The organism is Pseudomonas sp. NFPP28, assembly GCF_900115535.1.
Lineage (GTDB): Bacteria > Pseudomonadota > Gammaproteobacteria > Pseudomonadales > Pseudomonadaceae > Aquipseudomonas > Aquipseudomonas extremorientalis.
In genome coordinates this window covers 168,273-224,475 of sequence record NZ_FOWT01000008.1, presented here as the reverse complement: position 1 = coordinate 224,475, position 56,203 = coordinate 168,273, and the positions used below count along the sequence as shown (strand labels likewise).

Sequence of the window (56,203 nt, the reverse complement as noted above, 5' to 3'; positions counted from 1 at the left end):
GAAAAACTATTGCGTTACTCACGATGAAAAACTGTTCACTGTCCTTAGAAAAATACTTCACGCCTATAAGAAACCCGCATTTCTGCGGGTTTTTTTTGGCGCTATTGGCTTAGTTCACCTTAGCGTTCAACTCACCTTTCAAATACCGCTGATACATCGCTTCCAACGAGATCGGCTTGATCTTCGAAGCATTGCCGGCAGTACCGAAGGCCTCGTAGCGAGCGATACATACATCACGCATCGCGGTCACGGTCGCACCGAAGAACTTACGTGGGTCGAACTCGCTCGGGTTGGTGGCCATCAGGCGACGCATCGCACCGGTGGACGCCAGACGCAGGTCGGTATCGATGTTGACCTTGCGCACGCCGTACTTGATGCCTTCGACGATTTCTTCAACCGGCACGCCGTAGGTTTCTTTGATGTCACCGCCGTACTGGTTGATGATCGCCAGCCACTCTTGCGGCACCGAGGAAGAACCGTGCATCACCAGGTGGGTGTTGGGGATGCGCTTGTGGATTTCCTTGATGCGGTCGATGGCCAGCACGTCGCCAGTAGGTGGCTTGGTGAACTTGTACGCGCCGTGGCTGGTGCCGATGGCGATGGCCAGGGCGTCGACTTGGGTCTTCTTGACGAAGTCGGCGGCTTCTTCCGGATCGGTCAGCATTTGGCTGTGATCCAGCACGCCTTCGGCACCGATGCCGTCTTCTTCGCCGGCCATGCCGGTTTCCAGGGAACCCAGGCAGCCCAGTTCGCCTTCAACAGACACGCCGCAGGCGTGGGCCATGGCTACGGTTTGCTGCGTGACGCGCACGTTGTATTCGTAGTCGGTCGGGGTCTTGCCATCTTCGCCGAGGGAGCCGTCCATCATCACCGAGCTGAAGCCCAGTTGGATGGAGCGCTGGCACACGTCAGGGCTGGTACCGTGGTCCTGGTGCATGCACACCGGGATATGCGGGAATTCTTCGATTGCGGCGAGGATCAGGTGACGCAGGAACGGCGCGCCGGCGTATTTGCGGGCTCCGGCCGAAGCCTGGACGATCACGGGGGAGTCGGTCTTGTCAGCGGCTTCCATGATGGCGCGCATCTGCTCAAGGTTGTTGACGTTAAAGGCTGGGACGCCGTAGCCGAACTCGGCTGCGTGGTCCAGCATTTGACGCATGCTGATAAGTGCCATTGTGTTGTCTCTCCCGGTCGAGGGTCGTTAATCGTGCAAGCCTGCCGTAGCGGCGGCTGCTATTCAAGTTATTGCAGGTCAGGGTTTGCATGCCTGACTTGCTGAATCGTTATTGCTGACTCAGAACCCAATTTGGAACCGAATCTAATGTGGGAGGGGGCTTGCCCCCGATCGCGGTGGATCAGTCAAATGACTCATCACTGACAGACTGCTATCGGGGGCAAGCCCCCTCCCACATTTGGACCTCATTTGTCTTGAGATCGTGGTCTTACTGCGCTTTGCAGCCGCGCCCAATCAAATCATCGGTGGCAACCCAGTAAACCAGGCCTTCCTCACCTTTTGTGTGAAACGCCAATTGGTCGTTGGCATACAGTACGCCCGAGGCAGCAACGTCCTGTTTGAGGCGGTAGACCTGGTCGGAACCGCCGAGGCGTACATCCACCTCGGATTTAGCCGGGTTGGCAAAGCGCCAGTTGACCTCGGCCTTGCTGTCGCAGGTCCAGGTGGTCCACTTGTCGGCCGTTTCGGCCTTGCCGTTGAACATGTTCATGCTGCTGCAGCCGGCCAACAAGGCCAGGGCTGCCAGGGCGAAAACGCCTTTCATTGCCAATCCTCACAGGGCGACCATGGCCGCCGCTGCTGTCGGTTAGTTGATCAGACCCGTCAAGGGCAACCCTGTTCCTGACCGTTGGGCGCGGAGTCGTATTTCTCCAGCCGTTCGTTGCCGATGCGCTTGTTGATCACCGGCATGGTTTCGGCTTGCCAGTCGGCCTGGTAGCAGCTCTTTTTCTGCCCGGAGGCAGGTTCATCTGCCGCAGACTTCGCGTTCGGCGTGCTGCCGCAGCCGGCCAACAGGCCCGCTGCGATCACCAATGCCAACGATTTGATCATGGGAATACTCCTTTTCCGGATCACGAGCCTCAGCCTTTGGCTCGGGTTTCCAGCACTTCAACGGCCGGCAGTACCTTGCCCTCGACGAATTCGAGGAACGCACCGCCACCGGTAGAAATGTAGGAGATCTGCTCAGCAACGCCATATTTATCGATCGCCGCCAACGTGTCGCCGCCACCAGCGATGGAGAAGGCCGAGCTTTCGGCAATGGCGTTGGCCAGCACTTTGGTGCCGTTGCCGAACTGGTCGAATTCAAACACACCAACCGGGCCGTTCCACAGGATGGTCTGCGAAGCTTTCAGCAATTGAGCGAAGTCGGCCGCTGTTTGCGGGCCGATATCCAGGATCATGTCGTCGGCGGCCACGTCAGCGATCAGCTTGACGGTGGCTTCGGCGCTTTCGGCGAATTCCTTGGCCACTACCACGTCCACCGGCAGCGGAACGCTGACTTTGGCGGCGATGGCACGGGCCGTGTCGAGCAGGTCTGGCTCGTAGAGGGACTTGCCTACCGGGTGACCGGCGGCCGCCAGGAAGGTGTTGGCAATGCCGCCGCCGACGATCAGCTGGTTGCAGATCTGGCTCAGGCTGTTGAGCACGTCCAGCTTGGTCGACACCTTGGAACCAGCGACGATGGCCGCCATAGGTTGGGCCGGCGCGCCCAGGGCCTTGCCCAGTGCGTCCAGTTCAGCGGCCAACAGTGGGCCAGCCGCAGCGACCTTGGCGTATTTGGCTACGCCGTGGGTGGAACCTTCGGCGCGGTGGGCGGTGCCGAAGGCGTCCATCACGAACACGTCGCACAGTGCCGCATATTGCTGGGCCAGTTCATCACTGTTCTTTTTCTCGCCCTTGTTGAAGCGCACGTTTTCGAACAGCACGATGTCGCCGGCCTTCACGTCCACACCACCCAGGTAGTCAGCCACCAGCGGCACGTCGCGGCCCAGGGCTTTGCTCAGGTAGTCGGCCACAGGCTTGAGGCTGTTTTCGGCGGAGAACTCACCTTCGGTCGGGCGACCCAGGTGGGAGCAGACCATCACGGCCGCGCCTTTTTCCAGGGCCAGCTTGATGGTCGGCAGCGAAGCCAGGATTCGCGCATCGCTGGTGACTACACCGTCCTTGACTGGGACGTTGAGGTCTTCGCGGATCAGTACGCGCTTACCTTGCAGATCGAGGTCGGTCATCTTCAACACGGTCATGGGTCGCAGTTCCTGAATTACTGTTGATGAGGTTGTTTAGAGGCGATGTGCAGATAATGTTCCGCAACATCCAGCATTCGGTTGGCAAAACCCCATTCGTTGTCGAACCAGGCCAGGATGTTCACCAGCCTCGGGCCGGAAACGCGGGTCTGGCTGGCATCGACAATCGCCGAATGCGGGTCATGGTTGAAATCACAACTGGCGTGGGGCAACTCGGTGTAGGCCAGCAAGCCTTTGAGCGGGCCGCTGGTGGCGGCATCGCGCAGGATCCGGTTGACCTCCGTCGCGTCAGTATCACTGACAGTCTGCATGGTGATGTCCAGGCAGGACACGTTCACCGTCGGCACCCGTACGGCTTTGGCCTGGATTCGCCCGGCAAGTTCCGGCAACAGTCGCTCGATGCCCCGGGCCAGGCCGGTGGACACCGGAATCACAGACTGGAACGCAGAGCGCGTACGGCGTAGGTCCTCGTGGTGATAGGCGTCGATTACCGGCTGGTCGTTCATCGCCGAGTGAATCGTGGTGATCGACACATAGTCCAGGCCGATCGCCTGATCCAGCAAGCGCAACAGCGGCACGCTGCAGTTGGTGGTACAGGAGGCGTTGGACACCAGCCGCTCATCGCCGGTCAGGCAATCCTGGTTGATGCCGTAGACGATGGTAGCGTCGACATCTGCCTCGCTGGCCATCGGCTGGGAAAACAGCACACGCGGCGCGCCGGCGTCGAGGAAACGCTGACCATCGGCACGGGTGTGGTAGACACCGGAACATTCCAGCACCAGGTCGACGCCCAGTGCTTTCCAGTCGATGGCTTCGGGGGTGGCACTGCGCAAGACCTGCACGCAAGTGCCATTAATATGCAGACAATCGCCCTCGACCCGCACTTCGCCGGGGAAGCGGCCGTGGGTGGAGTCAAAGCGTGTCAGGTATTCGATGCTGGCCATGTCAGCCAGGTCGTTGATTGCAACAATTTCAAACCCGGCCGTCGTCCCTCGCTCGAACAGAGCACGCAAGACGCAACGACCAATGCGGCCGTAGCCGTTGAGTGCAACTTTGTAGGGACGCGGTTGAGGCATGGGGTTCTCGATCAAGGTGAGTTCGGTGTTGAAAGCACCATCGCTATCGCGGGCAAGCCCGCTCCCACATTAGACCGCGATCCAAATGTAGGAGCGGGCTTGCCCGAGATGGCGCCAGTACAGACAACGCAGACTGACTTAGTCTTCCAGCAGCTCTTCAGCCTGGCCCAGGATGTTTTCCAGGGTGAAGCCGAACTCTTCGAACAACGCTGGCGCCGGCGCCGACTCACCGTAGGTGGTCATGCCGATCACGCGGCCTTCCAGGCCCACGTACTTGTACCAGTAGTCGGCGTGAGCCGCTTCGATGGCGATACGCGCGCTGACCTGCAACGGCAATACCGACTGCTTGTAGCCGGCGTCCTGGGCTTCGAACACGCTGGTGCAAGGCATCGACACCACGCGCACGTTGCGGCCCTGGGCGGTCAGCTTGTCGTACGCCTGCACGGTCAGGCCCACTTCGGAACCGGTGGAGATCAGGATCAGTTCCGGCTCGCCGATGCAGTCCTTGAGCACGTAGCCGCCACGGCTGATGTCGGCGATCTGCGCGTCGGTACGCACCTGGTGCTGCAAGTTCTGACGCGAGAAGATCAGCGCCGATGGGCCGTCCTTGCGCTCGATGGCGTGCTTCCAGGCCACGGCGGATTCCACCGCGTCGGCTGGGCGCCAGCAATCCAGGTTCGGCGTGGTACGCAGGCTGGTCAGTTGCTCGACCGGCTGGTGCGTCGGGCCGTCTTCGCCCAGGCCGATGGAGTCATGGGTGTACACGTGGATCACGCGTTTCTTCATCAGCGCAGCCATGCGTACGGCGTTGCGGGCGTATTCCATGAACATCAGGAAGGTCGCGCCGTAAGGCACCAGGCCGCCGTGCAGGGACACGCCGTTCATGATGGCGCTCATGCCGAACTCACGCACGCCGTAGTACATGTAGTTGCCGCTGGCGTCTTCCGCCGAGACACCTTTGCAGCCTTTCCACAGGGTCAGGTTGGAACCGGCCAGGTCAGCCGAACCGCCGAGGATCTCTGGCAGCAACGGACCGAAGGCGTTCAGGGTGTTCTGGCTGGCTTTGCGGCTGGCGATGGTCTCGCCCTTGGCCGCGACTTCGGCGATGTAGGCCGAGGCTTTTTCCGAGAAGTCGGCAGGCAGGTCGCCGGCCAGACGACGCACCAGCTCGTTGGCCAGCTCAGGGAACTCGGCGGAGTAGGCCGCGAAGCGCTGGTCCCACTCGGCTTCGGTGGCCAGGCCTTTTTCCTTGGCGTTCCACTCAGCGTAGATGTCAGCCGGGATTTCGAACGGGCCGTGGTTCCACTTCAGGGCCTCACGGGTCAGGGCGATTTCCGCGTCACCCAGTGGGGCGCCGTGGCAGTCTTCTTTACCCTGCTTGTTCGGCGAACCGAAGCCAATGGTGGTCTTGCAGCAGATCAGGGTCGGCTGCGCGCTCTTGCGGGCGGTATCGATGGCGGTCTTGATCTCTTCCGGATCGTGACCGTCGACATTGCGGATCACCTGCCAGTTATAGGCTTCGAAACGCTTCGGGGTGTCGTCGGTGAACCAGCCTTCGACTTCGCCGTCGATGGAGATGCCGTTGTCGTCGTAGAAGGCAATCAACTTGCCCAGGCCCAGGGTGCCGGCCAGGGACGCGACTTCATGGGAAATGCCTTCCATCATGCAGCCATCACCCAGGAATACGTAGGTGTGGTGGTCGACGATGTCGTGGCCAGGGCGGTTGAACTGCGCGCCCAGGACTTTTTCAGCCAGCGCGAAGCCTACGGCGTTGGCCAGGCCTTGGCCCAGGGGACCGGTGGTGGTCTCGACGCCTGGGGTGTAGCCGAATTCCGGGTGGCCCGGGGTGCGACTGTGCAGCTGGCGGAAGCTCTTGAGGTCGTCGATGGTGACGTCGTAGCCGGTCAGGTGCAGCAGCGAGTAGATCAGCATCGAGCCATGGCCGTTGGACAGCACGAAGCGGTCACGGTCGGCGAACGACGGGTTGCTCGGGTTGTGTTTCAGGTAGTCACGCCAAAGTACTTCGGCGATATCCGCCATGCCCATCGGGGCACCGGGATGGCCGCTGTTGGCTTTTTGCACGGCATCCATGCTGAGGGCACGAATGGCGTTGGCACGCTCACGACGGCTGGGCATCGCTGATCTCCTGAGGTTTGAATATAAAAGAAACGGAAAAAAGGACCGGCATTTTCCCTCAGCCACCGCCTGCGGGCAATGACAGATAGTCACTTGAGGAGGTTTTTCCTGTGCTTTGGGCGTCAATACCTTGCAGAACCCTTCAAGCTTTTCGTCTAAAGGTTATAGCGACTGCTTATAACCGCCACTTATCGACCAATATCAAAACTTTTTGATATTGGCCTTGCAGGGATACCCACCCGTCACTAGACTGCTGACCATATGAATATACCCATGCCCTCACTGCGCCCCGACGACGGCGATGAACTGGCAGCCTTGTGCAAGGCCGCTGGCGACCCGTTGCGTCTGAACGTGTTGCGCGCACTGGCCAACGACTCCTTTGGCGTACTGGAGCTGGCGCAGATCTTCGCCATCGGTCAGTCCGGCATGAGCCACCACCTGAAGGTATTGGCCCAGGCCGAGCTGGTGGCGACCCGCCGTGAAGGCAATGCGATTTTCTATCGGCGCGCCCTGCCCCACACCGAACTGCTGGGCGGCAAGCTGCACACCGCGCTGCTCGAAGAGGTGGACAACCTGAGCCTGCCGTTTGATGTGCAATCGCGCATCGGCCAGGTCCACGGGCAGCGCGCCGCCGCCAGCCAGGACTTTTTCGCGCGGGTAGCAGAGAAGTTTCGCGCCCAGCAGGACCTGATCGCAGGTCTGGCTCAATACCGCGACAGCGTACTGGCGCTGCTGGACAAGCTGAGCTTCAGTGATGAGGCCACGGCCCTGGAAGTCGGCCCGGGCGATGGCGGTTTCCTGCCGGAACTGGCGCGGCGGTTTCACCAGGTCACGGCGCTGGACAACAGCCCGGCGATGCTCGACCTGGCACGCCAGCTCTGCGAGCGCGAGTCGCTGGGTAATGTCCGCCTGCAACTGGCCGACGCACTGAGCAGCACGACAATCAAGGCCGACTGCGTGGTGCTGAATATGGTCTTGCACCATTTCGCCGCCCCCGCCGAGGCCCTCAAGCAAATGGCCGGGCTGCTGCACCCCGGCGGTAGCCTGCTGGTTACGGATTTATGCAGCCACAACCAGAATTGGGCCAGGGAGGCCTGCGGTGATCTCTGGTTGGGTTTTGAACAGGATGATCTGGCCCGTTGGGCCACCGCTGCGGGACTCGTTCCCGGGGATAGCCTCTATGTAGGTTTACGCAATGGTTTCCAGATCCAGGTCCGCCATTTTCAGCGGCCGGCTGGCGACACTCACCATCGGTAAATATCAGGAAAACATCGAGATGAGCGAATACTCCCTTTTCACCTCCGAGTCCGTGTCTGAAGGGCATCCGGACAAAATCGCCGACCAGATTTCTGATGCGGTGCTGGACGCCATCATTGCTGAAGACAAGTTCGCCCGTGTGGCGTGCGAGACCCTGGTGAAAACCGGTGTAGCGATCATCGCTGGCGAAGTGACCACCACCGCCTGGGTTGACCTGGAGCAGCTGGTTCGTGATGTGATCACCGACATCGGCTACAACAGTTCCGACGTCGGCTTCGACGGTGCGACCTGCGGCGTGATGAACATCATCGGCAAGCAGTCCCCGGACATCAACCAGGGTGTAGACCGCGCCAAGCCGGAAGACCAGGGCGCCGGCGACCAGGGCCTGATGTTCGGCTACGCCAGCAACGAAACCGACGTATTGATGCCAGCACCGATCACCTTCTCGCACCAGCTTGTGCAGCGTCAGGCAGAAGCCCGCAAATCCGGCCTGCTGCCGTGGCTGCGCCCTGACGCCAAGTCCCAGGTGACCTGCCGTTACGAAGGCGGCAAGGTCGTGGGTATCGACGCGGTTGTACTGTCGACCCAGCACAACCCTGACGTGTCCTACGCCGACCTGCGCGAAGGCGTGATGGAGCTGATCGTCAAGCACGTGCTGCCGGCCGAACTGCTGAGCAAGGACACCCAGTTCCACATCAACCCGACAGGCCAGTTCATCATCGGTGGCCCGGTAGGCGACTGCGGCCTGACCGGTCGCAAGATCATCGTCGACAGCTACGGCGGCATGGCCCGTCACGGCGGCGGCGCGTTCTCGGGTAAAGACCCGTCCAAGGTTGACCGTTCGGCAGCCTACGCGGGTCGTTACGTGGCGAAGAATATCGTCGCGGCCGGCCTGGCCGAGCGCTGCGAGATCCAGGTTTCCTACGCTATCGGCGTGGCCCAGCCTACGTCGATCTCGCTGAATACCTTCGGCACCGGCAAGATCAGCGACGATAAGATCGTCAAGCTGGTGCGTGAGGTCTTCGACCTGCGCCCTTACGCGATCACCACCATGCTCGACCTGCTGCACCCGATGTACCAGGAAACCGCAGCGTACGGCCACTTCGGCCGTACCCCTGCGCAGAAGACTGTCGGCGACGACACCTTCACCACCTTCACCTGGGAAAAAACCGACCGCGCCAACGACCTGCGCACCGCCGCCGGCCTGTAAACGCTCAAGGTGCACAAAAGCCCCGCCAGGTTCGCCTGGCGGGGCTTTTTATTGCATCGCACTTTGCGCGACACCCCTCACACTTTTTGGATCCAAAGCTTGCAGGCCCAATGATGGCCCTCTAGAATCCGCGCCCTCTCGGGCCTCTCACCTTATTTGGATATTGCCCTGCGCCAGCCCGGGAGTTCCAAGCGCGCAGGCAATCGAACATTGAGGTTTTTCATGCGCATCTCCACGCTCGCCCCTGCCGCTCTTCTGCTCAGCCTGTTCGCCCTGCCGGTCCACGCCGCCGACCTGAGCGCACTGAGCGGTGCCCTGAGCTCGCGGCTCGGTGGCGGCAATTCCGGCGACTGCCAGAAGCAAGCCGCAGACCTGCAAACCAGGATCGATGCAGCCGAAGCCCAGAAGGACACCTTGAAAGTGAAGGCCTTCAAAGCCGCTCAAGACCAGATCAACAAAGGCTGTGACAAACTTTCCGAAGCGCAGGCCAAAGCCGATGCCAAGCAACAAACACGGGAAGCCAAGGCTGATAAACCTGACGCGGTGAAAGCCTTGGGCGGCCTGTTCAAGTAAACAGAAACACCCGGTAAAAAGCCCCGCGCTGTCGGGGCTTTTTTGTGGCCGCAGGGTTCCATTAGGCTGGGCACCCTTTTGGAGCAAGGATGCTCATGATGCGTCTACCGATAGCCCTTTTACTCAGTATTTTACCGTTCAGCCTGTGGGCCGAAGATTGCCCCGACGATGCTCGGGCACAGGTCAGCACCCTGGCCGAACAACTCCGCCAGTGGGATGACAGCTACCACCGGCTCGGCCAATCCCCTGTGAGCGATGAACTCTACGACCAGGCCCGCCAGCGACTGGCTCACTGGCGCCAGTGTTTCCCCGACACCCCTTTGACGCCCGACAACCCACTGGCGAGCGCACGCGGTACCCGGCCGCATCCCGTTGCCCATACCGGCCTGGAGAAACTGCTGGATGAACAGGCAGTTGATGCCTGGCTGGTCAACCGCGAGGATGTCTGGATTCAACCGAAGGTGGACGGTGTGGCGGTGACCCTGGTGTATCGCAAGGGGCGCCTGAGCCAAGTCATCAGCCGCGGCGATGGAGCAAGGGGTCACGACTGGTCTGCCTCGGCGCGCAAAATCCCCGGCATAGTCCAGCAGTTGCCCGAGCCCATTGATCTCGTATTGCAAGGCGAACTCTATTGGCACCTCGGCGACCATGTGCAGTCGGCAAATGGCGGGCTCAATGCCCGCAGCAAGGTAGCCGGGTTGATGAACCGCAAGCAATTGAGCGACAGCGACGCCGCATGCATTGGCCTGTTCGTCTGGGCTTGGCCGAAAGGGCCGGCGACATTTACCGAACGCCTCGCCACACTGGCACGCTGGGGCTTCACCGATAGCCGACGCTACAGCCATCCCATTCGAAACATCACCGAAGCCTCGCATTGGCGCACCTATTGGTACAACCATCCATTGCCGTTCGCCAGCGATGGCGTGGTGCTGCACCAGGCGCAGCGCGCACCCGCCGAACGCTGGCAGGTTAATGCGCCGTATTGGGCAGTCGCCTGGAAGTACCCAGCGGCCAAGGCGTTGGCGCTGGTGCGCAACGTTGAGTTCAAGGTCGGACGCACCGGACGCATCACCCCCATGCTGGAACTGGAGCCGGTACGCTTGGACGACCGGAAAATCAGCCGGGTAAGTGTCGGCTCATTGGTACGCTGGCAAGCGTTGGATATCCGACCTGGCGACCAGGTCGCGGTCAGCCTGGCGGGCCAGGTTATTCCTCGGTTGGACGCGGTCATTTTGCGCAGTACCACCAGGGTGGACCTGCCAGTGCCCAACCCTGCCAAATTCCATGCGCTGAGCTGCTGGCAACTGGACCCCGATTGCGAGGAACAATTACTGGCACGCCTTACCTGGCTCAGCGGCAACCAGGGCCTCGCGTTGCCACACGTAGGTCGTGAAACCTGGAACGTATTGATCCAGGCCGGTCTAATCGCAGGCTTTCTCGATTGGTTAACCCTGGACGCGGCAGAGCTTGCTAACATTGATGGCTTCGGTGATCGCAGCCGCGAACGCCTACTCGAAAGCCTTCACAGCGCTCGGCAGCGGCCCTTTGCACAATGGCTCAAGGCCCTGGGTGTACCGCCTGCGGCACGTAACAACCTGGAGGGCGACTGGCAGACGCTGGTCGCCAGAGACACCCAGGCCTGGCTGAACATTGATGGCATCGGCCCGGGCCGCGCAGCGCAATTGAGCGCTTTTTTTCGCGACCCGCATGTACAGGCCTTGGCTGAAACATTACGCATGGCGGGGATAGACGGGTTTTGAACCCCGCGGCCCCCCGCCATCAGATTGCGACTTTGGAGCCCCACATGAAATTTCTAACCTCTTTTGCCTTGCTGACCGTCGCAAGCTTCATGACCACACCGTCGCTGGCCGCTGAACAAGCCGCCCCCCTCACCGGCTGCGCCGCCAAACGCCAAGCCATCAGCACCCAGATCGAACAAGCCAAGGCCCACGGCAACAGCGCGCAACAAGCCGGCCTGGAAAAAGCCCTGAGTGAAGTCACCGCCAACTGCACCGACGCGTCCCTGAAGAAGGAGCGTGAAAACAAGGTACTCGACGCCAAGCACGAAGTCAGCCGCCGTCAGGCCGACCTCGACAAGGCCATGAAAAAAGGCGACGCGGACAAGATCAACAAGCGTAAGGACAAGCTCGCCGAGTCCCGCAAGGAATTGCAGGACGCGGTGGAAGAACTCGACCAGTAAAACCCCGGTCAGTGGTCCCGGAACTGTTTATGGCAGGCGCTGCAGGCATCTTCGACTTTCTGCACGGCCGGCCCCAGGTTACTGGCCTTGTAGGGCTGCACCTGGCTGGCGGTCACCAATTCGCCGGTGGCCGCTTCAAGGTTGCGGGCCAGTTGCTGGAATTGCGCCTGTTTCTGCCAGACATCGTCCTTGGCGCTGGTGTTATCTTCTTCGCGCACGCTTGGGAAATGTTTCCAAGGCTCATGGGACAAGGCGTCGAGCTTGACCGCACCCTCGGCAAACTTGGCGCCGTCGAACGGGATGCGCCCGCGCAACATGCCGCCCAGGTCTTCGCCGGTCTTGAGCATCTGTTTGAAGATTGCCTTGCGCTGGCCCAGCGGCGAATTCGGATCAACACCGCCGCAGGCGGACAGGGCCAGGCAGGCCAGCAGTACAACAGTCAGTCGTTTAAAAGTCATGGTGGCTTCGAGGTCACGGGAAACGGCGGCCAGTATCCTCGCCCCACCCACAAAGACCAATAGCCCTATTAATAATAAGGGTTGCCCGAAGGTGTTACAGCGCGGGCAATCGCTTCAGGAAGTGTTTGTATGTATGTCATGTCGAAACCCTGGAGCCGCCGCCTGGCGTGGGCTCTGCCGATAATCGTGCTGCTGGCCGGCTGCGATGCGGGTAAAGAAGCAGCCAAAGATGAAACTTCCAAGCCTCACGCCGTCGCGACCTATGTCAGCGCGCCGTGGGAAGCGCTACCCGCAGTATCCGACAACGATTTGCTGGCCGGTTTCGAATCCTGGCGCAGCGCCTGCCAACGCCTCAAGGCCGACCCGATCTGGGGCGCGACCTGCGCAGCCGCCGCTACGGTGCCCGCCAATGCCGTGGCCGTGCGCGGGTTTCTCAAGGAGCGCCTGGATGTGTTCGGCCTGCGTTCGGCCGACAACACCCCGAACGGCTTGATCACCGGTTACTACGAGCCGGTCTACCCCGGCAGCCTGACCAAAACCGCCAAAGCCAATGTGCCGGTGTATGGCGTACCGGACGACCTGATCATCGTTAACCTGGAAAGCATCTACCCCGAACTCAAGGGCAAACGCCTGCGCGGTCGCCTGGAAGGTCGCGTACTCAAGCCCTACGACGACGCCAGCGCCATCAATGGCCAAGGCTCCACGGCCAAACCGATTGCCTGGCTGACTGACCCGATGGACCTGCAATTCCTGCAAATCCAGGGCTCAGGCCGGATCCAACTGGCCGGAGGGCGCCAACTGCGCGTCGGTTATGGTGACCAGAATGGCTACCCCTATCGCCCCATCGGCCGCTGGTTGGTGGAGCAAGGGCAGTTGAAGAAAGAAGATGTGACCATGGGCGCCATCAGCGCCTGGGCCAAGGCCAACCCGCAGCGCATCCCGGAACTGCTGGCGAGCAACCCCAGCTACATCTTCTTCAGCGCCCGCCCCGACAGTAACGAAGGCCCGCGCGGTTCGCTGAACGTGCCGTTGACCGCAGGCTACAGTGTGGCGGTGGATCGCAAGGTGATTCCACTGGGCAGCCTGCTGTGGCTATCGACTTCCAAACCGGACGGTTCACCTATCACAAGGCCCGTCGCCGCCCAGGACACCGGCGGTGCGATCACGGGCGAAGTGCGCGCGGACCTGTTCTGGGGCACCGGCGACGCAGCGGGAGAATTGGCGGGCAACATGAAACAGCAGGGGCAGATCTGGATGCTGTGGCCCAAGGGCGCAGCACTGCCGCATGTACCGGATGCACCTAGCGGGACGTGAAAGCGGTCTGTCCAACTTGGTTCATTGGGGTGAGCGGGCTTGCCAGTGGGCAGGCTTGTTGTGGCAAGCGCGCTTACCACAACAAGCCCACACCCAAGGAATCGGCTTCAACCGTCAGATCGAGACAAAGAAGAAACTCGCAATCAACGCCATCCCCACAAACCACACCAGCGAACGCAGCATCGCCCAGTCCGCCAGGTAACAGATGATGTACAGCAGGCGGCTGGTGATAAACAGCACAGCCAGCACATTGATGGTCACCAATTCGGCCGTACCGGCCAGGTGCGCGATGATCACTGCAGCCGCAAACGCTGGCGTGACTTCAAAGCTGTTGAGCTGCGCACTATGCGCACGCTTGGCAAACCCTTCGAGGGTGTCCAGGAACGCCCGGGGGTCGTGGTTCTGCCGTGGCCCGAACTTACCACCACTGAACTTGGCCACGCCTGTACACAGATAAGGCAGGAAAATTGCGATCAACACACACCAGAAGGCCACCGTCATCACTGATTCCTTTTTTAATTTTGTTTTAAGTTTTAAACAGAAATTAGAGTTTTAGCACTAAACCTGTAAAACCGCACACACCGCTATGAACCGCCACGTCCGGAAAGGTTCTATCGGTGATTTGTCCCCACCCCTGCAACATCGTGCCGCTGTTGCGGTCCATCCCCCATCAACGCTCTCTCCCCACCTTCCAAGGACCCCGGATGCTTGAACTTGTCGCCGCCTTCATTTGCCTCACCACCCTGCTCACCTACGTGAACTTTCGCTTTATCGGCCTGCCACCCACCATCGGCGTGATGGTCACGGCGCTGGTGTTTTCACTGATCCTGCAAGGCTTGAGTTTTCTCGGCTACCCCGGTCTTGAGGAACGCATCCAGCAACTGATCGGCCAGATCGACTTCGGCGATTTGTTGATGAACTGGATGCTCTCGTTCCTGCTGTTCGCCGGCGCCTTGCACGTCAACCTGAACGACCTGCGCAGCTACCGCTGGCCCATCGGCCTGCTGGCGACCTTCGGCGTGCTGATCGCCACCGTAGTGATCGGCAGCCTGGCGTATTACATCTTTGCCTTGTTTGGCTGGCATGTGAGCTTCCTCTACTGCCTGCTGTTCGGTGCACTGATTTCCCCTACCGACCCGATTGCGGTGCTGGGCGTACTGCGTACCGCCAATGCCTCCAAACCCCTGAAAACCACCATCGTCGGCGAGTCGCTGTTCAATGACGGCACGGCAGTCGTGGTGTTTACCGTACTGCTGGGGATCGCACAGTTGGGCGAGACGCCCACCGTGGGCGCTACCGCCATGCTGTTTGCCCATGAGGCCATCGGCGGCGTGGTGTTCGGTGGCCTGATCGGCTACCTCGTTTACCTGATGATCAAGAGTATCGAGCAGCACCAGATCGAAGTGATGCTGACCCTGGCTCTGGTCATCGGCGGCTCGGCAATGGCCACCGAACTGCACGTCTCGGCACCGATCGCGATGGTGGTCGCCGGCCTGATCATCGGCAACCTGGGGCGCAAGCTGGCAATGAACGACATGACCCGTCGCTACCTCGACGGCTTCTGGGAGCTGCTCGATGACATGCTCAACGCCCTGCTGTTTGCACTGATCGGCATGGAACTGTTGCTGTTGCCGTTCAACTGGCTGCACGTGTTCGCCGCCAGCCTGCTGGCCGTGGCGATCCTACTGTCGCGCCTGCTGACGGTCGCTCCGGCCATTCTGTTGCTGCGCCGCTGGCGCACGGTGCCACGCGGGACCATCCGCATCCTGACCTGGGGTGGTTTGCGCGGTGGGGTTTCAGTGGCGCTGGCATTGGCCTTGCCACTGGGCCCGGAGCGCGATTTGCTGCTGAGCATCACCTACATCGTGGTGCTGTCGTCGATCCTGTTGCAGGGGTTGAGCATCGGCAAGCTGGTCAAGCGCGTAACCCGGGACGAGCCCCAGGCCGCGCCTGACACTCACTGATCCTTGTTGATCCGCTGCGGATGCCTCGGGTCCGCAGCTTTTTTGCCCGGCAGGCTGCTTTCGCTGCGAATCTGCGCATGACTGATCAACGCAAAGATAAAGCTGCCGCCAATGATATTGCCCGCCAGGGTCGGCCCGGCAAACACCAGCCAGAAGTCACTCCACGGCAACTCGCCGGCAAACACCAGGTACGACACCTCCGCCGAGCCAACAACGATATGAGTGAAGTCGCCCAATGCCATGAGGTAGGTGATCAAGATAATGATCCACATCTTGGCGCTCTCCATGGACGGGATCATCCATACCATGGTGGCGATCATCCAGCCGGAAACGATGCCCTTGGCGAACATCTGGCCGGGGTCGTTCTCCATGATCTTGCGCCCGATCTCAAGGAAGGCCATGTCGGTCCTGGTATCGAAGATCGGCAGGTGCAGCATCACGTACGCCACTAGCAAGGTGCCGCACAGGTTACCCACCAGCACCACCGACCATAACCGCAGCAGGCGCCCGGCGTTGCCCAGGGTGGGCTTGCTCATCACCGGCAGCACGGCCGTCAGGGTGTTTTCGGTGAACAACTGTTGGCGCGCGAGGATCACCGCCAGGAAGCCCGCGCAGTAACCGAAGCTGGCGATCACCTTGAAGGCTTCGCCCTCCGGCAGACGCGAGTTGAGCAGCCCCATGGCCATCAGCGACAGACCCATGGTCAGGCCGGCAGCCAGCGCCGACCACCATAGGGCGGCGACGCTGCGCTCGAGCTCCTGGTCGCCCTGGGTGCGGATGATTTCGTGCAGCACCGCCGCGCGAGGCGGCTGGTTCTTGTCCACGTCCTGCTGCTCTTCCTGCGACAGGTTGGGGGTCTTGCCGTCTGTTTGGGTGGCCATGATTTACCAGAGTCCGAGGGGTACCTGTAGCTACGACACGGCCCGACGATGGCTGTTCAGTGGCCTGACGATTTAACTGGTATGCGCCAGGCAATGGCGGCTTCTACAGTGGTAGAGCGGATCGGGGTACTCCAGGGTTTACTACGCGCCTTGTAGTATTTGACGATGCCGTCGCGCACGTTGTTGAACGCCTGTGGCGTCGTGGCATCCGCCAAGTCACGGGCGGCACGCCGCAGCAATTCGATATTGGCCTGCGGCTGGCCAGGCCGATAGAGCGACGGGTAAATGACTTCCCGCGTGAAATTTTCGGCCTTTACCGCCAGATCACGCCTGTTCATCTGCACAACCGCGTTCGTCATGACCTTCGACATCGCCACTTCGTTGCCAGGAGGCTGTCTGTTCATCACTTGCAGAAGCTGCTGAAAATTAGGCCTTCCGGCTGCGTTGAGACGCCATCCCAACCACTCGACACGCTCGGGACGACGTGCCAGCGCATCCAGGTTACGCAACGCAGCCGCCAACCTGGGAGTCACCGTCAGCTTGTCACTGTCCTGATTGGCTTCGGTAATGGCGGCCTCCAGTTCCTGCATTGCTTGCTGTGCGCTCTTGCGAAACATCAGCACATCCTTGGCGGCGGGATCCTTCTCCAGATAACTCTCAACGCTCGCCAGCATTTTGTCGTCCATGGCCAACACCGCGTCGTCCAATGACTGGAATTGGTAACGCTCACGCAACGCCGCACGCTTTTCCAGGTGCGCACTTACCGCCGTACGCGCCGACGTTTGCAGATGCTTCTTCTGATCGTCGGTCATGGTGAAATTGACCGTGCCACCGAACACGCCACGGAAGTCGCCCTTTTCTGATTTCAGCGGTAATACGACGGTCTGATCCGCTTGTGCCTTGAGCTTGTCTTCCTGATACCCCCAGGCAGCCGCATGCGGGACACCAATGATCCTATCGAGCAAGCCGCTCACAACGCTGCCTGCCTTGGCAGGCTCCGGGTTTTCGGACTCGAACCTGACGACCAGTGACTCGCTCTTGCTCAGAGGGCTTTCTGGAAAAGGCGGATCAATCACCGCAGAAGACGGCGTGTTGACCAGCAGTCCACCATCCAGAAATGCCGTTTGCTCAGCGTGCTCCTGAAAGGCATGGCCCCGCTCTATCGGGCTTTTGAACAACCCAGGTAATGAGCCAGATATAAGAGCCACCTGGGCAATGTCCATGTCCGGTGTGGTGCTCGCATTGAACACCACCAACTGCGGTCGGCCATCGAACAGACCGGTTCCCGTGATGTTGAGCTGCTTGACCGCAGCAATGTGACGACTCAACACCTCAATGTCGCGAAACGTCGGTCCTTTCCCGGCACTGAGCCGGTCTGCAATCTTCATGACGCCAGCGGGCCGGTCTACCCGCCGGGTCCCGGCGACCTTCGCCAGCAGCGACTTGCGCGCCTCATTGCCGATCAGGTCTTTCAGGGCCTGCGCTTCGGTTTGCAGGCGCGGTATCAGGGTGAACAATAACTGCGCGATATTTCCCGCCGTACCTGGCAAGCGCCCTGCCAGTTTTCCAATTTCAGTACTGGCATTCTGTAGCTTTGCCATAAAAGAATTCTTGCTGTTCAGCAATTCAGGCAGGTTGAGTCTGTTCGACAGGTTTTCAAAGGTCCTGGCATCCATGCCACTGGCCAGCAACACAGCAGAAATCGCGCCCACGGAGGACGCGGAGATCACTTTGACGCCCGCCAGTGCCTTGTGGTTTTCAAGTGCCTGGGCCATGCCCGGGAAAGCAATGCCCTTGGCCCCACCCCCACTCAATACCAGATGCGTAAGCGGCGGCGGTGACGAAACCACTTCCACCCGGCCATCGCTGAATCGCTCAAGGCTCACTTTGCGCTCGCCCACGTCTTTGACCAGCGATGTCTTTATATTCTTTTCTACATTCTCCGGCGGCTGAGACTGAGCAGTGAAATGCGAGCTGGACACTTTCATATTCATACGCGCCATTCTCTACAGGATGTCATCCTGAGTGACGCGAGAGCCGGGACAGGTCCATCCGGAATGATTTGGTAAAGCAAATCGACCCGGGCCGCGATTACAGTGGAGGAATGTCGTCCTTGAACTGATCCTTCACATACCTGATCTCAGTGCGGCCATGAGGCGCTGGCAGGCCATCTTCACCAAGGTTGACGAAAACCATTTTTTCCACGGTAAGAATGCTACTGCGGGTGATCTTGTTGCGCACTTCACAGGTCAGGGTGATGGAGGTGCGACCGAACGCAGTGGCGGTGATGCCCAGTTCGATGATGTCGCCCTGGCGCGAGGCACTGACGAAGTTGATTTCGGAGATGTACTTGGTGACGACGCGTTGGTTGCCCAGTTGAACAATGGCGTAGATGGCCGCTTCTTCGTCGATCCAGCGCAGCAGGCTGCCGCCGAACAGGGTGCCGTTGGGGTTGAGGTCTTCGGGTTTTACCCATTTGCGGGTGTGGAAGTTCATGTTCACTCCAAAGCGTGTTGCCCAATGATGGGCAACATCATGGCAGACGCCCGCCCCAAGCTCTACGCGCCATTGCCTATCAACCCCATGAGCGATCTTCATATGGCCGACAGAAAGGCTTGGGAAGTCTGGCGCACACGGCTATAATCGCCCCCGCTTCAAAACGGTTATCTTCGGTTGATACCGTTCTCCCGCCACCTGTCCGAGGGGCGCTGCAGCAGGTTCAACCTGTCAGGCTCGGATGGGGCGTTGTCCGGCCTGGTCCACCTGGCCTGATACTAAACGCTCAACGGCGCCCATTCGCACACTACGAATGGAGGCTCTTCATGAGCGCTGTCAACACGCCTGCAGATTTCAACGACTACAAAGTCGCCGACATGTCCCTCGCTGCCTGGGGCCGTCGCGAAACCTTTATCGCCGAATCCGAAATGCCTGCCCTGATGGGTCTGCGTCGCAAGTACGCCGCTGAGCAGCCGCTCAAGGGCGCGAAGATCCTCGGCTGCATCCACATGACTATCCAGACTGCCGTGCTGATCGAAACCCTGGTTGCCCTGGGTGCCGAAGTGCGCTGGTCGTCCTGCAACATCTTCTCGACTCAAGACCAGGCCGCTGCCGCAATCGCTGCTGCCGGTATCCCGGTGTTCGCCTGGAAAGGCGAGACCGAAGAAGAGTACGAGTGGTGCCTGGAGCAAACCATCCTCAAAGATGGCGCGCCTTGGGATGCCAACATGATCCTCGACGACGGCGGCGACCTGACCGAGCTGCTGCACAAGAAGTACCCGCAGATCCTCGACCGCGTCCACGGCGTGACCGAAGAAACCACCACCGGCGTGCACCGCCTGCTGGACATGCTGGCCAAGGGCGAGCTGAAAATCCCGGCCATCAACGTCAACGACTCGGTGACCAAGAGCAAGAACGACAACAAGTACGGCTGCCGTCATAGCCTGAACGATGCCATCAAGCGCGGCACCGACCACCTGCTGTCGGGCAAGCAAGCCCTGGTGATCGGCTACGGCGACGTGGGCAAGGGTTCGTCCCAGTCCCTGCGTCAGGAAGGCATGATCGTCAAGGTTTCCGAAGTCGACCCGATCTGCGCCATGCAAGCCTGCATGGACGGTTTTGAAGTGGTTTCGCCGTTCATCGACGGCGTCAACGACGGCACCGCCGCCAGCGTCGACAAGGCCCTGCTGGGCAAGATCGACCTGATCGTCACCACCACCGGTAACGTGAATGTCTGCGACGCCAACATGCTCGCCGCCCTGAAAAAACGTGCCGTGGTCTGCAACATCGGTCACTTCGACAATGAGATCGACACCGCTTTCATGCGCAAGAACTGGGCATGGGAAGAAGTGAAGCCTCAGGTGCACAAGGTTCACCGTACCGGCGCGGGTGATTTCGACCCACAGAACGACGACTACCTGATCCTGCTGGCTGAAGGCCGCCTGGTTAACTTGGGCAACGCCACTGGCCACCCAAGCCGCATCATGGATGGCTCGTTCGCCAACCAGGTACTGGCCCAGATCTTCCTGTTCGGCCAGAAGTACGCCGACCTGTCGCCTGCCCAGAAAGCCGAGCGCCTGACCGTGGAAGTACTGCCGAAGAAACTCGACGAAGAAGTGGCCCTGGAAATGGTCCGCGGCTTCGGCGGCGTGGTAACTCAACTGACCAAGACCCAGGCCGACTACATCGGCGTGACCGTCGAAGGTCCGTTCAAGCCGCACGCTTATCGCTACTGATTTGCTTACCACCCGCTCTCCTTGTGAGGGCGGGCCTTTAATGTGGGAGGGGCGCTGCGACGATTCGACGTGCCCCCGATAACGAAATGCCAGTTAACAGATATGTCGACTGACACACCCTCATCGGGGGCTAGCCCCCTCCCACATTAAATCGGTGCATGACTTCCGGTATCTGAGTTTCAAAGGGTTATTACCATGTCCCAAGACCGTCGCTACAGCTTCGAGTTCTTCCCGACCAAGACCGATGCTGGGCATGAAAAACTGATGGCGACTGCCACGCAGTTGGCCAGCTACAACCCGGACTTCTTCTCCTGCACCTACGGCGCTGGCGGCTCGACCCGTGACCGCACGATCAACACCGTGTTGCAGCTGGAAAGCCAGGTCAAAGTTCCCGCCGCTCCGCATTTGTCATGCGTGGGCGACAGCAAGGCCGACCTGCGCGGCCTGCTGACCCAGTACAAAGCTGCTGGTATCAAGCGCATCGTCGCCCTGCGCGGTGACCTGCCGTCCGGCATGGGCATGGCCAGCGGCGAGCTGCGCTACGCCAATGACCTGGTGAGCTTCATCCGTGAAGAAACCGGCGACCATTTCCATATCGAAGTCGCGGCTTACCCGGAGATGCATCCACAAGCACGCAATTTCGAAGACGACCTGCAGAACTTCGTGCGCAAGGCCAACGCCGGCGCCGACAGCGCAATCACCCAGTATTTCTTCAACGCCGACAGCTACTTCTACTTCGTCGAACGTGTACGAACCATGGGCGTGAACATCCCGATCGTGCCAGGCATCATGCCGATCACCAACTACAGCAAACTGGCGCGTTTCTCCGATGCCTGCGGCGCCGAGATCCCACGCTGGGTGCGCAAACAACTGGAAGCCTATGGCGACGACGTCAAGAGCATCCAGGCGTTCGGCGAACAGGTCATCAGCACAATGTGTGAAGAATTGTTGCAAGGTGGCGCGCCAGGGTTGCACTTCTATACCCTGAACCAGGCTGAACCAAGCCTTGCAATCTGGAACAACCTCAAGCTGCCACGCTGAAGGTTGCCCGGCAGTGCCAAGGCCCTCGTCTACGAGGGCCTTTGTCGTTTTACATGCCCACGGAACCCAGCAGTCCATGAATACAGTGCCCACGCCGTCCCGCCCACAACTGGTCTACCTGGTCTTCGGCTCCGAGACCTACCACCAGGAAGCGGTGTTCAGCATCGCCAGTGCGCTGGCTTTCCTGCAGGCAACCCCGGAAGCCGCCGTGGATATCCAGGTATTCAGCGACAACCCCGAGCCCTATCGCCTTTTGCCGGTACGCGTACGCCCGCTGGACGAAGCTACCCGCAAACGCTGGAGCGAACCCCACGGCTATCACTTCCGTACCAAGCATGTGGTATTGCGCCAAGTGCTGGAAGAATCGCCGGTGGCCATGCTGATCGACACCGATACCTTCTTCCATCACTCACCGATGGACCTGTTCGAGCGCGTGCAACCCGGCACCCTGCTGTGCAATGCCTTCTACAGCAAGTACGGCGACAACCACGAGAGCATTCTCTACACCGCCTTGCGCCAGCGCCTGCTGGACATGGGCGTGGCCGACGATGACATGATGACGCTCAACTCCGGGGTCATGGGCCTGACGCAACAGGATGCGCACATCCTCGACCGCTCCATCGCCTTGATGGACGAACTGTTCCCCTATGCCCAAGGCGCGTACACCCTCGAAGAGTTCTGCCTGTCGATCGCCGCCTATCGCACCGTCAACGTGCGCGAATGCCCGGACCTGATCCACCACTACTGGAGTCGCAAGCAGCTGTTTCGCGCCAAGGTCAAGGCCTGGATCGCCAAGCATGCGGCCGCGCCCACCAGCGCACTGGCGTTGGCCGACACTCGCAAGGTGTCCTCGCACCTGCCACGCCCTCCCCGCCTGCAGCGCCTTCTGTACAAGCTGATCACGCTGGTGCTGCCCAAGCACCAGCAGCAATTCATCCGTGAAATTCTCTACGGCTGCTACGAGCATGAGAACGAGTTCGACCAGGCGTGTGGCCCGGTTTGGTGGGACAAGGCCCGGCAGAACCTGGAAGAACGCCAGAAGCGCCCGATCGACACTCATCAGTTGGAGCACTGGTTTGCCAACCCCGTGGTACGCCTGATCCTCGGCGAGCGGCGGGCAGCGATCTACGAACACTTGATGGCCTCACCGGGCAAATAGCCCCGCCCGCAGATGCGCGTGCCAGAGCTTCTCTTTAGTGCGGGAGCGTCGTAACCTCAGGGCATGCCCGTCATTCTGAAGTTGTTGACTGCCGCCCTCTTCACTTGCCTGAGCCTCGCCGCTTATGGCGAGAAACTGCGCATTGTCACCGAGCCCTGGGCGCCCTACGTGTATGAGGACCAGGGCAGCATGCGGGGGCTGGATTATGAAACCACGGTAATTGTGTTCCAGCGCCTGGGCGTAGATGTGGAATGGCAGTTCCTGCCCTGGAAGCGCTGCCTGGCCATGCTGGACCAAGGCCATGCCGATGGCGCTTTGGATATTTTCCACAGCCATGAGCGCGACGCCTTGCTGCTATACCCCAGTGAGCCGTTGTCCGAAGTGGAGTTCACGCTGTTCTACGCCAATGAGCGTCCCCACCCCGTGCACAACCTCGAAGACCTGAGCGGCCTGACCGTCGGCACGTCGCCAGGCTACCTGTACGGCGCGGCGTTCAGCGACTCCCCCCTGTTCAATCGTGAACCGGCACCGAGCCATGAGGCCAACTTCGGCAAATTGATGCTGGGACGCATCGACCTGGTGATCACCGACCGTCGAGTGGGCCAGCATGTGATCAAGGCGCTGGGCCTGGAAGGCAAGGTCAGCCAGGCGCCGGCCGTGGTCAGTCGCCAACAGCAATTTCTCGCGGTACGCCGTGGCGCAGGCATGGACCTCCTGGTACAGCGCTTTGCCGCCGAGCTCAAACGCTTCAAGCAAGAGCCGGCCTATAGCGCCTTGAGTGCCAAATATGGTGGAATCCAGGCCATTACGGCCTCTGAACGCACCGTTGAGCAGCAGGAAAGCAGCGCACAGTGATTGCTCTGTTATACTCCGGCCTTTCCGCCAGGCTCACGCCCGGCCGCTGAGGTCTTGAAAAAGGCACCCAACCCCGCTACAGCGCAGCTTTCAGCCCGCGCGAGCCGGTGGAGTGCCCGCCAGACGCAGCAGGACCGGACGGGGTTGCGCTCCCCTAAGCGCCATTCACGCCCGGCAAGATTATCCCTTTGGGCCAAGCCCTAACTAAAACAGGATTACTCATGTCCTTTGCTTCCCTCGGTCTCTCCGAGGCTTTAGTCCGCGCCATCGAGGCAGCGGGCTATACCGAGCCTACTCCGGTGCAACAGCGGGCCATTCCCGCCGTGTTGCAAGGTCGCGACCTGATGGTTGCGGCTCAGACAGGTACTGGTAAAACCGGCGGTTTCGCCCTCCCGATTCTGGAGCGGTTGTTCCCCAACGGTCACCCGGACAAATCCCAGCGTCACGGCCCACGCCAACCGCGCGTACTGGTCCTGACCCCAACCCGCGAACTCGCCGCCCAGGTGCATGACAGCTTCAAGCTGTATGCCCGCGACCTGAAGTTCGTCAGCGCCTGCATCTTCGGCGGCGTCGGCATGAACCCACAGGTTCAGGCCATGTCCCGTGGCGTCGACGTGCTGGTGGCCTGCCCCGGTCGTTTGCTCGACCTGTGCGGCCAAGGCAGCGTCGACTTGTCCCACGTGGAAATCCTCGTGCTGGACGAAGCCGATCGCATGCTCGACATGGGCTTTGTCCATGACGTGAAAAAGGTCCTCGCCCGCCTGCCAGCCAAACGCCAGAACCTGCTGTTCTCGGCCACGTTCTCCCAGGACATCACCGCCCTGGCCGGCAAGCTGCTGCACAACCCGGAGCGCATCGAAGTCACGCCGCCGAACACCACGGTCGAGCGTATCGAGCAACGCGTCTTCCGCCTGGCCGCCAGCCACAAGCGTGCGCTGCTGGCGCACCTGATCACCGCAGGCGCCTGGGAACAGGTGCTGGTGTTCACCCGCACCAAGCACGGCGCCAACCGCCTGGCCGAGTACCTGGACAAGCACGGCCTCACCGCCGTCGCCATCCACGGCAACAAGAGCCAGAACGCGCGCACCAAGGCCCTGGCTGATTTCAAGGCCGGCTCGGTGCGCATCCTGGTGGCCACCGATATCGCCGCTCGCGGCCTGGATATCGACCAACTGCCGCACGTGGTCAACTTCGAGCTGCCGAACGTCGATGAAGACTACGTACACCGTATCGGCCGTACCGGCCGTGCCGGTCGTTCGGGCGAGGCCATCTCCCTGGTCGCGCCGGACGAAGAAAAACTGCTGAAAAGCATCGAGCGCATGACCAAGCAGAAAATCGCCGATGGCGACCTGATGGGCTTCGATGCCAGCGCCGTGGAGGCCGAAAAGCCAGAAGCGCGCGAGCGCCCGGACGTGCGCAACCCGCGCAACCCACGCGGTCCGAAGGGCGATGGCCCGAACGGCGGCGGGGGTGGCGGTGGTCGTCGCGACAAGGGCAAGGACAAGGGCAAGGAAAAATCCGCCACCAGCGGCCGTGGCGAACGCCCGGCCCGTGAGCAGAAACCCCGCGAAGGCACCCCGGCCCGCGAACAGCGCCAGCCGAGCCAACCGCCACGCGCTGCTGCCGACCGTGCTCCGGACGAGTTCCTCGACGACGATGTGGATAACTTCGGTAACCGCGTTGACTACGTGCCCCAGGCCAAACCGGCCCAAGGCCGTGGCCGTCGCCCTGGTGCTCCGGCGCAGGGCGCGGGTGCAGGCGCTCCACGTGGCGGCCAGCCACAGGGCGGCCGTCAGAATGGCCCTCGCAACAGCAGCGGCGGTACCACCGGTACGCCGCCTGCCAAGCGCAATGGCCCGCGCAATGGCGCACCCCGTGACGGCCAGGCCCGTCGCGAAGACTCGCGCAACAACAATCGCCGCCCGGCCCGTGACGACCAGCCTCGCTTGTCCGAACCGGCTGTGCAGAACCCGCGCGGTGGCCCGGCGCCGAAGATCATCCACAAGGAGTCGAAAGTAGATCGCTTCCCGACACCGGAGCAACTGGATCAGTTGCCAGGCCGTCCTCGTGGTGAGAAGCCAGCGCTGCTGACACGCAATCGCTGAGTTTTTACAGCCCCATAAAAAAGCCCCGCATCTTTCGATGCGGGGCTTTTTTTGTGCAGGCAGAAATTACTTCTGCTTGACACCTTCCAGCGAGATGTCAAGGTCCACTGTCTGCGAGGACGGGCCTGGGCCTTTGATACCGAAGTCGTTCAGGTTGACGGTGGTCTTGGCGTTGAAGCCGGCACGTTCGCCGCCCCATGGATCCTTGCCTTCACCGTTGAAAGTGGCCTTGAAGGTCACAGGCTTGGTTACGCCGTGTAAGGTCAGGTCGCCGGTTACGTCAGCGGTTTTTTCGCCAGTGGGCTTGACTGCGGTGGACACAAACTTGGCGTCGGCAAACTTGGCAACGTCCAGGAAGTCTTTGCTGGCGATGTGCTTGTCACGCTCTGCGTGGTTGGACCACAGGCTGGCGGTCTTCACATCGACCGCGATTTTGCTGGCCTCTGGCTTGGCGGCATCCCAGCTGAAGGTGCCGTCCCAGTCCTTGAAGGTACCGTGAATGTAGCTGTAGCCCAGGTGGCTGATTTTCCAGTCGATGAAGGCGTGCTGGCCTTCTTTGTCGATCTTGTAGTCAGCAGCCATCACCTGGCCTGCGGACAGCAGGGCAGTACCGATTGCCAGAGCAGCGAGGGTCTTTTTCAACATGCTTTCTATTCCTTGTGAGTCGAGGTTGAACATCAGGCTTTGCGCCCCAGCATTCGCGTGAGGGTCGCATCACGATCGATAAAGTGGTGTTTCAATGCAGCCACGCCGTGCAAGCCGGCGAAGACCACCAACACCCAGGCCAGGTACAAGTGCACCACGCCGGCGGTGTCTGCCTGGTCCGGTAGCCCGGAAACCACGGCAGGAATCTCAAACAGACCAAACACCGGGATACCGACACCGTCTGCGGTGGAAATCAGGTAACCGGCGATCATCACGGCAAACAGCCCGAGATAAAGGAAGGCGTGACCAAAGGCCGCGCCGATACGGGTCATGCGGCTGTAACTGGCCAACGGTGGCGGCGGCGGGCTCACCAGGCGCCAGACGATACGCACCAGCATGATGGCGAACAGCGTGATGCCAATGCTCTTGTGCAGGTCCGGCGCTTCTTTGCGCCAGGCGCTGTAGTAGTCGAGGCCGACCATCCACAGGCCCAGGGCGAACAAGCCAAACACCACCAGGGCCACGCCCCAGTGCAAAACCATGCTGACCCAACCATAGCGGGCCGGTGAATTGCGTAGCTGCATGTACTTAATCCCGTAAGAACTGTGCCCAAGACTAGCGATTTACCTATCGAATTAAAGCCGAAAATTTCGCTTTGAAATATCGAGAAATACGATCAAGAGGTTATGCACAGTACGTTAACAATGGATTAAGGACTATTCCTTAGAAACGTGACAGACCGTCTCGCGTTTACTGCGAATTCACCGGTAATGGCTTGTGACACAGCCGCCCATTGCATAGGCTTGCGCGATTGTTTCACCTGCGCCGGCCGCAGGACCGCTTCGAGGAGATCACCGATGGGCTTGAACAACCAGTGGATGCAACGCGACCTTGCCGTGCTGTGGCATCCCTGCACCCAGATGAAAGACCACCAGCAACTGCCGCTGATCCCGATCAAGCGCGGTGAAGGCGTATGGCTGGAAGACTTCGAAGGCAAGCGCTACCTCGACGCCGTCAGCTCCTGGTGGGTCAACGTGTTCGGCCACGCCAACCCGCGCATCAACCAGCGCATCAAGGACCAGGTCGATCAACTGGAACACGTGATCCTCGCCGGTTTCAGCCACCAGCCGGTGATCGAGCTGTCCGAGCGTCTGGTGGCGATGACGCCCGAAGGCCTGACCCGGTGCTTCTATGCCGACAACGGCTCGTCGTGCATCGAAGTCGCGCTGAAAATGAGCTTCCACTATTGGCTCAACCGCGGCCTGCCGAACAAGAAGCGCTTCGTCACCCTGACCAACAGCTACCACGGCGAAACCATCGCCGCGATGTCGGTGGGCGACGTGCCGCTGTTTACCGAGACCTACAAGGCGCTGTTGCTCGACACCATCAAAGTACCAAGCCCGGACTGTTACCTGCGCCCCGAAGGCGTGAGCTGGGAAGACCACTCGCGCACGATGGCCCGGGTGATGGAACAGACCCTCGCCGAGCACCACGACACCGTGGCCGCTGTGATTATCGAACCGCTGATCCAGGGCGCCGGTGGCATGCGCATGTACCACCCGGTTTACCTCAAGCTATTGCGCGAAGCCTGCGACCGTTACGGCGTGCACCTGATCCACGACGAAATCGCTGTTGGCTTCGGCCGTACCGGCAGCATGTTCGCCTGCGAGCAAGCCGGTATCCGCCCGGATTTCCTGTGCCTGTCCAAGGCGCTCACCGGCGGCTACCTGCCGCTGGCAGCCGTGGTCACCACCGAAGACGTGTACAGCGCGTTCTACGACGACTACCCCACCCTGCGCGCCTTCCTGCACTCCCACAGCTACACCGGCAACCCGCTGGCGTGTGCGGCGGCACTGGCAACGCTGGATATCTTTGAAGAAGACAACGTCATCGAGAACAACAAGGCCCTGGCCCAGCGCATGGCCACTGCCACTGCGCACCTGGTGGACCACCCTCACGTCTCGGAAGTACGCCAGACCGGCATGGTGCTGGCCATCGAGATGGTCCAGGACAAAGCCACCAAGACCGCCTACCCGTGGCAGGAACGCCGTGGCTTGAAGGTATTCGAGCACGCCCTGGAGCGCGGTGCGCTGTTGCGGCCGCTGGGCAGTGTGGTGTACTTCCTGCCGCCCTATGTGATTACCCCGGAGCAGATCGACTTCCTTGCCGAGGTCGCCAGCGAAGGCATCGATATCGCCACCAACAGCACAGTCAGTGTGGCGGTGCCAAAAGACTTCCACCCAGGCTTCCGTGATCCGGGCTGATTGCCCGCACTCCTTTTTCAGAGAACAGAAATGAGACTGTCCCGCTTTTTCACCGACACCCCGCTGAGCATCGGCGACCACGAACTGCCCGAAGCCCAGGCGCACTACATCAGCCGCGTGCTGCGCATGGGCGAAGGCGATGCCGTGCAATTGTTCGACGGCTCCGGCCAGGAGTTCCTGGGCACGCTGCTGGAAGTCGGCAAGAAACGCGTCACTGTGCAACTGACAGAGTGCTTCGCAGGCCAGGCCGAATCACCGCTGCATATCCACCTCGGCCAGGGCCTGTCACGGGGCGAGCGTATGGACTGGGCGATCCAGAAAGCCACCGAACTGGGCGTCAACGCGATTACGCCGATTTTCAGCGAGCGTTGCGAAGTACGCCTCAAGGACGAGCGTGCCGACAAACGCTTGCTGCACTGGCGCCAGGTGGCGATCAGCGCCTGTGAACAATGCGGGCGTTCGACGGTGCCGGCGATCCACCCGCCGCTGCTGCTGGCAGACTGGTTGAAGCAGACCGAGGCGCAGTTGAAGCTGGTGCTGCACCCGGTGGCCGAGCCGATGATCAGCCATGCAAAGCCTGCCAGCCTGGCCTTTCTGATCGGCCCCGAGGGCGGGTTGACCGACCATGAAGTCGATACCGCCCAAGGCGCCGGCTACCACGCCGCCCGCCTCGGCCCGCGGGTGTTGCGTACCGAGACGGCGCCGGTGGTGGCGCTGGCCGTCGCCCAGCAGTTGTGGGGCGACTTCTAGGGGTTACTCCACCGGATCGCTGATCGGCTGGGCAATGATCGCCTTCAACTCGCTGGTCATCGGGAATTCCAGGTTCAGGCCCTTGGGTGGAATCGGCTGTTCGAACCAGCGCTGGTAAATCCCATTGATCTCGCCGCTGCGGTACAGGTCTGCGAGCGTCTCGTTGACCACCGCCAGGAACTGCGGGTCGTCCTTGCGCACCATGCAGCTGTAGATTTCCCGCGATTGCTCCTCGCCCACCACCACCCAGTTGTGCGGGTCCTTGGCCTTGGCGCGTTCGCCGTAGAGCAACGCGTCGTCCATGTAGAACGCCGCCGCGCGGCCGGTCTCAAGCATCTTGAAGGCTTCGCCATGGTCCTTGGCGCTGATCACGAACATATTGGCCTTGTGCTCGGCGTTGTAGCTCTTGAGGAAACGCTCGTTGGTGGTGCCGGCCGTGGTCACCACGTTCTTGCCTGCAAGGTCCGCAAAGCCTTGGATGCCACTGTCTTTTGCCGTGAGCAACTGCCCCTTCACATAGATAAACCCGTAGGAGAACGCTACTTGCTTCTGGCGCTCGGCGGTCACCCCGGTGGAGCCACACTCCAGGTCGACGGTACCGTTCTGCACCAGCGGGATACGGGTCTGAGACGTCACCAGGTTGTACTTCACAGTGAGCTTGGCCACCCCGGTTTTCTGTTGGATGCGCTCGACGATCTTGTTCGCCAACTCCACCGAATAGCCCATGGGTTTGCCACTGTTATCCCCCACGTAGGAAAACGGTACCGACGCATCGCGATAGCCCAAGGTGATGGTCTTGGCGTCGGCAATCTTGCCCAGCGTACCGTCCAGCGGCGTTTGATTGGCATGGGCCTGCGCGGCCAGCAAAAGCCCCAGGGTGCAGCCGGTCAACAGGATCTTTTTCATTGTTATTCTCCGTTGGTTTTCGGTTTGTGAGTCTTTACGCAGCGCGAGGCGTAAGGCCCTGCATATCAATGGAAGGCGTTCGCCGGCCGATCAACTCGGCCAGTAACTGGCCGCTGCCACAGGCCAGGGTGAAGCCGAGTGCGCCGTGACCCAGGTTCAGCCACAGGTTGCGGTAGACACCCGCGCCAATCAGCGGCACACCGGTCGGGGTGGCCGGGCGCATGCCGGCCCATTCCACTGCGTGGGCGTAATCCCCCGCCAGCGGAAACGTCTGCACGGCCTGGCGTTTCATCAGCGCCAGGCGTTTGGGTTCGAGGCGGGCGTCGAAACCGACGATATCGACCATGGCGGCGACCCGCAGTTGTTCGCCGATACGTGCGTAGACCATCTTGCGGTCATAGTCGGTGATGCTCACGTTCGGCGCCTGGTGCCGAGCGCCAATCGGCACGCTGAGGCTGTAGCCCTTGAGCGGGTACAGCGGCAGCGACACGCCCAACTCGGCGCTGCGATACCCCGCCGCCAGCACCAGGTGTTCGACCGGCATCACTTCATCATCGATCTCGATGGCCTGCACCGCGCCCTCGGCATGGCGGATCCCGGTGACCTTGCGCCCCAACAAGAAGGTGCAACGCCCCGATGCCTCCAGCCGCGCCGCCAATCGCTGGCAGAAGGCATGACAATCGGCGACCTCTTCATTGGGTGTATAGATCCCTCCGACAAATCCACCGCCCGCCAGCGCCGGCTCCAGGCGAGCGCAGTCAGCGGCCGACAGCACCTGCTGTTGCAGGATATCGGTGACCTTGCCGCGGGCATGCTCAAAGGAGCTGGCGTTGCGAAAGGTCACCAGCTTGCCGTTGCGCCGCCAGTCGAAACCGTCCAGGTGGTCGTGCTCGCGCCACTGCTGCAAGGTGTCCTGGCTCAGGCAGGCCAGGCGCAACAGGTGCGCGGCATTGCGCTTATTCACCGAGCCACGGCAGGCCCCCAGGAACGCCGCCATCCAGCGCCATTGCCGGGGGTCGAGGCGCGGGCGCAGCTTCAGCGGCGAGTCACCACGCAGCAACCAGCCAATGGCTTGCAGCGGCACGCCAGCATCGGCCAGGGGTGCCACGTAGCGATAGGATAATTGCCCGCCGTTGGCGAAGCTGGTCTCACTGCCCAGGGTCTCGCGTGCATCGATCACCGTCACCTCATGACCTGCACGCACCAACGCGTATGCGCTGGCCAGACCAATCACCCCACCGCCAATGATGCACACCATCTTTGCCGCCCACCGTTGAATCAAGAGGCCTCAAGCCTAAGAGCAGGTGACAGGCCACCGACAATGAATAAAGATGGGTCACCTATAAACAAAGGTTATGGACTTGCCATGCGCTTGCGTCATATCGAAATCTTCCAGGCCATTCGCCAGACCGGTTCGGTCAGCGCCGCCGCGCAATTGCTGCATGTCTCGCAACCGGCGGTGACCAAAGTGTTGCAACACGCCGAATTGCAGTTGGGCTTCCCCCTCTTCCTGCGGGTACGCGGCAAGTTGCTGCCCACCCCGGAAGCCCTGGCGCTGGAAAGCGAAGTGGAGAAAGTCACCGATAGCCTGCAGGATGTGCGGCGCCTGGCCAAGGCCTTGCGCCGAGAACCGGGCCAGAGTGTGCGCATCGGCGCGATCCCGGCGCTGGCGCTGTCGCTGCTGCCGCCGGCGATTCTGCAGTGGAAAAACGATTACCCGGACATGGCCTGCGAGCTGTCCAGCGACCATAGCCGCGAGCTGGTGCAGAAGCTGCTGATGCGTGAGATTGACCTGGCGCTGACGCTCAACTTTTCCGGCCATCCGGGGTTGACCACGCAGGTGCTGGCGGGCGGTGTGCTGGTGGCATTGGCGTCCAAAGGCTATTGGCCGCCAGCCGAACTGAGCCAGCCCTTGCCGTTGGCTGACCTGGCAGGCGCACCGCTGATCGGCCTCTCCAGCGCCGACCCATTGGCGGCGAAGCTCGACAGCTACCTGGAAAACGTCGACCCACCGCCCAGGGTGACAATCTCGGTGCAAACCTATTCCCTGGCTCGCGCCATGGTGGAATCCGGCGCGGGGCTGACGGTGATCGACCCCTTCACCGCGCTGGGCGCGTCGACAACCACGACCTGCATCCGCCCCCTGACCCCGCCGCTGCCAGTCACCCTGTACGCCCTGACCCGCGCCGACGAGGCGCCGCCGCATATGTTGGCCAATCTGCTGGAGATTTTTGGCCACCGTGCCAGGGAGCTTCTGGAGCGGCTATAAGACGTAATGCATGATCGCCACAAAATGCAGGAGGCTGCCGCCGATCACAAACAAATGCCAGATGCCATGGGAATGCCGCAGGCGATCCTCCAAGGCAAAAAAGATAATGCCGACGGTGTACAACACCCCGCCCGAGGCCAGCCAGATAAACCCGGCGGTCCCCAATGCTGCCAGCAACGGCTTGACCGCCACCAGCACGATCCAGCCCATCACCGCATAGATCACGATCGACAGGATGCGCGCCTCCGAGCGCGGCTTGATCTCCTGCAAAATCCCGATCACCGCCAGCCCCCACACAATCCCGAACAGCGTCCAGCCCCACGGCCCGCGCAGGGTCACCAGGCAAAATGGCGTGTAGCTGCCGGCGATCAACAGGTAGATCGAAAAGTGATCGACCTTCTGCATGATCTCTTTTCGCCGCCCCTGCACGCTGTGGTACACGGTGGACGCGCTGTACAGCACCATCAAGGTAAACCCATAGATCGCCACGCTGACGATCTTCCAGGGGCTGCCGTCCAGGCTCGCCACCACCAACATCCACACGGCGCCAATACACGCCGCGACTGCACCGAGCAAATGGCTCCAGGCGTTGAATCGTTCCCCGTGGTACATCTGTCACTGGCCTCCTGTAACCGTTAGGACTGGCTGGCAAGCGTCCAGCCTTGCGCATAAGAGTGCAAGCGGCTTATGACGTTCCGGCGACGCCGAACGGTTTTGCGGGCACAATCGACGGCATTCGAACAAGAGCCACGGCCATGCTGATCGACGAAGAATTCACCCTCAAGAAACTGGAAATCTTCCTGGCGTTCATGCGCACCGGCAACCTGACCCGCGCCGCCGCCGAGCTGCAAACCAGCAATGTGAGCGTACACCGCGCCATCCACTCCCTGGAAAACGCCCTGCGCTGCCCGCTGTTCAAGCATGAAGGGCGCAACCTCACCCCGCTGGAAAGCGCGTACGTCCTCGAAGAACGTGCGCAGAAACTGGTGGCCGACGTGGTCGACAGCGTACGCCTGACCCGCGAAGCCGCCGGGTTCTCCGCCGAACGCTTCAAACTGGGCTCGCTGTATTCGCTGACAGTGAAGACCGTGCCGCAATTGATCATGGGCCTGAAGATCCGCCGCAGCGAGCTCAATATCGACCTGATCCTGGGTTCCAACTTCGACCTGCTCTACAAGCTCAAGAACATGGAAGTAGACGCGATCCTCATCTCCCTGGATGAGCACGCCAACGACCCCGACTGCGAACAGATCGCGCTGTTTTCCGACGATATATTCCTCGCCACCCCGGCCGACTCACCCTTCGACCGCGAGCAAGAAATCGACCTCGCCGACGTGCGCGACGCGACCTTCATCACCCTCACCCAAGGCTTCGCCACGCACCAGGATGGCAACCGTGTGTTCAAGCAGGCGGGGTTCGAGCCGAAGGTGGCGATGCAGGTCAATGATATCTTCACGCTGCTGAGCATGGTCAGCTCGGGCGTGGGTTATGCGCTGCTGCCGGGGCGGATCGCGGCGGTGTATGAGAACCGCGTGAAGCTGATACCGCTGCAACCCAGGTATCGGTTGCAGCAGCATATCGGGGTGGTGTTCCTGAAGGCCAAGGAAAGGGACCCGAACCTGCTGGCGTTGTTGGCGGAGTGTCGGATGTATGCCAATCGCCAAGTGTCAGCCTGACACACAGCCATCGGGGGCAAGCCCCCTCCCACACTTGAATGTGTTCGCAGTTCAAATGTGGGAGGGGGCTTGCCCCCGATGAGGCCCTGATAGACCCCTTACCCAACCAGGCCGCGCACAATGAAATACAGCAACGAAGGCCCAAGCAGGCAGCCCAGCCCGGTGTGGAACGTCGCCGTCAGCGCGCCATACGGCACTAGCCGCCGATCCGTCGCCGCCAGCCCCGCCGTCACACCGCTGACGGTGCCGGCCAACCCACCAAACACCATCGCCGAACGCGGGTTGTCCAAGCCCATCCAGCGCGCCGCGACCGGCGTACCGACCATGACCAGGATCGCCTTGATCAAGCCGGTGGCAATCGACAGCGCCATCACATCCGAGGTCGCGCCAATTGCCGCGCCGGTCACCGGGCCGACGATGTAGGTCACAGCCCCTGCGCCAATGGTGGTCATGCTGATCGCATCGCGATAACCAAACGCCCAAGCCATGCTCGCGCCTACGATGAACGGCAGGATCGTCCCCAGCAGCAGCGCGATCACGCCAATCATCCCGGCCTTGCGCGCCTCGGTGGCTTGCACTTCGAACGCCGTGGCGACGATGGCAAAGTCGCGCAGCATTGCCCCACCCATCAACCCAATGCCAGAGAACAGCGCCAGGTCCGCCAGGCCTTTCTGGCCACCGGTGATCGTACCGCCGACCCAGGCCAATACCAGGCCGATGACGATGGCAATCGCCGAGCCATGAATGCGCCCGAAGGTCAGGCGCCTGGACAGCACCACGGAGAGCCACATGACCACACCCACGAAGGCAAACGCGGTGATCAGGCCGTTGTGTTCCAGGCCTTTTTCGATGAGATCCCACATATCAGCGACCTCCCACTGGAGCAATCAGCGGCTCTTCATCGGGCAACGGTTCGCCCTTGTGCGTGCGGCTGATCAGGGCAATCGTGCAACCACACACCACCACCGAACCGATCGCCGCCAGCACCGCTACCGGGCCGCCGTGCAAGGCGGTGACGACGTTCTGTTGCGCAGCCATCGCCACGACCACCGGGATGTACATGGCACCCCAGAATCCCACGCCCATTTCGCAGTCCTTGGTCATGCCGCCACGTTTTTGCATCCACAGGCGGGCGCAGATCAACAGGATCATCGCGATCCCTACCCCGCCCACGTTGGATTTGACACCCAGCAACACGCCGAGCATGTCGCCCATGATCACGCCCGCGAGCGTGCAAATCGCCAGTAATGCCACACCGTAGATAATCATTGTTGTTGTCCTCAAAGTGCTCGATCGAAATTGTTGTTGTTGTGCTTCGAAAGCCTTGGGTAGTGCTCTATCGGTGGCGGCGCTCCTCCTCTTGCAGCAGGGCCTGCAAGGTGTCCAGGCGTGCGCCCTCAAAGGCGATCACCGTGCCTTGTTCAAACACCCGGCGTGACAGGCCGGTGAGCACGGCGCCCGGTGGCAGTTCGATTTGCAGGCGCACGCCGCGCTCGTAGGCGCTTTGCACGGTGCCGCGCCAGTCGACGACGCGGCACATGTTGAAGGCCAGGTCGTCGCGCAATTGCTCGGGGTTGTGAATCGGCCGTGCGCGGGTGCTGCTCAGGTAGGTGATGCGCGGCGCCTTGAGCGGACCGAAGGCTTGCGCCAAGGCCTGGGCCGGTTGGTCCAACAATGCGCAATGGGAGGGCACGCTGACGGCCAGGCGTTTGGCGATGCCGCTGCCCTTGATGCGGTCGGCGACACGTTTCATGGCCTGGTCGCTGCCGGCGATGACGGTCTGATTATCGGCATTGATATTGGCCAGATACACCGGGGTTTCAGGGCTGTGGATTTCGGCCAGCAGGTTTTCGACGGTGGATAACTCGGGGCCGATGATCGCGGTCATGCCGTAGCCCTGTGGATAAGCGTTTTGCATCAGCTCACCGCGCAGGCTGACCAGCTTGATTGCATCGCTGAAGTCCAGGGCACCAGCGATCACCGCTGCCGGGTAAGCACCGATGGACAGGCCTGCAACGTAATCCGGGGTGTGTTGCAGCTGGCGGGCATGGGCGACGCCGGCGATCAGCAGGCAGAGTTGTACAGCGCGGGTACTGGCCAGGGCCTCGGCCGAATCCAAGGTGCGAACGTCTTCACCCAAGGCATCGCTGGCCTGCTCCAGCACGTCCGCCGGCACCGCCTGGAGCATGCCCGGGCGCTGGGCGCCCTGCCCTGGGAACACCAGAAGGCTGCTCATGCCACGGCCTGCCAGGGATCAATGACCAAATGCGCACCGTTGGCGGTTTTCAACAGCACCCGCCGTGATGGACCGGCCCATTCGCGCAAGGCGACGGCGCCGAAAGGTGTCTGCAGTTGCAGGTCCACGGCACACGTAACTTCATCCAAAGTGGCCAGCAGGTCGCGTGCATCGTTGCGATCCAGCGGCTCGGGCGTGCGCAGAATCAGGTCCAGGTCGCTCTGGGCATGCAGGGCTTCAATGCCCGTTGCCAACTCAAAACCTGCGCTGCCCGTGACGCCCCAACTCAATGGCGCCAGCACGGGCCGCAGTTGATCGAGGGCCTGCAATGCCGGTAGATCCCTTGTCGACACCACATCGCGCAACGCTTCCGGCGCGACACGCTGCTGTACGGCTGCCATCGGCATCAACGCGGCAAACCGCTGCTCGCGCAAACCCCCACGCACGCCCACCGCGACAAAGCCAGGCGCGACGATGGCGCGACGCACGACTACCGTGCCAACCGCATCCTTCGCCCACGCCGGCGCGTCAGCGGGCAGATGCGCCGGGGTCATGCCCCAGAGCAGGTCGTGGGCGTTCACCATTGCTCCCGCAGCAGTTGGCGCACGTGGCTGGAGGCGGCGCGGTTGGTAGCGCCGAGGCGGCTGCTCAAGTCGGTGTTGCCGATATCCTTGATCGCATGCACCAGGCAATCGCCGACCCGCGCCACGTCGTCCGCAGTGGGCTGTTCGATCTGGCTGACCGAGAGCGTCTCCCAGAGCAGACCGAGGCTGGCATAGCTATCGATGTCATAGGCCATCGGCGGCACGTTGGCGGCCAGGGCTTCCAGCTCTTCAACGCTACGCAGGGTCACCCGCGCCGCCGAAGCCTTGCCCATGGCGTGCACCATCACGCCGGGGTCGCGCAGGGCGATCAGGCGGTTGGCCTGGTAACCGTGGGCGAGGAACGCGCCGGACATGGCCTTGCCCACCAGCAGCGCGATCACCGGGTGCCCGGCCAGCCGTGCGCGAGCGTAGCTGTCGGCGGCGGCCGCCAGCGCCTGGTGGATGCCGAGGGCTTCTTCGCGCCGGCCGTAGGCTTGGCTGGGCACGTCGACAATGGCGATGATTGGGCGCTTGTCGCCACGGGCGATGGCTTCATCGACAGCCTTCGCCAACCCCCAACCTTCCAGCAAACCGACTTCGCCATTGCGTGCGCGGGGGAAACGGTTTTGGGCGTCGGTGACCACGGCGATAAAGCGTACGGCTTGTTCGCCCAGCAGGCCGTCGGCCACTTTCACGGAGTTCGGCAAACCCTCGACAGGCGTGGCGCCGGCGCTCAATGCGTTGAACCACTGCAAACCTCTCATGAGCGTTCTCCTTGATACAGCGCGCGCACCGTCGCCGGGTCTATCTGCGGCGTAGCGTCCAGTTCGGCCAGGCGCGCCAGGTAATATTCGGATTGGCGGCTGCGTTGTCGGGCGGGCAGGCCTTGTTGCAGCAGCGCACTCACAGTCTGTTGAATCTCGGCCACATCGTCCGCCACGTAACGGTCGGCCAAGCCACTGTTGAAGCGTTGCTCGCCGCCGGTAAGGCTCCAGATGAAGGGCCGGTCGCGGGAGTCGTACTCTTCAAGCCCCGCTTCCTGTTCGATCACTTGCGGGCCATTCAAGCCAAGGCGTGCTTCTCGAGTGACCACCAGGTAACTGCACAACCCGGCCGCGATGGACATGCCGCCAAAGCAACCGACACTGCCCGCCACCACGCCGATCACCGGCTGGTACTGACGCAGGTCGACAATCGCCGCATGGATATCCGCAATCGCCGCCAGGCCCAGGTTGGCCTCCTGCAAGCGCACGCCACCAGTCTCCAGCAACAACACAGCGCGGGTCGGGATGCCCTTGCGATTGTCTTCGGCCGCCAGTTCCAATGCGCCGGCGATTTTCGCACCGCCCACTTCGCCAAGGCTGCCGCCCTGGAAGTTGCCTTCGATGGCGGCAATCACCACCGGTTTCCCGCCGAGGCTGCCCTTGGCGATCACCACACCGTCATCGGCCTGGGGCACCACACCCTGGCGGCTGAGCCACGGCGACATGACACGCTGGAACGGGTCGATCAATTCGCGGTAAGAGCCAACGTCCAGCAAAGCCTTGGCGCGCTGCCGAGCGCCCAGCTCGACGAAGCTGTGTCTGGCGAGCAAGTCAGTCATGGCCGACCTCCTCGAAACCCTGCTCCAGGCGCAGGCGCACCACGCCAGGGGTGGCACCGAAGTCGTGAATATCGATGTTCAAGGCCGGTGGCGTCTGCTCCTGGAACATCCTCTCGAACAGATGTTGCCAGCGTTGTTCGGCGCCGTTCACCGAAGTCTGCACCTGGATGGTCAGGGTGCCCGGCGTGCCCGGTTCCAGCAGCACTTCCAGGTCGCCCGAGCCGACGCAACCCACCAGCGCACGGCCTTTTGGCGGCTGCCCGGCGGGGAATTCAAAGGATAAGGTTTCCATCACAACGCTCCGTCGAGGCGGTCGATAAACAGGCAGGCGGCCAACAGGTCGGCGGCGCCGCCGGGGGAGGCATTCAGGGCCAGCAGTTGCTGGTCCAGCTCATGCAGTTGGCGGCGACCGGCCAGGGTTGCGCTGCCGCCAGCGTCCAGCACGGCTTGGGCACCGTGCTGCATGGCCTGAAGGCCTTCGGTGCCGGCGCGGTAGAGCACGCAAGTGTCGGCCAGCTCGGTCATGATCGCGAGCAAGGCGTCCAGGCGAGCGTTCTGTTCACCGGCATGGTGCAGGCGGCTTTTACGCAGTTGCGGCAGGCCACGTTGCACCACGGACGGGAAGCCGAGCTGCGCTTCTTCACGGGCACCGCGTGCGCCGTAGCGTTGGGCAACCTGGGCACCATGGCTCATGGGTTGTGGGGCGAAACGGTCGTGGAGCAGGGCCAGTCTGGCGGCAGTCAGCGTCACGGCGCGTGGTTGCAGCGCGGCGGCGGCGGTGAGCAACCCGAGTGCCCAGATCGCGCCACGATGGGTGTTCACGCCGTTGGTGGTGGTCAGCATTGCCTGCTCACCGTCACGGCCAAGACGCCCGAGGGCTTCACGCAGGGGCAAACCGACTTCACCGATCTCAATCGCGGCCTCGGCCATTTCCTTGAACATCGGCCACAGCGACAACGCCGAAGCGTGCATCAGGCCCAAGTGCAAATCGCTATGGGCGCCGTTGCCACGCCTATCCACCAGGGCGGGTTTGGGCGACAGGTCGGCTTCATCGATCAGCGCATCGACGGCCATGTCAGCCAGGCGATCCGCAAGGCTGAGTTCATGCAGTTTGAGGGCGCGCATTTACCAGCTCCTGAATTTGGCGGGCGGGTTGTACAGGCCGCCAGACCAGTCCACCAGGTCGGCGACGCTCTTGGCGGCCAACAACTCGCGGGTGGCGTCGGTGCGACGAATCCCCAGGTCTTCGGGCAAGGCGATCAGGCCTTCGCGGCGCATGCGTGCGGTGTCCTTGGGGTTGTGACGCATGCCGATGGCCGTGACGCCCGCGACAGCGGCGATCATCGCCTGGCGCTCTTCGAGGGAGCGCGCCTTGTACAGGTACGCGATGCCTTCTTCGGTGAGCAGGTGGGTGACGTCATCACCGTAGATCATGATCGGCGCCAGGGGCATGCCGCTTTTGCGTGCGACTTCCACGGCGTCGAGGGTGTCGACGAAGGTGGGTTTGCCGCCTTCCTGGAAGGTCTCGACCATTTGCACCACGAGTTTTTTGCCGCGCTCCAGCAAGGCTTCGGGCGCATCGTCGTGGCGCATGTCCAGCCATGCGGGTGTGCCATGGCGGCGACCGCGTGGGTCATGGCCCATGTTCGGCGCACCACCAAAACCGGCGAGTCGGCCACGGGTCACGGTGGAGGAATGGCCGTCGCCGTCGACTTGCAGGGTGGCGCCGATAAACAGGTCCACCGCGTATTGGCCGGCGAGCTGGCAGAACATGCGGTTGGAACGCATCGAGCCGTCGCGACCGGTGAAGAACACATCCGGGCGGGCGGCGATGTAGTTTTCCATGCCCAGTTCGGTGCCAAAGCAATGCACGCTCTCCACCCAGCCGCTTTCGATGGCGGGGATCAGCGTAGGGTGCGGGTTGAGGGTCCAGTTGCGGCAGATCTTGCCCTTGAGGCCGAGGGATTCGCCGTAGGTCGGCAGGATCAGCTCGATGGCGGCGGTGTTGAAACCGATGCCGTGGTTGAGGGACTGCACGTTGTGTTTTTCGTAGATGCCACGGATCGCCATCATCGCCATCAACACATGCACCGGCTTGATGTGGCGGGGATCGCGGGTAAACAGTGGCTCGATATAGAACGGCTTGTCGGCCACCACCACGAAGTCCACCCAGCTCGCGGGGATGTCGACGCGGGGCAAGTCGATGACGTCGTCCACCAACTGGTTGACTTGCACGATGACGATGCCATCGCTGAACGCAGCTGGCTCGATCAGCGCCGGAGTGTCTTCGGTGCTGGCGCCGGTGTAGATGTTGCCGGCGCGGTCGGCCATGAAACCGGCGGAGAGCACCACGTTGGGGATCAGGTCCACCACCAGCCGCGCATAGAGTTCGATGTAGGTGTGGATCGCGCCGATTTCCAGCAGGCCGTCTTCGAGCAACTGGCTGATGCGCAGGGATTGGGTGCCGGCGAAGGAAAAGTCCAGCTTGCGGGCGATGCCTTTTTCAAACAGGTCCAGGTGCTCGGAGCGGCCGACACTGGGCATGATCATGTGCAAATCGTGGAGCTTGGCCGGGTCGGCCTTGGCCAGGGAGCGCGAGAGGAAATCAGCCTGTTTCTGGTTGTTGCCTTCCAGCACCACGCGGTCGCCGGGGAGGATCAGCGCCTCAAGCGCCTCGACGATCCTGTCGCTGGGCAGCACCGCACCGTCTGCGTATTGCCTGACCAGCCCGAGCCGCCGCTGCTTCTCGTCGCGCCGCCGCGTCCAGCGTGAGTCGGGGGTGATTGTTGTTGTCATGGTCGCTCCACGGGTTTGCTGTCGTGGGGCTTACCTTAGGAGTGATTGAGGGGGCCATCAATCAAGCTGAGCGCTGGACTGTTACGCCTGGATTAATGATGGCTCAATGAACACGAGCGTTCAGGTGCTTTGCCATTCGCTGCGGTGGAACCATATGGTTCTTAACAACGCCAACGCGGCAAAACCGTGCAGCCCCAACACAGCCGCCCAACTCCACTCCCACAGGCCCGACAGCGCCTGGGCGTAAACCGGCGACAGCAGCAAGAGCAGCGCCACCAGCGCACAGCCGCCCAGTTGCTCCCAGTTTCTCAAGCGATTGGGACGGGAGGTTATCGCGTAACCCAGCAGGGCACCCAGGCACACCATCAGCAGGCTCAGCAAGTCGTGCTCGTCGACGGGAGGCCAGCCCAGCAGGTTGAGTGGCAAGCACACCGCGAACACGGTGAACGCGCAAATCGCGACGTACACAAAGGCGTATTCAAGCGCGTCCAGCAGACGATCACGGATAAACCCTCGAGCCTGTTTGTCTTCTTCAGGGGTGGGTCCTTGGGTTATCGCCACCGCCAGCAGGCCCGAGCCAAGACCGCCCAGGGTCATGACCACAAAGTTGCTCACCACGCCTTTGATAGCCTTATCGGCGCCGACCAGCTTGAGGCTTTCGAGGTACACCAGGATAAACACCGCGCCTGCGGTGGTAATCATGAACCCCCACAGCTTCCCACGATTGGACTGCACGTTCATGGTCACCGCTGCCGTGAGCACCAGCACGCCAAACCACATCAGAAGCGTGCCGGTAAACCGGTTGAGGTCGTACAGCCAGGCAAACCCATCCAAAAGCCACATTGCGTCGATACTTCTGTCGAAAAACTTCCTTGGCTATCGGCAGTGGGGTGGGGATCTTTACGATGGGAAAGGAACAAGTGATCCGCACCCCGTCACAATTCACCAGGACGCCTCTCCTACATTTTTGATCGAGTCATGCCCACTGATATCCAGCCAACAGGCCCTCCACGTTTCCCTGCAACGTGGTCGTGCTGTCAATCAACTGGGCTAAGAGCGGCTCGTCCTCATCCATATACCCTTCGTACTCCGCCAGGTTCCGACGCTCATGACACAGCGCCAACAACCTCACCTGCACCTTGCCGGCACCTGTGGTGTGAACCAGGCATTGAAACACCAGATAGCGTTTGTCCGAGCGATACCCCTGCAAGCGCAAGGCCGTGAGGGCGATAGCATGAGCCGCGTTGTAAGCCAGGTCGAAACGACTGGCGAATGATAACTGTGGGTTGCCGGCATCCCTCAGCCGATCCCTGGCTGAACGCATCAGCCCATCACACTCTTTGCGATCCGGCGGCTCAGCCTTCAAACCGCCGCTACGTTGCAGATTCTCCAGGTTTACCTTGCTGTCCATCCGTGGATTCCAGGGGGTTGCCCCCAATCAGATTGATCTTGTCCTGCTGCACGACCCGCTGCACAAAACTGTTCCCCGCATTCCATTTGCCGATCCAGTCTTCAGGGGTGTAAAGCGTCGGGTTGATGGTGCGGCCCAGCTGCTCTTCCAGCGGCATGAGCTGCTCCATGACTTCACTGTAGTTGAGGCTTTCGCCGATCAACATGAGATCTATGTCACTGGATGAGTGTGCTTCGCCCTTGGCGATGGAACCGTAGACAAAGGCCCAGGTTATCTGCTCGGCGAAAGATGCCAGTGCATTACGCAAGGGCTCGTCCAGGGTCAGGGTCTTGCGCACGATGGCTAACAATTCCGAGTAGATCGGGCATTGAGGATTTGCTTGGTAATGGGTCTGGTTGCCCTGGCGCGTCATACTCAAGATGCCTGCCAACTGCAAACGTTCCAGTTCACGCGTAAGGCTACCCTTGCCAACCTGGGCCCAGCGTGCAATTTCATTGGTAAAGAAGCTTTGGTCGGGCTTGCCGAAAAGTAGACCCAGCACTTTTTGCTGGGTAGCGGTGAAGAGCGCGGTGCTGAGCGGCAAGGTTTGCATGGCAGCGGCCAAAGAGTCCCAAAAAGGGAACGATAGGTCCCTTTTTGGGAACGATCAAGTTTTAAGCGGCTGGATAAGGGGAAATCTGTTCCAGGGCACGATCCACCAGCAATTGCCCCAACTCCGCCATTTGCTGGATGCCGAGCATGATCGCGCGCTGGGAGGTGTCCAGTTCGAAGGCGAGGTTGCAAGTGAGTGCGTTGAGGGAGGACAGGGTTTCGCTGGCGTTGACCAGCAGGGTTTCGGTGTCTTGGTGAGGGTTTACGGTGAAGAGGGGCGGATTGGGGGTGGGTTTGATCATGATCTACAACTCCGATATGTGATGGAGACTGCCCTCTTCCGCTTGCACGCGAATTAAGGTGGCAGCTGTGCGCAGGTGTGCAAGACCGGGCATATCGGACCCCGGCAGACCCCGAGGGATCTCCCACGCACAGCCGCCATAACGAGTACAGCAGGCATAAAAAACGCCCGTTGAATGGCTATGGGCGTTTGTGCGCCGACATGTAACCGGACTTGCACGTCCGTGTCACCGTTTTTTGCGATGACGGGACGAAGACTAGGCGCGCTGTCCGCGCCCGACAAGTTCATGCACAGCCCAAAATCTTGCAGGAAAAATCCGAAGCCCAGTCCATCACAGCCCCATCACCACCTTGATCGGGCCAAGACCTTCGAGGGCATAGCTGTTGTACTCGTACACTCGCCCCTGAATATCCAATGTAAGCACGCCCTCATGCTCACTCACTTGAACATTGGGTTCCTTGGTTTTCAGAAAAGGATGCGCCGACACCAATGTGGTGAGTATTTCCCGATCGTTACTCAAGTTCCTATGCACGTAGTAGCGGTATGAAAAGCCCACCGTTGCACCGCCTTGGCCATCCCGCGCGCCATAGATCGAGGAGCCGTTGCCCAAGGAATGCTTCAACACCACTTCGTCCAAATCCGGTGTTCCGGGTGATAGTAACCAACTGCCTGCGATATAAATCAGGCAGCCCACCAGCAGGCAGTTACGCAGGATCGGTATGAGGCCTTCAGTAGCCTTGTGAAATCGCATACTCGATACCTCTCCTTATCCAATATTGATCTCGCGGGTCATCACCAAAAGGATCATCTCCCCACCATGAGCCAAAATCCGGCAGGGTGGTTTTGGCGATGGTTTGAGCAACTCCTGCAGCCCGCAGTAACACATGATCGGGAATGCCTAACACCGTGCCCGTGGCACCGTAATTGAAATTACCAAAAGCCTCGTATTGACGCCCTTGCTTCTTGTAGTTCCACGGCCCTGCAGCTCTGACCTGCGAATAAAACCAAGAATAGGCAAACGCCGAACCCGGCCTGAGATGGATGCGCTTGCACTTGGCAATCGCCATATTTTCAAACATTGAAACACCGGGAGGCATTAACGGCACAGCCATTTGCGTGTCCTTACTGGCAAAGGGAAGCGCCGAACCTGGCATCCCACTCAGGCCAGAAAACCGGCCCAATCCAGTTAAAGAAATTACTTACACAAATAACATTCAGTTCCGACATTTTTGGGCGGTTTGGGTCGCGACGGCCTGTCAAACACAGAGGATCAAATGTAAGACAGAGCTTGCCCCCGATTGCGGTGGGTCAGGTATAGAAGTATCAACTGACAGTCAGCCATCGGGGGCAAGCCCCCTCCCACATTTTGATATTCACTGGGATTGAGAATGAGGGATCAGGCCAGGCCGGACTCTACCAGCAGTGCCTCCAGGCCGAGCAAATCCGGCACCTTCGCCACATGCTCGCCCACCTGCACCGCCGCCAGCTCCAGCGGGCACAGCGGCACATCCACGTAGCTCAACTCACTGTCGAGCTTGTACGACCGTGGAATCCCCTGGATCACCAGCGCAATAAACTTCAACGTCGGCCGCCCACCCAGCGCATTCAGCACCACGATCCGCGAGCGTTCGCCGGTCACACTGGCTTCACCGCACACCGCTTCGAAGCTGATCAGCGGGATCTGCCGGTCGCGCCAGGTCACTTGTCGCAAGTACCACGGCGGCGCGTCGCTGGCTGGTTCGCCGCGCTGGAAGTCGATCAACTCGGCGATGGCAACGTTGGGCAGCACCAGGTGGCGGTCGGCCAGGGGCAGCAGCAGGCCGGTGAGTTGGCTGGTGCGGTGGTCAAGCATGGGACTTGCTCCAGTAGGCGATGCTTTCGAGCAGCACCGATTCCTGGTACGGCTTGCCGAGGTAGTCGTTGACGCCGATGGCCATGGCGCGGTCGCGGTGTTTCTGGCCGGTGCGCGAGGTGATCATGATGATCGGCAGGCGCATCAGCCGGGGGTCGTTGCGCACTTGGGTGGCGACTTCGAAGCCGTCCATGCGCGGCATTTCGATGTCGAGCAGCATCAGGTCCGGTGTATGTTCTTCCAGCACTGCCAGCGCGTCGATGCCGTCTTTCGCGGTGAGCACGTTCATGCCGTTGCGCTCCAGCAGGCGGCTGGTGACCTTGCGCACGGTAACCGAGTCGTCCACCACCAGCACCAGCAACGGGCGCTTTTTCAGCGGGTCGTTGAGGATCAGTGGCGCGTCGACCGGCTGGGCCGGCAGCGCGGGTTGCCGCGCACGGATATGCGCCAGCAGGTCAATGATCAGCACCACGCGACCATCGCCCAGGATCGTCGCGCCAGACAAGCCCTGCACACCGGCAAACTGCGGCCCCAGGCCCTTGACCACAATCTCCCGCGTGCCGGCCATGGCGTCCACATGGATGGCCACGTGCCGTTCATTGCACTGCACCAGCAGTACCGGCACCGGTTGATACTGGCCCAGCAGTTTGGGGCGGCTGACGGTGTGCAGCAGGTCGCCCAGGTAGAACAGTTCGTAACGCTGGCCGGCGTATTCATAATACGGCGGGTCTTGCTGGTAATGCCCGGCCAGTTCATGGGGCAGCACCCGCACCAGGCCCTCGATGGTGTTGAGCGGGATCGCGTATTGATCGTCCGCGCACTGCACCATGAGTGCACGGTTGACCGATACAGTGAACGGCAAACGAATGCGGAAATGCACACCCTCGCCCGGGGTCGAGTCAATGACCATCGAGCCGCCGAGCTGGCGAACCTCTTCATGCACCACGTCCATGCCCACGCCGCGCCCGGAAATCTGCGTGATCTTTTCAGCCGTGGAGAACCCCGGCTGCAGGATGAACTGCAACACGTCGCGGTCGCTCATCTCTTGATGCGCCCCGAGCAGGCCACGCTTGATCGCCTTGCGCCGCACGGCTTCCAGCGGCACGCCGGCGCCATCGTCGCGCATATCGAAGACGATATCGCCGCCTTCGTGGGTCAGGTCCAGGGTGATGCGGCCTTTCTCCGGCTTGCCGGCCAGCAGTCGCGCATCGCGGGACTCCAGGCCGTGGTCGACGGCATTGCGCAACATGTGTTCCAGGGGCGCCGCCATGCGTTCCAGCACATTGCGGTCCATCTCGCCTTCGGCGTTGCCGACGATGAATTCCACGTCCTTGCCCAACTCGCCCGCCACCTGCCGAACGATGCGCTTGAGGCGTGGCAGCATGCGTTCGAACGGCACCATGCGCGTGCGCATCAGGCCTTCCTGCAACTCGGTATTGATGCGTGCCTGTTGTTGCAACAGGCCATGAGCGTCCTCGTTGCGGCGTTCAAGGGTGTCCTTGAGGTCGAGCAGGTCGGAGGCCGATTCGGACAGCGCACGGGACAGTTGCTGCAACTGCGAATGGCGGTCCATCTCCAGCGGGTCGAATTCTTCGTAGCCCAGGCGCTCGGCCTCGGCCTGCTGGCGGCTGAGGATGCGGCCCTGGGTTTCGGTGTCGAGACGCCGCAGCTGGTCGCGCATGCGTGAGAGAGTGGTTTCCACTTCCGTGAGGACGATGCGTGCGTCGTTGACCTGCTGCTCGATACGGCCGCGGAAAATCGACGTTTCACCGGCCAGGTTGACCAGATCATCCAGCAGCTCGGCGGAGATCTTCACCATGTCGGCAGCCGGGTCCACCACGGCCTCCGCCTTGCCTGCGGGCAACGCCACCGGCGTCACCGGCTCCTGGTTTGGGTGCACCAGGCTTTTGATGCGCTCGATGAGCTTGTCCACCGAGCCGACCGGCAAGCCGTCCGCCACGGCATCGATCATCTGCGCCAGGCGGTCGTGGCAGCCCTGCAGCAACGCGAACAGCTCAGGCGACGGCGCGAGCAAGCCGGCAGACAGGCCTTCGTAGAGGAATTCCAGTTCGTGAGCCAGGTCGCCAATGGGGGTGATCTCGACCATGCGCGCGCCGCCCTTGAGGGTGTGCAGGTCGCGCAACAGGGTTTCCACTTCCTGGCGGTTGCCGGGCTCGGCCTGCCAGCGCGACAGCGCTGCACTGGAACTGTCGAGAATGTCGGCCGCCTCTTCGAGGAAGATATCCAGCAATTCCGGGTCGGCGCCCGACGCTGCTGGCGCAGCGGCGGATGCGGCAGGCGCGTTGCCTTGGCGCAACGCCCGCACCTTGGCGATCAACTCGGCGTTGTCACTCAAGGGTTGGTGATGCTGGAGCTCTTCAAGCTGCAAGGCCAGATGCTCATGGCTGGCCATCAGCACCTGGGAGAGCTCGGTGGAGTAACTGTAGCGACGGTCCACCAACCCTTCGTACAGGCATTCCAACTCATGGGCCAGGTCGCCAATCGGGCCGATCTCGGCCATGCGTGCACCGCCCTTGAGGGTGTGCAGGTCGCGCTGCAACGACGACAACGGCGCGGCGTTGTCAGGTTCCAGCAACCAGCGCTTGAGCGACTGGCCGGCGCTGTCGAGGATGTCCACGGCTTCTTCGAGAAAGATCTCGACGATCTCGTCGTCCATCGTGATTTCGTGATCCAACTGCTGGGTGGCGGCGCCCAGTTCGGCAATGCTCAGCACTTGGCTGCCATCGCGTTTGATCAAGCCGGTGGCGGACGGGTCGAGGGCTTCATCGAGCAGCTCGCGCAAGGCCTCGACACGGGCCGGCGCCGGGCTGATTTCCTGGCCGGCGGCCAGTTGGTCGAGCATGCTGATCAGCGCTTCATGGGCCTGTTCGGCCTCGTGAAAGAACCGCTCGCTCACCGCCAGGCTGCTCTCCTCCACCGCGCCATAGAGGTCGAGCAGGGCTTCGCAGAGTTCGTCGATGGCGTGCAGATCCGCAACATGCGCTCCCTCGCCCAGGGTGGTCAGTTCATCCAGCAGCGCAGTCAGCTCCTGGCGCTCGCCGGGGTGCTGCTGCCAGCGGCGCAGCAGGCTTTCGGCGTCGAGCAGGATGTCCATGCCTTGGGCCAGAAAGTTGGCGATCAGCTGCGGATCGCGCTTGATGCGCACGTCGAGCAGCGCTTCAAGCTGCTGATCCAACAGGCTTTGGGTGCGCTTGATCAGGCCCTCTGCACCGTTGATCGGCGCCAAGGGATCACTGTCCAGGTCGCGCAGCCCACGCTGGAACAGACCTTCGGCTTCCAGCAGCAACTCCACTTCATCCAGGTCCAGCGGCAGACGGTGGGCCTTGTACTCGCGGGTCAGGTGGTCCAGCGGGCGCGCCAGTTCGGCGATAGGCAGCACGCCGGCCATGTAGGCGCTGCCCTTGAGGGTGTGCAGGGCGCGTTGCAGCTCATCGCTGACTTGCAGCGGCACATGCTCGGCGGCCTGTTGCAGGAAGTGGTTGAGGCTGTCCAGGTGGCTCTGGGCTTCGTTGCGGAAAATCTCCAGCAACATCGGGTCATGGGGTTCGGCGGCCGCTACTTGTGTACCGCTGGCCAAGGCGTGCGCGCGGGCGGCCAGGGCGTCGACTTCATCACGTTGGCGCTGGCCGTCGATGGCAAAGTCAGCAATCAATTCCGGCAACAGGGCCACCGCTTCATCCAGCACCTGTTGCACCTCGGGGCCGAGCACCACGCTGCGCTCCAGCACACGGTTGAGCAGGTTTTCCACGGCCCAGGCCAGCTCGGCCAAGACCAGGGCGCGCACCATGCGGCCGCTGCCCTTGAGGGTGTGGAAAGCGCGGCGCATTTCGCCTTGGGCGGTTTTGTCCGCGCTGTTGGGCAGATGACGGTGCAGCACCTCGAGGACTTCGTCGGTCTCTTCGAGGAAAACTTCGCGCAGTTCGTCGTCGATGGGCTCCTCGTCGGCGGGCGGCGGCAACAGGCTGCCGGGGCGTTGCAGGGCCGGCGGGTTGAGGCGCGACGTCGGACTGGCCAGGGCGTCGTACTGCGATTGGCTCGGCGCAAGCTCGGCCGGCAGTGTGGCATCGGGTGCAACCAACGCCTGGCGCCAGGGTTTCTCGACGGGCAGGTAACCCAGCGCCGCCAAGCCTTGAGTGGCCAACTCCAGCACGCGCTCACCTGCGGCATCGGGGTCCTGGAGCATGCGCTCGAGGTAATACTCCAGGCTGCTGATCACGTCGGCGAAATGCGCCAATTGCATCTCGGACGGTGGCGCATCACTGCCCATCAACTGTTCGTCGACGTAATCCGTGCATCCGCGCATCAGGCTCGCCGCACGGGGCAAAGGGATCATCGCCAGGGCGCCGCGCACCTGGCTCAGCAGCTCGGGCAGGGACTCCAGGCGCTGGCGATCCCAGTCGGCTTCAATGCAGTCGATCACCAGTTCCTTGGCTTGCTTGAGGCACTGGCAGGATTCGCGGATCACCAATTGGTGGATCTGGGTCAGATCGGTGGTGGGCAGGCGGCTTTCTTCGCGGCTTTCCGGCTCGACGGTGCCGACCATGCCGGCCAGTGTGGCTTCGACGTAGAGCAAGGCGCCGGCGACGTCCATCAGCACAGCGTCGTTAGGCTCGCGCTGGCCTTGGGCCAGGCTCAGTACCACGGCGAGTTGATCGATGATGACCTTGCGCGGCTGGCCGAAACCCAGCACCGCCAGGGTGTCGGCGATCTGCCGCAGCGGTGCGAGCAGCGCATCCAGGTCGCTGGTGTGCTGGCGGTCGCTGCGTACGAACAAGTCGAGGCGCTCCTTGACCCGCACCAGCTCTTCGCACAACGCGCCCAGCACCGAGCCCATGGCGTTGCGGTCCGGCCCGGCCAGGCGCGCGCGCTCGGCGTCGACCAGCGCGCTGTCGGGCAAGGCCTCATCCAGGCCGTAGCGTTCCTTGAGGCTTTGCATGCGCGGCGTCGGCCGAGTGACCTTGGCGACGTAAAACAACAGGCTTCTGAGCAGTTCATCCGGCGCTGCCTGATTGATCCCGCCGATGCCCTGGGCCAGCAGGCGCTTGAGCTGTCTGTCGCTGGCCTTGAGCAGGCTGCGCAGCGCCGGACTGTTGGCGATCACGCCGGTGAGCATGCCTTCGACCAGCGCCGAGGTGACTTGCCACAATGGCAACAACGGCGCGCCCTGGCACAAGGCTTCGAGGCGCGCGAACACCCGCGCCATGTCTTCCAGGTTGCTGGGACCATGGTCTTCGCGCAGCAACCCGGCCAAGGCCTGTTGCAGCAGTTGGTGCCACTGGCGCAGTTGTTCTTTCAGGTCGGGCACGGCACGTTGGGCCAGGGCCTCATCAGGCAGCGGCGCGATGGTCAGCAGTTGCGGGCTGAACAGGCTGGTCTCCGACAGCAGGCTTTCACCACGCGCGCTGCGCAGGTCATTGAGCAATGGCAACACCACCAGCGGCAAGTCGCGGCGGGCGCTGTGCACACGGTCCAGGTACAGCGGCAATTGGTTGAGGGCCTGTTGCAGCAGGCGGATGCTTTCGTCGCGCTGGTTCACGCGGTCGGCTTGCAGGGCCTGCGCCAGCTCTTCGATTTCCTCGGCCAGCAGGGCTGCACCATAGAACTCGACCATTTGCAGCGCGCCATGCACTTGATGGACACACGCCAGGCACTCGCCGATGGCATCGCCGTCTGAGGTTTCGACGTACGCATCGAGCGCCGAACGGGCCTGTTTCAGGGTTTCGGCAATGTCGCCCTTGACCCATTCGAGGGCCACGTAGTCGTGCCGATCAACCATAACTGCTCCGCTTGGAATTCATGGGTTGCTGGTGGTGCGAGATATCAAGACAGATAGAGATCACATGTGGGAGGGGGCTTGCCTCCGATGGCGGTGCATCAGTCAAAGATTGGGTGACTGACCCACTGCTATCGGGGGCAAGCCCCCTCCCACATGTGTACTGCATTTCAATCATCAGCCTGTTTAGCCGCTGGCAAGGTGAACCCCGACACCGACCGGCGCAGCTGGCTGGCCATTTTCGCCAGGTTGCCGATGCTTTCTGCGGTGGCCGTGGAGCCCGAAGAGGTCTGGGTGGTGATCTGCTGGATCACGTTCATGGTCAGGGAGATCTGCCCCGCCGAACTCGTCTGCTGCTGCGCCGCGTTGGAGATGCTCTGGATCAACGCTGCGAGGGTTTTCGACACGCCTTCGATCTCTTCCAGCGCCACCCCGGCATCCTGGGCCAACCGTGCGCCGCGCACCACTTCGGTGGTGGTCTGCTCCATGGAAATGACCGCTTCGTTGGTGTCGGCCTGGATCGCCCGCACCAGGGTTTCAATCTGCCGCGTCGCCGCCGACGAACGCTCGGCCAGGCGTTGCACTTCATCGGCCACCACTGCAAAGCCGCGCCCGGCGTCCCCGGCCATGCTCGCCTGGATCGCTGCGTTGAGGGCGAGGATGTTGGTCTGCTCGGCAATATCGTCGATCAGGCTGACGATATCGCCAATTTCCTGGGACGACTCGCCCAGGCGCTTGATGCGCTTGGCGGTGTCCTGGATCTGTTCGCGAATGTTGTCCATGCCGTGGATGGTGTTGTGCACCACCTCGTTGCCCTTGTTGGCAATTTCCACCGAGCGCTCCGCCACCGCCGACGATTCGGCGGCGTTGGCTGACACCTGGTCGATGGACTGCGCCATCTGGTTGATCGCCGTGGACGCTTCGGCGATCTGCTGGGCCTGGTGCTCCGAGGCCTGGGCCAGGTGCATGGCAGTGGCCTGGGTGTCCTGCACCGCACCGGCGACTTGCCCGGCGGTGAGGTTGATGGTGGCAACCAGATCGCGCAGCTGGTCGACGGAATAGTTGATGGAGTCGGCGATGGTGCCGGTGAAGTCTTCGGTCACCGAGGCCGTCACGGTGAGGTCGCCGTCGGCCAGGTCTTCGATTTCATCCAGCAGGCGCATGATCGCGTTCTGGTTGCGCTCGTTCTTCTCGGCGGTTTCATGCAGTTGGCGGTTGGTCTCGCGCACCATCACCAGGCCGATCAGGATGATCGAGGTCAGCGCCAGCAGGCCCAGTACATAGCCGCCGATGGTGTCGAAACTGCGGCCACTGGCCAGGTTTTCGAAACCGGTGGCCAGGTGCGAGGCTTCATCGAGCAGGGTTTGTGACAGGTTGAAGATGTTGCTCGCCGAAGCGCGCACCTGGAACAGTTGCGGCGAGGTTTCGAGAATTTCATCCACCGAGCCGGAGACAAACTCGAACAGCTCGGCGATTTCCGCCAGCCGCGCGCGGGCATCGCGGTCTTCGACCTGGGTGATGCGCAGGCCGGGGTTGCCCTGGAGCATGCCGTTGAGCACCTGGCCGAAACGGTTGGCATCGCGGCCAAAGGCGTCGGCGGCCTGCACGGCGGTTTCGTCGCCGGCCAGTACGGTGTTCACCGCCCCCAGGATCCGCTCGGCCAGCAACGACTGGCGCTGGGCCAGGGCGACCTGGCTGGCCGGGGCACCGCGTTGCAGGAGGATGTCGACGACCTTTTCCGACTCCACCTGCAACTGCGGAACGGTTTCCGCCAGGGTCGCCGCGACCTGGTGCAAGGACAGCACGGTCTGCTCACTGGCGAGAATCGCGTCGGTGTTTTTCAGCAGCGCTTCCCAGTCGGTCTGCACCGCACGCATTTCGGCACGTACCGCACTGGGCGCAGCCGGCAGGCCGGTTTCCGGATCACCTTTTTTCAGGTAGCCCCAGCGCTGGGCGAAGTCGTTGCGCGCATCGCCCAGCAACTTGAACGCAGCAGCCTTGCCGGCGGCGGCTTCGGTGGCGTTCTTGGCAATGCGCTGGGACAGCACGCGCAACTCACCGGCGTGGCCGATGTACTGCTTGTCATAGGTGGACTGGGTGTTGAGGTACGCAAAGTTGGCAAACAGCAACATGATGAACACGATCAGTGCAATGAACAGCACAATGATCTGGGAACGACTGCGCGACGCGGCCTGAGGTTTTGGCGGGGTAACGGTGGTCATGCGGCAACATCCATGAAGCCTGGGGCCTGGGCCAGGGCGAAGGGGCTGAAGACCTGCCACTGCGGGCTGCCCTCGAAACGTCCCTGGATAAACGGCGCGCCGGGGGCGGCACTCGCCAGCAGTGCGTCTTGTGCGAAATGCTGCATTCCCACCACCTCGTCCACCAGCAGCCCGACAAACAAATCGTTGAATTCCACCACCAGTACGCGCCGCTGTTTGCGTGCCTTGGACAGCTCGAGGCCGAGGAACCCGCCCAGGTCCATCACCGGCAACAAGCGCCCACGCAGGTTAGCCACACCCTTGACCCAGGCCTTGACCCCGGGCATCAGCGTGCAGCGCGGTTCATGCAGGACTTCGGCAACTTCGCCCATGGGCGCCACATACCAGTGCTGCCCCAGGCGAAAGCCGATCCCGCTCCAGCGTTGCAGACGGGTTTCCTGGGACGGCAGGTCGGCGGCCAACAGGCGACAGCGGCGGTCGATGTCCAGCAGCAGCTCAAAGGCGGTTTGCGACTCGGTCATGATGGCGAACCGTCAGCCGGCCAGCACCTTGTTCAGGGTGGCGATCAGGGTTTCTTCATCCACCGGCTTGGTCAGGTAGTCCTTGGCGCCCTGGCGTGCGCCCCAGATCTTGTCGGTTTCCTGGTCCTTGGTGGTGATGATGATGATCGGGATGCCGTTGGTTTCCGGCTCCTTGGACAGCTGGCGGGTGGCCTGGAAGCCATTGAGGCCCGGCATCACGATGTCCATCAGGACGGCGTCGGGTTTTTCCTGGCGGGCCAGGGCCACGCCATCCGCACCGTTTTCAGCCTTGAGGACCTGGTGGCCGTGCTTTTCCAGCATGCCGGTCAGTTTGTACATTTCGGTCGGCGAATCGTCGACGATCAGAACACGTGCCATGGTTTTCCCCACTACATAGGTGGACGCCGGCCCTTGTGAGGCGGCGTCAGTGTGCTTGTTCTACTACGGCGAACCCTGGCACGTAGGCCTTGATCGCGCCCAGCAGTTCTTCCTTGCTGAAAGGCTTGGTCAAAAACTGATCGACACCCACGATGCGCCCCTTGGCCTTGTCGAACAAGCCGTCCTTGGACGACAGCATGATCACCGGGATCGACTTGAACGCCGGGTTGTTCTTCACCAGCGCGCAGGTCTGATAGCCATCCAGGCGCGGCATCATGATGTCGACAAAAATAATGTGCGGGTGATGATCCACAATCCGGGCCAGGGCATCGAAACCGTCGATGGCCGTGATGACATCGCACCCCGTGTTCTTCAACAAGGTCTCGGCGGTGCGGCGGATCGTCTTCGAATCGTCGATCACCATCACTCTCAAGGCGTTGGAATGCTGTTCCATATCTGCTCTGCCATCGCCACAGCGAATCGGTTTTCGGTGTGTACTGCCTGATGTTGCACAGGATGAGCGCCGCAAGCCTTGGAATTCAAGGGCTGCTGCGCCGTGGCAGTCTTTTTAGCACAGTCTCCGGGCGCAATCTATCGAGCAACCGGCCAGGTGGTTTTTCCTTGACCCACAACAGCCGCAGCGCCACTCTGACGCCACTTTTATGCGCCCTAATTTGCTAGAGGAAATCCCCCATGAGCGTTCGCGTCGGCATTGTCATGGACCCTATCGCCAGCATTTCCTATAAAAAGGACAGCTCGCTGGCCATGCTCCTGGCCGCCCAGGCCCGCGGCTGGACCTTGTTCTATATGGAGCAGCGCGATCTTTACCAGGGTGACGGCGAGGCCCGCGCACGCATGCGCCCGCTGCAGGTGTTTGCCAACCCTGAGAAGTGGTTCGAGCTGCAAGACGAAATCGACAGCCCACTGAGCGACCTGGACGTGATCCTGATGCGCAAGGACCCGCCGTTCGACATGGAATTCGTCTACTCCACCTACCTGCTGGAGCAGGCCGAGCGCGCCGGCGTGCTGATCGTCAACAAGCCGCAGAGCCTGCGCGACTGCAACGAAAAGCTGTTCGCCACCCTGTTCCCACAGTGCACACCACCGACCGTGGTCAGCCGCCGCGCCGATGTGCTGCGCGAGTTCGCTGCCAAGCATGGTGATGTGATCCTCAAGCCGCTGGACGGCATGGGCGGCACCTCGATCTTCCGCCACCGCGCCGGCGACCCGAACCTGTCGGTGATCCTGGAAACCCTGACCGCCCTGGGCACCCAGCAGATCATGGGCCAGGCCTATCTGCCGGCGATCAAGGACGGCGACAAGCGCATCCTGATGATTGACGGCGAGCCGGTGGACTACTGCCTGGCGCGCATCCCGGCCGCCGGCGAGACCCGTGGCAACCTGGCGGCCGGTGGTCGTGGCGAAGCCCGCCCTCTATCGGACAAGGACCGCTGGATTGCCGCCCAGGTTGGCCCGACCCTGCGCGAAAAAGGCCTGCTGTTCGTGGGACTGGACGTCATCGGCGAGAACCTCACCGAAATCAACGTCACCAGCCCCACCTGCATTCGCGAGATCGACAACGCATTTGGCACGAACATCGGCGAAATGTTGATGGCCGCCATTGAGCGCAAGCTGCAAGCCAAGTGATATAGAACAGCCGGACACGCACCAACATTGCGCTATCA

Annotated in this window: 54 protein-coding genes and 1 riboswitch; of the genes, 17 read left to right on the top strand and 37 right to left on the bottom strand. The window is 61.6% G+C overall.

The annotated features are described in order from the left end of the window. Positions 1 to 109: 109 nt before the first annotated feature. The 6 genes from fba to tkt all read right to left on the bottom strand — a co-directional run bounded on the left by fba (position 110) and on the right by tkt (position 6,470). Positions 110 to 1,174 carry a class II fructose-bisphosphate aldolase gene (fba, locus tag BM110_RS21455; RefSeq protein ID WP_003177554.1) on the bottom strand — a complete coding sequence of 355 codons (1,065 nt, stop codon included), beginning with the start codon at positions 1,172 to 1,174 and terminating at the stop codon, positions 110 to 112. A gap of 268 nt (positions 1,175 to 1,442) precedes the next feature. Further along, positions 1,443 to 1,778, bottom strand: coding sequence for an MliC family protein (locus BM110_RS21450; protein WP_071490324.1), 336 nt, complete (start codon positions 1,776 to 1,778; stop codon positions 1,443 to 1,445). A 59-nt stretch (positions 1,779 to 1,837) separates the two neighbouring features. Continuing rightward, positions 1,838 to 2,065, bottom strand: coding sequence for a hypothetical protein (locus BM110_RS21445; RefSeq protein WP_092242101.1), 228 nt, complete (start codon positions 2,063 to 2,065; stop codon positions 1,838 to 1,840). A 29-nt stretch (positions 2,066 to 2,094) separates the two neighbouring features. Continuing rightward, positions 2,095 to 3,258, bottom strand: coding sequence for a phosphoglycerate kinase (locus BM110_RS21440; RefSeq protein WP_093514133.1), 1,164 nt, complete (start codon positions 3,256 to 3,258; stop codon positions 2,095 to 2,097). 17 nt (positions 3,259 to 3,275) lie between these two features. Then, positions 3,276 to 4,334 (bottom strand): erythrose-4-phosphate dehydrogenase, encoded by a 1,059-nt coding sequence (gene epd, locus BM110_RS21435; protein ID WP_071490327.1) that lies wholly within the window; start codon positions 4,332 to 4,334, stop codon positions 3,276 to 3,278. A gap of 138 nt (positions 4,335 to 4,472) precedes the next feature. Then, positions 4,473 to 6,470 carry a transketolase gene (gene tkt / locus BM110_RS21430; protein ID WP_092242094.1) on the bottom strand — a complete coding sequence of 666 codons (1,998 nt, stop codon included), beginning with the start codon at positions 6,468 to 6,470 and terminating at the stop codon, positions 4,473 to 4,475. A 261-nt stretch (positions 6,471 to 6,731) separates the two neighbouring features. Here tkt and BM110_RS21425 point away from each other — a divergent pair, with 261 nt between their 5' ends. The 5 genes from BM110_RS21425 (at position 6,732) to BM110_RS21405 (ending at position 11,710) form a co-directional block, all read left to right on the top strand. Beyond that, positions 6,732 to 7,727: an ArsR/SmtB family transcription factor gene (locus BM110_RS21425; protein ID WP_093120695.1), complete on the top strand. Its 996-nt coding sequence runs from the start codon at positions 6,732 to 6,734 to the stop codon at positions 7,725 to 7,727. Between the two features lie 19 nt (positions 7,728 to 7,746). Continuing rightward, on the top strand, positions 7,747 to 8,937 hold the full coding sequence (gene metK, locus BM110_RS21420) for a methionine adenosyltransferase (protein ID WP_071490330.1): 1,191 nt from the start codon (positions 7,747 to 7,749) through the stop codon (positions 8,935 to 8,937). Between the two features lie 222 nt (positions 8,938 to 9,159). Then, positions 9,160 to 9,510 (top strand): DUF1090 family protein, encoded by a 351-nt coding sequence (locus BM110_RS21415; RefSeq protein WP_093514132.1) that lies wholly within the window; start codon positions 9,160 to 9,162, stop codon positions 9,508 to 9,510. A gap of 95 nt (positions 9,511 to 9,605) precedes the next feature. Then, on the top strand, positions 9,606 to 11,270 hold the full coding sequence (gene ligB / locus BM110_RS21410; RefSeq protein WP_093514191.1) for an NAD-dependent DNA ligase LigB: 1,665 nt from the start codon (positions 9,606 to 9,608) through the stop codon (positions 11,268 to 11,270). Between the two features lie 44 nt (positions 11,271 to 11,314). Then, a complete protein-coding gene (locus BM110_RS21405) occupies positions 11,315 to 11,710 on the top strand; it encodes a DUF1090 domain-containing protein (protein WP_093514131.1) in 396 nt (131 codons plus the stop codon). Positions 11,711 to 11,718: 8 nt separating this feature from the next. On the opposite strand, the gene BM110_RS21400 is transcribed toward BM110_RS21405, so the two are convergent. After that, positions 11,719 to 12,168, bottom strand: coding sequence for a c-type cytochrome (locus BM110_RS21400; protein ID WP_071490334.1), 450 nt, complete (start codon positions 12,166 to 12,168; stop codon positions 11,719 to 11,721). A gap of 129 nt (positions 12,169 to 12,297) precedes the next feature. On the opposite strand from BM110_RS21400, the gene BM110_RS21395 reads away from it, so the two are divergent. Continuing rightward, positions 12,298 to 13,482, top strand: coding sequence for a murein transglycosylase A (locus tag BM110_RS21395; RefSeq protein WP_093514130.1), 1,185 nt, complete (start codon positions 12,298 to 12,300; stop codon positions 13,480 to 13,482). A gap of 114 nt (positions 13,483 to 13,596) precedes the next feature. Here the strand turns inward: BM110_RS21395 and BM110_RS21390 are convergent, their stop codons facing one another. Continuing rightward, the gene (locus tag BM110_RS21390; RefSeq protein WP_010207167.1) at positions 13,597 to 13,983 is read right to left on the bottom strand and encodes an MAPEG family protein; all 387 of its coding nucleotides are present in this window, start codon (positions 13,981 to 13,983) and stop codon (positions 13,597 to 13,599) included. A gap of 203 nt (positions 13,984 to 14,186) precedes the next feature. On the opposite strand from BM110_RS21390, the gene BM110_RS21385 reads away from it, so the two are divergent. Continuing rightward, the gene (locus BM110_RS21385) at positions 14,187 to 15,446 is read left to right on the top strand and encodes a cation:proton antiporter (RefSeq protein WP_092242070.1); all 1,260 of its coding nucleotides are present in this window, start codon (positions 14,187 to 14,189) and stop codon (positions 15,444 to 15,446) included. Here the strand turns inward: BM110_RS21385 and BM110_RS21380 are convergent. The 3 genes from BM110_RS21380 to BM110_RS21370 form a co-directional block, all read right to left on the bottom strand. After that, complete coding sequence (locus BM110_RS21380) at positions 15,440 to 16,327, bottom strand: formate/nitrite transporter family protein (protein ID WP_092242068.1); 888 nt, start codon at positions 16,325 to 16,327, stop codon at positions 15,440 to 15,442. The genes BM110_RS21385 and BM110_RS21380 overlap by 7 nt on opposite strands. Positions 16,328 to 16,383: 56 nt before the next feature. Then, entirely contained in the window at positions 16,384 to 18,315 is a 1,932-nt protein-coding gene (locus BM110_RS21375) for a patatin-like phospholipase family protein (protein WP_093514190.1), read from the bottom strand. Between the two features lie 103 nt (positions 18,316 to 18,418). Then, on the bottom strand, positions 18,419 to 18,823 hold the full coding sequence (locus BM110_RS21370; RefSeq protein WP_092242066.1) for an acyl-CoA thioesterase: 405 nt from the start codon (positions 18,821 to 18,823) through the stop codon (positions 18,419 to 18,421). A 198-nt stretch (positions 18,824 to 19,021) separates the two neighbouring features. Beyond that, positions 19,022 to 19,128: riboswitch (S-adenosyl-L-homocysteine riboswitch) on the top strand. A 21-nt stretch (positions 19,129 to 19,149) separates the two neighbouring features. On the opposite strand from BM110_RS21370, the gene ahcY reads away from it, so the two are divergent. The 5 genes from ahcY (at position 19,150) to BM110_RS21345 (ending at position 25,719) form a co-directional block, all read left to right on the top strand. Then, on the top strand, positions 19,150 to 20,559 hold the full coding sequence (gene ahcY, locus BM110_RS21365) for an adenosylhomocysteinase (protein WP_092242059.1): 1,410 nt from the start codon (positions 19,150 to 19,152) through the stop codon (positions 20,557 to 20,559). Between the two features lie 195 nt (positions 20,560 to 20,754). Continuing rightward, positions 20,755 to 21,600, top strand: coding sequence for a methylenetetrahydrofolate reductase [NAD(P)H] (metF, locus tag BM110_RS21360; RefSeq protein ID WP_092242053.1), 846 nt, complete (start codon positions 20,755 to 20,757; stop codon positions 21,598 to 21,600). A gap of 76 nt (positions 21,601 to 21,676) precedes the next feature. Continuing rightward, complete coding sequence (locus BM110_RS21355; protein ID WP_092242051.1) at positions 21,677 to 22,759, top strand: hypothetical protein; 1,083 nt, start codon at positions 21,677 to 21,679, stop codon at positions 22,757 to 22,759. 63 nt (positions 22,760 to 22,822) lie between these two features. Further along, on the top strand, positions 22,823 to 23,614 hold the full coding sequence (locus BM110_RS21350) for a substrate-binding periplasmic protein (protein ID WP_092242049.1): 792 nt from the start codon (positions 22,823 to 22,825) through the stop codon (positions 23,612 to 23,614). Between the two features lie 221 nt (positions 23,615 to 23,835). Next, positions 23,836 to 25,719 (top strand): RNA helicase RhlE2, encoded by a 1,884-nt coding sequence (locus BM110_RS21345; RefSeq protein ID WP_071490343.1) that lies wholly within the window; start codon positions 23,836 to 23,838, stop codon positions 25,717 to 25,719. A 66-nt stretch (positions 25,720 to 25,785) separates the two neighbouring features. Here the strand turns inward: BM110_RS21345 and BM110_RS21340 are convergent, their stop codons facing one another. After that, the gene (locus BM110_RS21340) at positions 25,786 to 26,364 is read right to left on the bottom strand and encodes a YceI family protein (protein WP_093514129.1); all 579 of its coding nucleotides are present in this window, start codon (positions 26,362 to 26,364) and stop codon (positions 25,786 to 25,788) included. Between the two features lie 32 nt (positions 26,365 to 26,396). Continuing rightward, positions 26,397 to 26,948: a cytochrome b gene (locus tag BM110_RS21335; protein ID WP_092242044.1), complete on the bottom strand. Its 552-nt coding sequence runs from the start codon at positions 26,946 to 26,948 to the stop codon at positions 26,397 to 26,399. 273 nt (positions 26,949 to 27,221) lie between these two features. On the opposite strand from BM110_RS21335, the gene BM110_RS21330 reads away from it, so the two are divergent. Further along, positions 27,222 to 28,628 (top strand): adenosylmethionine--8-amino-7-oxononanoate transaminase, encoded by a 1,407-nt coding sequence (locus BM110_RS21330; protein WP_093120675.1) that lies wholly within the window; start codon positions 27,222 to 27,224, stop codon positions 28,626 to 28,628. Between the two features lie 30 nt (positions 28,629 to 28,658). After that, entirely contained in the window at positions 28,659 to 29,378 is a 720-nt protein-coding gene (locus tag BM110_RS21325) for a 16S rRNA (uracil(1498)-N(3))-methyltransferase (RefSeq protein ID WP_093514128.1), read from the top strand. 3 nt (positions 29,379 to 29,381) lie between these two features. Here BM110_RS21325 and BM110_RS21320 read toward each other — a convergent pair whose 3' ends face one another. Further along, positions 29,382 to 30,284, bottom strand: a complete 903-nt coding sequence (locus tag BM110_RS21320; RefSeq protein ID WP_092242039.1) for a transporter substrate-binding domain-containing protein — start codon at positions 30,282 to 30,284, stop codon at positions 29,382 to 29,384. A 34-nt stretch (positions 30,285 to 30,318) separates the two neighbouring features. Then, positions 30,319 to 31,563 (bottom strand): D-amino acid dehydrogenase, encoded by a 1,245-nt coding sequence (locus BM110_RS21315; RefSeq protein WP_331459181.1) that lies wholly within the window; start codon positions 31,561 to 31,563, stop codon positions 30,319 to 30,321. 87 nt (positions 31,564 to 31,650) lie between these two features. Between BM110_RS21315 and BM110_RS21310 the strand changes: the two genes are divergently transcribed. Next, positions 31,651 to 32,553, top strand: coding sequence for a LysR family transcriptional regulator (locus tag BM110_RS21310; RefSeq protein WP_093514126.1), 903 nt, complete (start codon positions 31,651 to 31,653; stop codon positions 32,551 to 32,553). On the opposite strand, the gene BM110_RS21305 is transcribed toward BM110_RS21310, so the two are convergent. Next, complete coding sequence (locus tag BM110_RS21305; RefSeq protein WP_058426584.1) at positions 32,548 to 33,165, bottom strand: PAQR family membrane homeostasis protein TrhA; 618 nt, start codon at positions 33,163 to 33,165, stop codon at positions 32,548 to 32,550. The genes BM110_RS21310 and BM110_RS21305 overlap by 6 nt on opposite strands. 143 nt (positions 33,166 to 33,308) lie before the next feature. Between BM110_RS21305 and BM110_RS21300 the strand changes: the two genes are divergently transcribed. Further along, positions 33,309 to 34,229, top strand: a complete 921-nt coding sequence (locus BM110_RS21300) for a LysR family transcriptional regulator (RefSeq protein ID WP_092242030.1) — start codon at positions 33,309 to 33,311, stop codon at positions 34,227 to 34,229. Positions 34,230 to 34,327: 98 nt separating this feature from the next. On the opposite strand, the gene madM is transcribed toward BM110_RS21300, so the two are convergent. From madM to pilG, 21 genes are all read right to left on the bottom strand, one after another. Continuing rightward, positions 34,328 to 35,092 carry a malonate transporter subunit MadM gene (gene madM / locus BM110_RS21295; RefSeq protein ID WP_071490352.1) on the bottom strand — a complete coding sequence of 255 codons (765 nt, stop codon included), beginning with the start codon at positions 35,090 to 35,092 and terminating at the stop codon, positions 34,328 to 34,330. Position 35,093: 1 nt separating this feature from the next. Further along, positions 35,094 to 35,498 carry a malonate transporter subunit MadL gene (gene madL / locus BM110_RS21290; RefSeq protein WP_015886323.1) on the bottom strand — a complete coding sequence of 135 codons (405 nt, stop codon included), beginning with the start codon at positions 35,496 to 35,498 and terminating at the stop codon, positions 35,094 to 35,096. Positions 35,499 to 35,565: 67 nt separating this feature from the next. Further along, positions 35,566 to 36,465, bottom strand: a complete 900-nt coding sequence (gene mdcH, locus BM110_RS21285; protein WP_093514125.1) for a malonate decarboxylase subunit epsilon — start codon at positions 36,463 to 36,465, stop codon at positions 35,566 to 35,568. Then, entirely contained in the window at positions 36,462 to 37,049 is a 588-nt protein-coding gene (locus tag BM110_RS21280; RefSeq protein WP_093514124.1) for a malonate decarboxylase holo-ACP synthase, read from the bottom strand. Before BM110_RS21280 ends, mdcH begins: the two co-directional genes overlap by 4 nt. Next, a complete protein-coding gene (mdcE, locus tag BM110_RS21275; protein WP_093514123.1) occupies positions 37,043 to 37,813 on the bottom strand; it encodes a biotin-independent malonate decarboxylase subunit gamma in 771 nt (256 codons plus the stop codon). Before mdcE ends, BM110_RS21280 begins: the two co-directional genes overlap by 7 nt. Further along, the gene (locus tag BM110_RS21270; RefSeq protein WP_093120655.1) at positions 37,810 to 38,652 is read right to left on the bottom strand and encodes a biotin-independent malonate decarboxylase subunit beta; all 843 of its coding nucleotides are present in this window, start codon (positions 38,650 to 38,652) and stop codon (positions 37,810 to 37,812) included. The genes mdcE and BM110_RS21270 overlap by 4 nt, the downstream gene beginning before the upstream one ends. Continuing rightward, positions 38,645 to 38,944, bottom strand: coding sequence for a malonate decarboxylase subunit delta (locus BM110_RS21265; protein ID WP_071490357.1), 300 nt, complete (start codon positions 38,942 to 38,944; stop codon positions 38,645 to 38,647). The genes BM110_RS21270 and BM110_RS21265 overlap by 8 nt, the downstream gene beginning before the upstream one ends. After that, on the bottom strand, positions 38,944 to 39,777 hold the full coding sequence (locus tag BM110_RS21260) for a triphosphoribosyl-dephospho-CoA synthase (protein WP_092242009.1): 834 nt from the start codon (positions 39,775 to 39,777) through the stop codon (positions 38,944 to 38,946). The genes BM110_RS21265 and BM110_RS21260 overlap by 1 nt, the downstream gene beginning before the upstream one ends. Further along, complete coding sequence (mdcA, locus tag BM110_RS21255; protein ID WP_093514122.1) at positions 39,778 to 41,448, bottom strand: malonate decarboxylase subunit alpha; 1,671 nt, start codon at positions 41,446 to 41,448, stop codon at positions 39,778 to 39,780. Between the two features lie 120 nt (positions 41,449 to 41,568). Further along, positions 41,569 to 42,291 carry a hypothetical protein gene (locus BM110_RS21250; protein WP_093120649.1) on the bottom strand — a complete coding sequence of 241 codons (723 nt, stop codon included), beginning with the start codon at positions 42,289 to 42,291 and terminating at the stop codon, positions 41,569 to 41,571. A 133-nt stretch (positions 42,292 to 42,424) separates the two neighbouring features. Further along, positions 42,425 to 42,859 (bottom strand): hypothetical protein, encoded by a 435-nt coding sequence (locus BM110_RS21245; protein WP_092242400.1) that lies wholly within the window; start codon positions 42,857 to 42,859, stop codon positions 42,425 to 42,427. Next, positions 42,822 to 43,451 carry a nucleotidyltransferase domain-containing protein gene (locus BM110_RS21240; protein WP_093514121.1) on the bottom strand — a complete coding sequence of 210 codons (630 nt, stop codon included), beginning with the start codon at positions 43,449 to 43,451 and terminating at the stop codon, positions 42,822 to 42,824. Before BM110_RS21240 ends, BM110_RS21245 begins: the two co-directional genes overlap by 38 nt. 61 nt (positions 43,452 to 43,512) lie before the next feature. Then, positions 43,513 to 43,752: a DUF6124 family protein gene (locus tag BM110_RS21235; RefSeq protein ID WP_093514120.1), complete on the bottom strand. Its 240-nt coding sequence runs from the start codon at positions 43,750 to 43,752 to the stop codon at positions 43,513 to 43,515. Positions 43,753 to 44,082: 330 nt separating this feature from the next. Continuing rightward, positions 44,083 to 44,502, bottom strand: a complete 420-nt coding sequence (locus BM110_RS21230; RefSeq protein ID WP_058426571.1) for a hypothetical protein — start codon at positions 44,500 to 44,502, stop codon at positions 44,083 to 44,085. Continuing rightward, positions 44,480 to 44,863 carry a polymorphic toxin type 44 domain-containing protein gene (locus BM110_RS21225; protein ID WP_081049329.1) on the bottom strand — a complete coding sequence of 128 codons (384 nt, stop codon included), beginning with the start codon at positions 44,861 to 44,863 and terminating at the stop codon, positions 44,480 to 44,482. Before BM110_RS21225 ends, BM110_RS21230 begins: the two co-directional genes overlap by 23 nt. A 284-nt stretch (positions 44,864 to 45,147) precedes the next feature. After that, the gene (locus tag BM110_RS21220; RefSeq protein WP_058426570.1) at positions 45,148 to 45,603 is read right to left on the bottom strand and encodes a chemotaxis protein CheW; all 456 of its coding nucleotides are present in this window, start codon (positions 45,601 to 45,603) and stop codon (positions 45,148 to 45,150) included. Continuing rightward, entirely contained in the window at positions 45,596 to 51,400 is a 5,805-nt protein-coding gene (locus BM110_RS21215) for an Hpt domain-containing protein (protein WP_093514119.1), read from the bottom strand. The genes BM110_RS21220 and BM110_RS21215 overlap by 8 nt, the downstream gene beginning before the upstream one ends. 167 nt (positions 51,401 to 51,567) lie before the next feature. Next, complete coding sequence (locus tag BM110_RS21210; protein ID WP_071490363.1) at positions 51,568 to 53,619, bottom strand: methyl-accepting chemotaxis protein; 2,052 nt, start codon at positions 53,617 to 53,619, stop codon at positions 51,568 to 51,570. Next, the gene (locus tag BM110_RS21205; protein ID WP_093120641.1) at positions 53,616 to 54,140 is read right to left on the bottom strand and encodes a chemotaxis protein CheW; all 525 of its coding nucleotides are present in this window, start codon (positions 54,138 to 54,140) and stop codon (positions 53,616 to 53,618) included. Before BM110_RS21205 ends, BM110_RS21210 begins: the two co-directional genes overlap by 4 nt. Positions 54,141 to 54,152: 12 nt before the next feature. Then, on the bottom strand, positions 54,153 to 54,518 hold the full coding sequence (pilH, locus tag BM110_RS21200; RefSeq protein WP_014720320.1) for a twitching motility response regulator PilH: 366 nt from the start codon (positions 54,516 to 54,518) through the stop codon (positions 54,153 to 54,155). 46 nt (positions 54,519 to 54,564) lie between these two features. Further along, positions 54,565 to 54,972, bottom strand: coding sequence for a twitching motility response regulator PilG (pilG, locus tag BM110_RS21195; RefSeq protein ID WP_071490365.1), 408 nt, complete (start codon positions 54,970 to 54,972; stop codon positions 54,565 to 54,567). Between the two features lie 239 nt (positions 54,973 to 55,211). On the opposite strand from pilG, the gene gshB reads away from it, so the two are divergent. Beyond that, complete coding sequence (gene gshB / locus BM110_RS21190) at positions 55,212 to 56,165, top strand: glutathione synthase (RefSeq protein WP_028618297.1); 954 nt, start codon at positions 55,212 to 55,214, stop codon at positions 56,163 to 56,165. The last annotated feature ends 38 nt before the right edge of the window (positions 56,166 to 56,203 follow it).

Bases quoted from the DNA above. Each gene is read 5' to 3' on its own strand.
- ahcY (WP_092242059.1), top strand. From the start codon at position 19,150: ATGAGCGCTGTCAACACGCCTGCAGATTTCAACGACTACAAAGTCGCC.
- BM110_RS21350 (WP_092242049.1), top strand. From the start codon at position 22,823: ATGCCCGTCATTCTGAAGTTGTTGACTGCCGCCCTCTTCACTTGCCTG.
- BM110_RS21335 (WP_092242044.1), bottom strand. From the start codon at position 26,948: ATGCAGCTACGCAATTCACCGGCCCGCTATGGTTGGGTCAGCATGGTT.
- BM110_RS21395 (WP_093514130.1), top strand. From the start codon at position 12,298: ATGTATGTCATGTCGAAACCCTGGAGCCGCCGCCTGGCGTGGGCTCTG.
- BM110_RS21375 (WP_093514190.1), bottom strand. From the start codon at position 18,315: ATGAAAGTGTCCAGCTCGCATTTCACTGCTCAGTCTCAGCCGCCGGAG.
- BM110_RS21380 (WP_092242068.1), bottom strand. From the start codon at position 16,327: ATGGCCACCCAAACAGACGGCAAGACCCCCAACCTGTCGCAGGAAGAG.
- BM110_RS21265 (WP_071490357.1), bottom strand. From the start codon at position 38,944: ATGGAAACCTTATCCTTTGAATTCCCCGCCGGGCAGCCGCCAAAAGGC.
- gshB (WP_028618297.1), top strand. From the start codon at position 55,212: ATGAGCGTTCGCGTCGGCATTGTCATGGACCCTATCGCCAGCATTTCC.
- BM110_RS21345 (WP_071490343.1), top strand. From the start codon at position 23,836: ATGTCCTTTGCTTCCCTCGGTCTCTCCGAGGCTTTAGTCCGCGCCATC.
- BM110_RS21260 (WP_092242009.1), bottom strand. From the start codon at position 39,777: ATGCGCGCCCTCAAACTGCATGAACTCAGCCTTGCGGATCGCCTGGCT.
- BM110_RS21270 (WP_093120655.1), bottom strand. From the start codon at position 38,652: ATGACTGACTTGCTCGCCAGACACAGCTTCGTCGAGCTGGGCGCTCGG.
- mdcE (WP_093514123.1), bottom strand. From the start codon at position 37,813: ATGAGAGGTTTGCAGTGGTTCAACGCATTGAGCGCCGGCGCCACGCCT.
- BM110_RS21215 (WP_093514119.1), bottom strand. From the start codon at position 51,400: ATGGTTGATCGGCACGACTACGTGGCCCTCGAATGGGTCAAGGGCGAC.
- BM110_RS21230 (WP_058426571.1), bottom strand. From the start codon at position 44,502: ATGCGATTTCACAAGGCTACTGAAGGCCTCATACCGATCCTGCGTAAC.
- metK (WP_071490330.1), top strand. From the start codon at position 7,747: ATGAGCGAATACTCCCTTTTCACCTCCGAGTCCGTGTCTGAAGGGCAT.
- BM110_RS21440 (WP_093514133.1), bottom strand. From the start codon at position 3,258: ATGACCGTGTTGAAGATGACCGACCTCGATCTGCAAGGTAAGCGCGTA.
- pilG (WP_071490365.1), bottom strand. From the start codon at position 54,972: ATGGAACAGCATTCCAACGCCTTGAGAGTGATGGTGATCGACGATTCG.
- BM110_RS21225 (WP_081049329.1), bottom strand. From the start codon at position 44,863: ATGGCTGTGCCGTTAATGCCTCCCGGTGTTTCAATGTTTGAAAATATG.
- metF (WP_092242053.1), top strand. From the start codon at position 20,755: ATGTCCCAAGACCGTCGCTACAGCTTCGAGTTCTTCCCGACCAAGACC.
- BM110_RS21385 (WP_092242070.1), top strand. From the start codon at position 14,187: ATGCTTGAACTTGTCGCCGCCTTCATTTGCCTCACCACCCTGCTCACC.
- BM110_RS21310 (WP_093514126.1), top strand. From the start codon at position 31,651: ATGCGCTTGCGTCATATCGAAATCTTCCAGGCCATTCGCCAGACCGGT.
- BM110_RS21240 (WP_093514121.1), bottom strand. From the start codon at position 43,451: ATGCAAACCTTGCCGCTCAGCACCGCGCTCTTCACCGCTACCCAGCAA.
- fba (WP_003177554.1), bottom strand. From the start codon at position 1,174: ATGGCACTTATCAGCATGCGTCAAATGCTGGACCACGCAGCCGAGTTC.
- BM110_RS21405 (WP_093514131.1), top strand. From the start codon at position 11,315: ATGAAATTTCTAACCTCTTTTGCCTTGCTGACCGTCGCAAGCTTCATG.
- BM110_RS21205 (WP_093120641.1), bottom strand. From the start codon at position 54,140: ATGACCGAGTCGCAAACCGCCTTTGAGCTGCTGCTGGACATCGACCGC.
- BM110_RS21280 (WP_093514124.1), bottom strand. From the start codon at position 37,049: ATGGTGAACGCCCACGACCTGCTCTGGGGCATGACCCCGGCGCATCTG.
- ligB (WP_093514191.1), top strand. From the start codon at position 9,606: ATGATGCGTCTACCGATAGCCCTTTTACTCAGTATTTTACCGTTCAGC.
- BM110_RS21210 (WP_071490363.1), bottom strand. From the start codon at position 53,619: ATGACCACCGTTACCCCGCCAAAACCTCAGGCCGCGTCGCGCAGTCGT.
- BM110_RS21220 (WP_058426570.1), bottom strand. From the start codon at position 45,603: ATGCTTGACCACCGCACCAGCCAACTCACCGGCCTGCTGCTGCCCCTG.
- BM110_RS21390 (WP_010207167.1), bottom strand. From the start codon at position 13,983: ATGACGGTGGCCTTCTGGTGTGTGTTGATCGCAATTTTCCTGCCTTAT.
- BM110_RS21305 (WP_058426584.1), bottom strand. From the start codon at position 33,165: ATGTACCACGGGGAACGATTCAACGCCTGGAGCCATTTGCTCGGTGCA.
- BM110_RS21330 (WP_093120675.1), top strand. From the start codon at position 27,222: ATGGGCTTGAACAACCAGTGGATGCAACGCGACCTTGCCGTGCTGTGG.
- BM110_RS21235 (WP_093514120.1), bottom strand. From the start codon at position 43,752: ATGATCAAACCCACCCCCAATCCGCCCCTCTTCACCGTAAACCCTCAC.
- epd (WP_071490327.1), bottom strand. From the start codon at position 4,334: ATGCCTCAACCGCGTCCCTACAAAGTTGCACTCAACGGCTACGGCCGC.
- BM110_RS21300 (WP_092242030.1), top strand. From the start codon at position 33,309: ATGCTGATCGACGAAGAATTCACCCTCAAGAAACTGGAAATCTTCCTG.
- BM110_RS21250 (WP_093120649.1), bottom strand. From the start codon at position 42,291: ATGTGGCTTTTGGATGGGTTTGCCTGGCTGTACGACCTCAACCGGTTT.
- mdcA (WP_093514122.1), bottom strand. From the start codon at position 41,448: ATGACAACAACAATCACCCCCGACTCACGCTGGACGCGGCGGCGCGAC.
- madL (WP_015886323.1), bottom strand. From the start codon at position 35,498: ATGATTATCTACGGTGTGGCATTACTGGCGATTTGCACGCTCGCGGGC.
- BM110_RS21355 (WP_092242051.1), top strand. From the start codon at position 21,677: ATGAATACAGTGCCCACGCCGTCCCGCCCACAACTGGTCTACCTGGTC.
- tkt (WP_092242094.1), bottom strand. From the start codon at position 6,470: ATGCCCAGCCGTCGTGAGCGTGCCAACGCCATTCGTGCCCTCAGCATG.
- BM110_RS21450 (WP_071490324.1), bottom strand. From the start codon at position 1,778: ATGAAAGGCGTTTTCGCCCTGGCAGCCCTGGCCTTGTTGGCCGGCTGC.
- BM110_RS21320 (WP_092242039.1), bottom strand. From the start codon at position 30,284: ATGAAAAAGATCCTGTTGACCGGCTGCACCCTGGGGCTTTTGCTGGCC.
- BM110_RS21370 (WP_092242066.1), bottom strand. From the start codon at position 18,823: ATGAACTTCCACACCCGCAAATGGGTAAAACCCGAAGACCTCAACCCC.
- pilH (WP_014720320.1), bottom strand. From the start codon at position 54,518: ATGGCACGTGTTCTGATCGTCGACGATTCGCCGACCGAAATGTACAAA.
- BM110_RS21325 (WP_093514128.1), top strand. From the start codon at position 28,659: ATGAGACTGTCCCGCTTTTTCACCGACACCCCGCTGAGCATCGGCGAC.
- BM110_RS21340 (WP_093514129.1), bottom strand. From the start codon at position 26,364: ATGTTGAAAAAGACCCTCGCTGCTCTGGCAATCGGTACTGCCCTGCTG.
- BM110_RS21425 (WP_093120695.1), top strand. From the start codon at position 6,732: ATGAATATACCCATGCCCTCACTGCGCCCCGACGACGGCGATGAACTG.
- madM (WP_071490352.1), bottom strand. From the start codon at position 35,092: ATGTGGGATCTCATCGAAAAAGGCCTGGAACACAACGGCCTGATCACC.
- mdcH (WP_093514125.1), bottom strand. From the start codon at position 36,465: ATGAGCAGCCTTCTGGTGTTCCCAGGGCAGGGCGCCCAGCGCCCGGGC.
- BM110_RS21400 (WP_071490334.1), bottom strand. From the start codon at position 12,168: ATGACTTTTAAACGACTGACTGTTGTACTGCTGGCCTGCCTGGCCCTG.
- BM110_RS21415 (WP_093514132.1), top strand. From the start codon at position 9,160: ATGCGCATCTCCACGCTCGCCCCTGCCGCTCTTCTGCTCAGCCTGTTC.
- BM110_RS21445 (WP_092242101.1), bottom strand. From the start codon at position 2,065: ATGATCAAATCGTTGGCATTGGTGATCGCAGCGGGCCTGTTGGCCGGC.
- BM110_RS21245 (WP_092242400.1), bottom strand. From the start codon at position 42,859: ATGGACAGCAAGGTAAACCTGGAGAATCTGCAACGTAGCGGCGGTTTG.